The sequence below is a fragment of the Streptomyces sp. NPDC101152 genome, from assembly GCF_044768275.1.
GTDB lineage: Bacteria > Actinomycetota > Actinomycetes > Streptomycetales > Streptomycetaceae > Streptomyces.
This window is the reverse complement of record NZ_JBIWPO010000027.1, coordinates 56486-112839: the sequence shown is the minus strand read 5'-3', so window position 1 is coordinate 112839 and position 56354 is coordinate 56486. Positions and strand designations below refer to the sequence as shown.

The 56354-nt window shown below is 71.0% G+C and carries 48 protein-coding genes, 1 tRNA gene and 7 pseudogenes (2 of these 56 running past the window's edge); 26 read left to right on the top strand and 30 right to left on the bottom strand.

Annotation, left to right across the window (positions count from 1 at the left end; genetic code table 11):
* Together ACIRVK_RS29405 and ACIRVK_RS29400 are read right to left on the bottom strand one after the other, a co-directional pair.
* Positions 1–597, bottom strand: the start of a protein-coding gene (locus ACIRVK_RS29405) for an AMP-dependent synthetase/ligase (protein WP_404252288.1). 1230 nt of this gene lie to the left of the window's left edge; 597 of the gene's 1827 nt are visible here — the first part of the coding sequence; its start codon is at positions 595–597; the stop codon falls past the left edge of the window.
* 330 nt (positions 598–927) lie between these two features.
* Entirely contained in the window at positions 928–1797 is an 870-nt protein-coding gene (locus ACIRVK_RS29400; RefSeq protein ID WP_404252262.1) for a LysR substrate-binding domain-containing protein, read from the bottom strand.
* A gap of 140 nt (positions 1798–1937) precedes the next feature.
* Here ACIRVK_RS29400 and ACIRVK_RS29395 point away from each other — a divergent pair, with 140 nt between their 5' ends.
* Positions 1938–2960 (top strand): bile acid:sodium symporter family protein, encoded by a 1023-nt coding sequence (locus ACIRVK_RS29395; protein ID WP_404252286.1) that lies wholly within the window; start codon positions 1938–1940, stop codon positions 2958–2960.
* Here ACIRVK_RS29395 and ACIRVK_RS29390 read toward each other — a convergent pair.
* Together ACIRVK_RS29390 and ACIRVK_RS29385 are read right to left on the bottom strand one after the other, a co-directional pair.
* Positions 2896–4107 carry a DUF4185 domain-containing protein gene (locus ACIRVK_RS29390; RefSeq protein WP_404252260.1) on the bottom strand — a complete coding sequence of 404 codons (1212 nt, stop codon included), beginning with the start codon at positions 4105–4107 and terminating at the stop codon, positions 2896–2898. The genes ACIRVK_RS29395 and ACIRVK_RS29390 overlap by 65 nt on opposite strands.
* Before the next feature lie 43 nt (positions 4108–4150).
* The gene (locus ACIRVK_RS29385; RefSeq protein WP_404252258.1) at positions 4151–5068 is read right to left on the bottom strand and encodes a zinc-binding alcohol dehydrogenase family protein; all 918 of its coding nucleotides are present in this window, start codon (positions 5066–5068) and stop codon (positions 4151–4153) included.
* An 82-nt stretch (positions 5069–5150) separates the two neighbouring features.
* Here ACIRVK_RS29385 and ACIRVK_RS29380 point away from each other — a divergent pair, with 82 nt between their 5' ends.
* Positions 5151–5591: a MarR family winged helix-turn-helix transcriptional regulator gene (locus tag ACIRVK_RS29380; protein WP_404252256.1), complete on the top strand. Its 441-nt coding sequence runs from the start codon at positions 5151–5153 to the stop codon at positions 5589–5591.
* 19 nt (positions 5592–5610) lie between these two features.
* Entirely contained in the window at positions 5611–6138 is a 528-nt protein-coding gene (locus ACIRVK_RS29375; RefSeq protein WP_404252254.1) for an isochorismatase family protein, read from the top strand.
* Between the two features lie 10 nt (positions 6139–6148).
* Here ACIRVK_RS29375 and fdhD read toward each other — a convergent pair whose 3' ends face one another.
* Complete coding sequence (gene fdhD, locus ACIRVK_RS29370; protein ID WP_404252252.1) at positions 6149–6997, bottom strand: formate dehydrogenase accessory sulfurtransferase FdhD; 849 nt, start codon at positions 6995–6997, stop codon at positions 6149–6151.
* A 7-nt stretch (positions 6998–7004) separates the two neighbouring features.
* Positions 7005–7109 (bottom strand): annotated as a pseudogene (locus ACIRVK_RS29365) (Fe-S-binding domain-containing protein); the annotation flags it as partial.
* A gap of 118 nt (positions 7110–7227) precedes the next feature.
* Between ACIRVK_RS29365 and ACIRVK_RS29360 the strand changes: the two are divergent.
* From ACIRVK_RS29360 to ACIRVK_RS29340, 5 genes are all read left to right on the top strand, one after another.
* Complete coding sequence (locus tag ACIRVK_RS29360) at positions 7228–8562, top strand: OFA family MFS transporter (RefSeq protein WP_404252250.1); 1335 nt, start codon at positions 7228–7230, stop codon at positions 8560–8562.
* Positions 8528–8665 carry a hypothetical protein gene (locus ACIRVK_RS29355; protein WP_404252248.1) on the top strand — a complete coding sequence of 46 codons (138 nt, stop codon included), beginning with the start codon at positions 8528–8530 and terminating at the stop codon, positions 8663–8665. Before ACIRVK_RS29360 ends, ACIRVK_RS29355 begins: the two co-directional genes overlap by 35 nt.
* Before the next feature lie 256 nt (positions 8666–8921).
* Positions 8922–9860 carry a beta-ketoacyl-ACP synthase III gene (locus ACIRVK_RS29350; protein ID WP_404252246.1) on the top strand — a complete coding sequence of 313 codons (939 nt, stop codon included), beginning with the start codon at positions 8922–8924 and terminating at the stop codon, positions 9858–9860.
* Positions 9861–9979: 119 nt separating this feature from the next.
* Positions 9980–10636 (top strand): GntR family transcriptional regulator, encoded by a 657-nt coding sequence (locus ACIRVK_RS29345; RefSeq protein ID WP_404252244.1) that lies wholly within the window; start codon positions 9980–9982, stop codon positions 10634–10636.
* 106 nt (positions 10637–10742) lie between these two features.
* Positions 10743–10827, top strand: a tRNA-Leu gene (locus ACIRVK_RS29340).
* Positions 10828–11073: 246 nt separating this feature from the next.
* On the opposite strand, the gene ACIRVK_RS29335 is transcribed toward ACIRVK_RS29340, so the two are convergent.
* Entirely contained in the window at positions 11074–11775 is a 702-nt protein-coding gene (locus tag ACIRVK_RS29335; RefSeq protein WP_404252242.1) for a hypothetical protein, read from the bottom strand.
* A gap of 919 nt (positions 11776–12694) precedes the next feature.
* On the opposite strand from ACIRVK_RS29335, the gene ACIRVK_RS29330 reads away from it, so the two are divergent.
* From ACIRVK_RS29330 to ACIRVK_RS29320, 3 genes are all read left to right on the top strand, one after another.
* Complete coding sequence (locus ACIRVK_RS29330; protein WP_404252240.1) at positions 12695–14308, top strand: SpoIIE family protein phosphatase; 1614 nt, start codon at positions 12695–12697, stop codon at positions 14306–14308.
* Entirely contained in the window at positions 14305–15369 is a 1065-nt protein-coding gene (locus ACIRVK_RS29325) for a B12-binding domain-containing protein (RefSeq protein WP_404252238.1), read from the top strand. The genes ACIRVK_RS29330 and ACIRVK_RS29325 overlap by 4 nt, the downstream gene beginning before the upstream one ends.
* A 124-nt stretch (positions 15370–15493) precedes the next feature.
* Positions 15494–16099: a class I SAM-dependent methyltransferase gene (locus tag ACIRVK_RS29320; protein ID WP_404252236.1), complete on the top strand. Its 606-nt coding sequence runs from the start codon at positions 15494–15496 to the stop codon at positions 16097–16099.
* A 1111-nt stretch (positions 16100–17210) separates the two neighbouring features.
* Here the strand turns inward: ACIRVK_RS29320 and ACIRVK_RS29315 are convergent.
* Together ACIRVK_RS29315 and ACIRVK_RS29310 are read right to left on the bottom strand one after the other, a co-directional pair.
* Positions 17211–17615 carry a hypothetical protein gene (locus ACIRVK_RS29315; protein WP_404252234.1) on the bottom strand — a complete coding sequence of 135 codons (405 nt, stop codon included), beginning with the start codon at positions 17613–17615 and terminating at the stop codon, positions 17211–17213.
* Positions 17616–17807: 192 nt separating this feature from the next.
* A complete protein-coding gene (locus ACIRVK_RS29310; protein WP_404252232.1) occupies positions 17808–19271 on the bottom strand; it encodes an arabinofuranosidase catalytic domain-containing protein in 1464 nt (487 codons plus the stop codon).
* 890 nt (positions 19272–20161) lie between these two features.
* Between ACIRVK_RS29310 and ACIRVK_RS29305 the strand changes: the two are divergent.
* From ACIRVK_RS29305 to ACIRVK_RS29290, 4 genes and pseudogenes are all read left to right on the top strand, one after another.
* A pseudogene (locus tag ACIRVK_RS29305) lies at positions 20162–20347 on the top strand (conjugal transfer protein TraS); the annotation flags it as partial.
* 341 nt (positions 20348–20688) lie between these two features.
* On the top strand, positions 20689–23643 hold the full coding sequence (locus tag ACIRVK_RS29300; RefSeq protein WP_404252230.1) for an MGH1-like glycoside hydrolase domain-containing protein: 2955 nt from the start codon (positions 20689–20691) through the stop codon (positions 23641–23643).
* A pseudogene (locus ACIRVK_RS29295) lies at positions 23643–23768 on the top strand (transposase); the annotation flags it as partial. The gene ACIRVK_RS29300 and the pseudogene ACIRVK_RS29295, both read left to right, overlap by 1 nt.
* Before the next feature lie 116 nt (positions 23769–23884).
* Entirely contained in the window at positions 23885–24229 is a 345-nt protein-coding gene (locus tag ACIRVK_RS29290) for an LPXTG cell wall anchor domain-containing protein (RefSeq protein WP_404252228.1), read from the top strand.
* Positions 24230–24384: 155 nt separating this feature from the next.
* Here the strand turns inward: ACIRVK_RS29290 and ACIRVK_RS29285 are convergent.
* The 16 genes and pseudogenes from ACIRVK_RS29285 to ACIRVK_RS29210 form a co-directional block, all read right to left on the bottom strand.
* Positions 24385–25125, bottom strand: a pseudogene (locus ACIRVK_RS29285) (integrase core domain-containing protein); the annotation flags it as partial.
* 318 nt (positions 25126–25443) lie between these two features.
* Positions 25444–26928, bottom strand: a complete 1485-nt coding sequence (locus ACIRVK_RS29280) for an alginate lyase family protein (protein ID WP_404252226.1) — start codon at positions 26926–26928, stop codon at positions 25444–25446.
* Between the two features lie 217 nt (positions 26929–27145).
* A pseudogene (locus ACIRVK_RS29275) lies at positions 27146–28014 on the bottom strand (integrase core domain-containing protein).
* Between the two features lie 849 nt (positions 28015–28863).
* Positions 28864–29592, bottom strand: a complete 729-nt coding sequence (locus ACIRVK_RS29270) for a hypothetical protein (RefSeq protein WP_404252224.1) — start codon at positions 29590–29592, stop codon at positions 28864–28866.
* Between the two features lie 43 nt (positions 29593–29635).
* Positions 29636–30124 (bottom strand): hypothetical protein, encoded by a 489-nt coding sequence (locus ACIRVK_RS29265; protein ID WP_404252222.1) that lies wholly within the window; start codon positions 30122–30124, stop codon positions 29636–29638.
* Entirely contained in the window at positions 30121–31395 is a 1275-nt protein-coding gene (locus ACIRVK_RS29260) for an MCE family protein (protein ID WP_404252220.1), read from the bottom strand. Before ACIRVK_RS29260 ends, ACIRVK_RS29265 begins: the two co-directional genes overlap by 4 nt.
* A complete protein-coding gene (locus ACIRVK_RS29255) occupies positions 31392–32684 on the bottom strand; it encodes an MCE family protein (protein ID WP_404252218.1) in 1293 nt (430 codons plus the stop codon). The genes ACIRVK_RS29260 and ACIRVK_RS29255 overlap by 4 nt, the downstream gene beginning before the upstream one ends.
* On the bottom strand, positions 32681–33790 hold the full coding sequence (locus tag ACIRVK_RS29250; RefSeq protein ID WP_404252216.1) for an MCE family protein: 1110 nt from the start codon (positions 33788–33790) through the stop codon (positions 32681–32683). The genes ACIRVK_RS29255 and ACIRVK_RS29250 overlap by 4 nt, the downstream gene beginning before the upstream one ends.
* Positions 33787–34731 (bottom strand): MCE family protein, encoded by a 945-nt coding sequence (locus tag ACIRVK_RS29245; RefSeq protein WP_404252284.1) that lies wholly within the window; start codon positions 34729–34731, stop codon positions 33787–33789. The genes ACIRVK_RS29250 and ACIRVK_RS29245 overlap by 4 nt, the downstream gene beginning before the upstream one ends.
* A gap of 212 nt (positions 34732–34943) precedes the next feature.
* Positions 34944–35984 carry an MCE family protein gene (locus ACIRVK_RS29240; RefSeq protein WP_404252214.1) on the bottom strand — a complete coding sequence of 347 codons (1041 nt, stop codon included), beginning with the start codon at positions 35982–35984 and terminating at the stop codon, positions 34944–34946.
* A complete protein-coding gene (locus ACIRVK_RS29235) occupies positions 35981–37228 on the bottom strand; it encodes an MCE family protein (RefSeq protein WP_404252212.1) in 1248 nt (415 codons plus the stop codon). Before ACIRVK_RS29235 ends, ACIRVK_RS29240 begins: the two co-directional genes overlap by 4 nt.
* A gap of 11 nt (positions 37229–37239) precedes the next feature.
* The gene (locus ACIRVK_RS29230; protein ID WP_404252210.1) at positions 37240–38064 is read right to left on the bottom strand and encodes an MlaE family ABC transporter permease; all 825 of its coding nucleotides are present in this window, start codon (positions 38062–38064) and stop codon (positions 37240–37242) included.
* Positions 38065–38067: 3 nt separating this feature from the next.
* On the bottom strand, positions 38068–38838 hold the full coding sequence (locus ACIRVK_RS29225; protein WP_365588579.1) for an ABC transporter permease: 771 nt from the start codon (positions 38836–38838) through the stop codon (positions 38068–38070).
* Positions 38835–39764 carry an ABC transporter ATP-binding protein gene (locus ACIRVK_RS29220; RefSeq protein WP_404252208.1) on the bottom strand — a complete coding sequence of 310 codons (930 nt, stop codon included), beginning with the start codon at positions 39762–39764 and terminating at the stop codon, positions 38835–38837. The genes ACIRVK_RS29225 and ACIRVK_RS29220 overlap by 4 nt, the downstream gene beginning before the upstream one ends.
* Before the next feature lie 107 nt (positions 39765–39871).
* Entirely contained in the window at positions 39872–40930 is a 1059-nt protein-coding gene (locus tag ACIRVK_RS29215) for a sigma-70 family RNA polymerase sigma factor (protein WP_404252206.1), read from the bottom strand.
* 118 nt (positions 40931–41048) lie between these two features.
* Positions 41049–42074: a lytic transglycosylase domain-containing protein gene (locus tag ACIRVK_RS29210; RefSeq protein WP_404252204.1), complete on the bottom strand. Its 1026-nt coding sequence runs from the start codon at positions 42072–42074 to the stop codon at positions 41049–41051.
* Between the two features lie 289 nt (positions 42075–42363).
* Here ACIRVK_RS29210 and ACIRVK_RS29205 point away from each other — a divergent pair, with 289 nt between their 5' ends.
* The 4 genes from ACIRVK_RS29205 (at position 42364) to ACIRVK_RS29190 (ending at position 46257) form a co-directional block, all read left to right on the top strand.
* The gene (locus ACIRVK_RS29205; RefSeq protein ID WP_404252202.1) at positions 42364–43308 is read left to right on the top strand and encodes an ABC transporter ATP-binding protein; all 945 of its coding nucleotides are present in this window, start codon (positions 42364–42366) and stop codon (positions 43306–43308) included.
* Positions 43305–44126 (top strand): ABC transporter permease, encoded by an 822-nt coding sequence (locus ACIRVK_RS29200; protein ID WP_404252200.1) that lies wholly within the window; start codon positions 43305–43307, stop codon positions 44124–44126. The genes ACIRVK_RS29205 and ACIRVK_RS29200 overlap by 4 nt, the downstream gene beginning before the upstream one ends.
* A gap of 346 nt (positions 44127–44472) precedes the next feature.
* On the top strand, positions 44473–45585 hold the full coding sequence (locus ACIRVK_RS29195; RefSeq protein ID WP_404252198.1) for a histidine kinase: 1113 nt from the start codon (positions 44473–44475) through the stop codon (positions 45583–45585).
* Positions 45586–45588: 3 nt separating this feature from the next.
* Positions 45589–46257, top strand: a complete 669-nt coding sequence (locus tag ACIRVK_RS29190) for a response regulator (protein ID WP_404252196.1) — start codon at positions 45589–45591, stop codon at positions 46255–46257.
* A 17-nt stretch (positions 46258–46274) separates the two neighbouring features.
* On the opposite strand, the gene ACIRVK_RS29185 is transcribed toward ACIRVK_RS29190, so the two are convergent.
* Positions 46275–46601, bottom strand: coding sequence for a 2-oxo acid dehydrogenase subunit E2 (locus ACIRVK_RS29185; protein WP_404252194.1), 327 nt, complete (start codon positions 46599–46601; stop codon positions 46275–46277).
* Between ACIRVK_RS29185 and ACIRVK_RS29180 the strand changes: the two genes are divergently transcribed.
* Positions 46519–46773, top strand: coding sequence for a hypothetical protein (locus ACIRVK_RS29180; RefSeq protein ID WP_404252290.1), 255 nt, complete (start codon positions 46519–46521; stop codon positions 46771–46773). The genes ACIRVK_RS29185 and ACIRVK_RS29180 overlap by 83 nt on opposite strands.
* Positions 46774–46801: 28 nt before the next feature.
* Here ACIRVK_RS29180 and ACIRVK_RS29175 read toward each other — a convergent pair whose 3' ends face one another.
* From ACIRVK_RS29175 to ACIRVK_RS29165, 3 genes and pseudogenes are all read right to left on the bottom strand, one after another.
* Complete coding sequence (locus ACIRVK_RS29175; RefSeq protein WP_404252192.1) at positions 46802–47821, bottom strand: hemolysin family protein; 1020 nt, start codon at positions 47819–47821, stop codon at positions 46802–46804.
* Entirely contained in the window at positions 47818–49173 is a 1356-nt protein-coding gene (locus ACIRVK_RS29170; RefSeq protein ID WP_404252190.1) for a hemolysin family protein, read from the bottom strand. The genes ACIRVK_RS29175 and ACIRVK_RS29170 overlap by 4 nt, the downstream gene beginning before the upstream one ends.
* 27 nt (positions 49174–49200) lie before the next feature.
* Positions 49201–49741, bottom strand: a pseudogene (locus tag ACIRVK_RS29165) (hypothetical protein); the annotation flags it as partial.
* A 401-nt stretch (positions 49742–50142) separates the two neighbouring features.
* Here ACIRVK_RS29165 and fusA point away from each other — a divergent pair.
* Both fusA and ACIRVK_RS29155 read left to right on the top strand, forming a co-directional pair.
* Positions 50143–52185, top strand: coding sequence for an elongation factor G (fusA, locus tag ACIRVK_RS29160; RefSeq protein ID WP_404252188.1), 2043 nt, complete (start codon positions 50143–50145; stop codon positions 52183–52185).
* 34 nt (positions 52186–52219) lie between these two features.
* Positions 52220–52419 (top strand): annotated as a pseudogene (locus ACIRVK_RS29155) (MFS transporter); the annotation flags it as partial.
* Between the two features lie 229 nt (positions 52420–52648).
* On the opposite strand, the gene ACIRVK_RS29150 reads toward ACIRVK_RS29155, so the two are convergent.
* Positions 52649–53425 carry a CDP-alcohol phosphatidyltransferase family protein gene (locus tag ACIRVK_RS29150; RefSeq protein WP_404252186.1) on the bottom strand — a complete coding sequence of 259 codons (777 nt, stop codon included), beginning with the start codon at positions 53423–53425 and terminating at the stop codon, positions 52649–52651.
* A 108-nt stretch (positions 53426–53533) separates the two neighbouring features.
* On the opposite strand from ACIRVK_RS29150, the gene ACIRVK_RS29145 reads away from it, so the two are divergent.
* The 4 genes from ACIRVK_RS29145 to ACIRVK_RS29130 all read left to right on the top strand — a co-directional run.
* Positions 53534–54517: a zinc-binding alcohol dehydrogenase gene (locus ACIRVK_RS29145; RefSeq protein ID WP_404252184.1), complete on the top strand. Its 984-nt coding sequence runs from the start codon at positions 53534–53536 to the stop codon at positions 54515–54517.
* 165 nt (positions 54518–54682) lie between these two features.
* Positions 54683–55081 carry a 6-carboxytetrahydropterin synthase gene (locus ACIRVK_RS29140; protein ID WP_115910305.1) on the top strand — a complete coding sequence of 133 codons (399 nt, stop codon included), beginning with the start codon at positions 54683–54685 and terminating at the stop codon, positions 55079–55081.
* Positions 55078–56268: a glycosyltransferase family 4 protein gene (locus ACIRVK_RS29135; protein ID WP_404252182.1), complete on the top strand. Its 1191-nt coding sequence runs from the start codon at positions 55078–55080 to the stop codon at positions 56266–56268. The genes ACIRVK_RS29140 and ACIRVK_RS29135 overlap by 4 nt, the downstream gene beginning before the upstream one ends.
* Positions 56265–56354: the 5' portion of a trans-aconitate methyltransferase gene (locus ACIRVK_RS29130; protein ID WP_404252180.1), read on the top strand. The gene runs 948 nt beyond the window's last position; only the first 90 of its 1038 coding nucleotides appear in the window; it begins with the start codon at positions 56265–56267; its stop codon lies off the right edge, out of view. The genes ACIRVK_RS29135 and ACIRVK_RS29130 overlap by 4 nt, the downstream gene beginning before the upstream one ends.

The window sequence follows — 56354 nt, the reverse complement described above, 5'->3', positions numbered from 1 at the left end:
GATCACACAGCCCTTGGGACGGCCGGTGGTGCCGGAGGTGTAGATGATCGTCGCGGTCGACTCGGGGGTGACCGCCTGCCGGTGCCGGTGCACCACCTCGTCGTCGAGGTGCGCGCCCGCGTCGTACAGCTCGTGCAGGGCGTCGTTGTCGAGCTGCCACAGCTGGCGCAGCTGGGGCAGCCGGTCGATGACGGTCGCGATCGTCATCGCGTGGTCCTCGTGCTCCACGATCGCCGCGGAGCACTCGGCGTCGTAGAGCATCCAGAAGCACTGCTCGGCCGAGGAGGTGGGGTAGATCGGGACCACCTGGGCGCCGATGGTCCACAGCGCGAAGTCGAACAGCGTCCACTCGTAGCGGGTGCGGGACATGATGGCGACGCGGTCGCCGAACCGGACGCCCCGGGCGAGCAGTCCCTTGGCGAGGGCGAGCACCTCGTCCCGGAACTCCGCCGAGGTGACGTCGCGCCACCGCCCCTCCTCGTCCTTGCGGCCGAGCGCGATGTGCAGCGGGTCCTGGAGGGCACGCTCGAAGACGACGTCGGCCAGACCCCCCACCGGAGGTGCCAACGCCAACGGAGGGTTGCTGAACTCGCGCAAACCCACTCCCCGCTCCCTCAGCGCCGTGTTCGAAACTTCGCAAGCGCCGTGAAAGCTACCCCACCCGGGAGCGGGGCGGGAGGGGGACCGAATCCGAACAACCCTCACGTACGCCCCCCTCGCCGGGCGGAAAATACGCTCACATCAGGAAGGGTCGGACAGAAAACTGACGGTTGAGTAAGCTTCGGTGCCGTAATCTCCACTGAATCTGTACGACCTGGCTACGGCCTTGACCGCAGGTCAAAGGGCCTCGCCCGAGGTGTTCCACCGTCCCTTCTTTCAGCGTCACCGTGCCGGAATATGTCACTCCGGAAAGCGCGCGGTCGCTGGTCACCCTCTCCTGCGCTGCAGGCGGTCGCCGGACGCCAGGATCGACGCCGACAGGGCGAGTGCGGCGCTGCGGGCCGTGGTCGGGAGGCGGCCCTGCACGAGGACGAAGTCGACCCGGCCCAGCTCCGGCAGGCCGAAGCGGTCGGGGACGCGGACCAGTCCCGGCGGGATCAGACCGCGGGAGTGCGCCATGACGCCCAGGCCGGCCCGCGCCGCCGCGACCAGGCCGTTGAGGCTGCCGCTGGTGCACGCGATGCGCCATTCGCGGCCCTGGCGTTCCAGTGATTCCAGCGCCCGCGCGCGGGTGATGCCGGGCGGCGGGTAGACGATCAGGGGGACGGGACGGTCCGGGTCCAGGCGGAGCCGTTCCGCGCCGATCCAGACCAGTTCGTCGTGCCAGACCAGCTCGCCGCGCGGATCCTCGGGGCGGCGCTTGGCGAGGACAAGGTCCAGTTTCCCGGCCTCCAGTTGCCCGTGCAGGGTGCCCGAGAGTTCGACGGTCAACTCCAGGTCCACCTCCGGATGGTCGTGCCGGAAGCCCTCCAGGATCTCCGGGAGCCTGGTCAGGACGAAGTCCTCCGAGGCGCCGAAGCGCAGCCGGCCGCGCAGTCGGGTGGCCGTGAAGAACGCGGTCGCCTGCTCGTGGACCTCCAGGATCCGCCGGGCGAAACCGAGCATCGCCTCGCCGTCCTCCGTCAGCTCCACCGAGTGCGTGTCCCGGGAGAAGAGCTGCCGGCCCGTGGCGTCCTCGAGGCGGCGTACGTGCTGGCTCACCGTCGACTGGCGCAGGCCGAGTCGGCGGGCGGCCTGGGTGAAACTCAGCGTCTGCGCCACCGCCAGGAAGGTACGCAGGTGGGAGGGGTCGTACATGACCACCACGGTAGCCGGTCATCGCGAAGCGTGATGACAGTCAGAGCGGTATGACGGATTCCCGATCGGCTGCGGAAGAGGACCATGGACGGGTGACAAGCAAGTGGGGCACCGTGAAACGCCTGCGCCGGCCGAGCTGGATGCCGATCGACCCGTACATCCTGCTGCTGCTCGGGACGGTGGGTCTCGCCGCCCTGATCCCGGCACGCGGGACGGGCGCGGACGTCGCCTCCGGCGCCTCCACCGCCGCGATCGCCTTCCTGTTCTTCCTGTACGGCGCCCGGCTGTCCACCCGTGAGGCGCTGGACGGGCTGAAGCACTGGCGGCTGCACGGCACGGTGCTCGCCTGTACGTTCCTGGTCTTCCCGCTGCTGGGCCTCGCCTCCCGCGCCCTCGTGCCGGTCCTGCTGACCCACCCGCTCTACCAGGGCCTGCTCTTCCTCACGCTGGTCCCCTCCACCATCCAGTCCTCGATCGCCTTCACGTCGATCGCCCGCGGCAACGTGCCGGCCGCGATCTGCGCCGGCTCCTTCTCCTCCCTGGTCGGCATCGTCGTCACGCCGTTGCTCGCCGCCGCGCTGCTCGGCGGCAACGCCGGCGGGTTCTCGGCCCACTCGCTCGTGCAGATCGTGCTGCAACTGCTGGTTCCGTTCGTGGCCGGGCAGGTGCTGCGGCGCTGGATCGGCGGCTTCGTCGCCCGGCACAAGAAGGTGCTGGGCCTGGTCGACCGCGGCTCGATCCTGCTCGTCGTCTACACCGCGTTCAGCGAGGGCATGGTCCAGGGCATCTGGCACCAGGTGAGCCCACTGCGGCTCGGCGGACTGCTGGTCGTCGAGGCCGTCCTGCTCGCCGTGATGCTGGGACTGACCTGGTACGGGGGCAAGGCGCTCCGCTTCGACCGCGAGGACCGGATCGCGATCCAGTTCGCCGGCTCCAAGAAGTCCCTGGCCTCCGGACTGCCCATGGCGAGCGTCCTGTTCGGCGCGCACGCCTCGCTGGCCGTGCTGCCCCTGATGCTCTTCCACCAGATGCAGCTGATGGTGTGCGCCGTGATCGCCAAGCGCCGCTCGCACGACCCCGAGGCGGCCGACTCCGAGGTCACCGGGTCCGGGTCAGCCGTACCGTCACGAACCGCGGTCGGTACAGGGCGACGTTCGCGTTGATGCTCGCCGAAGCCCCCGTCGTCTCCAGCCAGTTGACGTCGTAGCTGAGCACCAGCCGTCCGTCGCCGCCGGACACGGCGGGGTGGACCTGCGGGTTGTACGCGGCGACCCCGGACGCCGGCAGGGCCGGGCTGAAGCGCCCCGTCGGCCCGTGCCACGGTCCGGTGAGGGCGCAGGCCCAGTACGAGGTGACGGTGGTCAGGCCGGCGGCGCCCGCGGCCATGGTGAACAGGACGTACGTGGCGCCCGTGCGGACGACCGAGAAGGCGCTGCCCACCTCGGCTCCCGCGAGGGGTTTCGGCACCAGGCCCCAGCCGGACCCGTCCCAGAACCGCCAGGCCGCCCCGTCCGCGAGCCGGCCCTTCGGCACCCGTGCCACATACGCCGACGAGGCGGGCCGGGACGCGGCACGGCCGTCGTCGCCGCCGAACACGTACGTCCACTCGCCCTCGTCGACCAGGGTCGTGCCGAACAGCACCCGACGGGAGGGATCCGGGACCAGGCTCTGGTCGAGCACCTTCACCACCGACTCGACCCGCAGGTCGGGCAGCGACAGCGTGGCCACCTCGGTGGCGGTCGGCACGCCGTAGATCCACGGCGACTGCCCGGCCGTGCGCACCCACAGCAGCACCCGGACCACCGCCTGCGACGAACCGGGCGAGCGCGGCTCCACGCGGGCCGCCACCGGCCAACGCCACTGACCCGGCGCCGGTTCGGGGAAGAGGGGCGCCGGAAGCGTGCTCCGCAGGTGTCCTGCGCGGTCCATCACCACCGCGGAGTTGCGCACCAGGGGCGCGGTCGTGTCCCGCCAGGCGTAGGACTCGCCGACCGGGTTGGGGGGCCCGTGCACCTGGCCGAGATAGGTGTCGGAGAACAGCCACAGCACCCGGCCGTCCGGCAGCCGCACCGAGTGCGTGCCGTCGCCGCCGGTCCAGTCGTCGGTGCGGTTGGTGTCGTCGCCGTAGCGGGCGAACTCGCCGGTGAGCCGGTCGTCCTTCGTCCACGCGGTGGCCGTGTGCGGCGAACAGCCCTCGTCCTGCCGCCCGCCCTGGGGAAGGGCGGTGAGCAGCACGGCCCCGAGAACCAGGGCCAGCAGCAGGCCGAGGCCGGTTCCCGTCCGCTGTCGTGCTCGTACGTCGTCGGGCACCCCCGGGACGTTAGTGGCTGCCGCCCACGTGGTCCATGGGGCGTCAGGGCCGGAGCACCACCTTGCCCAGGTTGCCCCGCGCCTCGATCACCGCATGAGCCCTGGCCGCGTCCTCGAGCGCGAACTCGGCGTGCACGACCGGCTTCACCACGCCCTCGGCGAACAGCCGCCACACCTCCTGCCGCCACCGCTCGTACATCTCCGGCCGCTCACGGGCGACCCGCGCCGTCTGGAAGCCGATCACGGACTTGGCGCCCGCGAGAAGGTCGTACGCCTGGATCGTCCCGCCGCCCGAGCTGTACGCCACGAGCCGGCCGCCGGGGACGAGGGCGGCGAGCGCGGGGGTGAGCAGTTCGCCGCCCACCGCGTCGAGGACGTAGTCGACGGGCTCGTCCCAGCCGCCGGCCCCGTAGACGATCACCTCGTCGGCGCCGAGGGACCGTACGAACCCCGCCTTGCTCGCATCCGACACCGCGCCCACCACCCGCGCCGCGCCCCGCGCCCTCGCCAGCTGCACCGCCAGATGCCCGACCCCGCTCGCCGCCGCCGTCACCAACGCGGCCTCCCCCCGCTCCGGGCGGGCCGCCTCCAGGGCGCCGAGAGCCACCAGGCCACTGCGGACGAGGGCGACCGCGTCGACGGCGGAGGCGTCGTCCGGCACCGGGGAGGCCATGGCCTCGTGCAGCGTCGCGAAGTCGGCGTAGCCGTGCCCGAAGCACAGCCCGGTCACCCGGTCCCCGGCACCGAAGCGGCGCACCCCCTCGCCGACGGCCACCACCTCCCCGGCGATCTCGCCGCCGAGCGGTATGACCTCGGCGGCCTCGGTGACCTTGCGGACGACGGGGAGTGTGACACCGACGGCCTCGCAGCGGACGAGAAGCTCACCGGGGCCCGGCTCGGGCACCGCCACGTCCTCCAGGAACAGGGTGCCACCGCTCGTTTCGTACCGGACACGGCGCATCGCACCTCCAGGAATCATTGGGGACCCCAACGATATCGCGTTTCATGGGGATCCCCAACGACTTTTTGGCTAGGCTGCCGTCATGCCCGAAGCCCCCCTCGCCGCCATCCGCTCCCTCCCCAGCTGGCTGCTCGGCCGCGCCGCCGCCCGGGGGCGCGCCCTGGTGGCCGAGGCGCTGGCCGCGGAGGGTCTGAAGATGTGGCACCACGTGGTCCTCTCCGCCACCCGCGCCCTCGGCCCCGTCGCCCAGGCCGACCTCGGCCGGGCCGTCCGGCTCGACCCGAAGGACCTGGTCGGAATCCTCAACGACCTCCAGGCCGCCGGTCTCGCCCTGCGCGAACCGGACCCCAGGGACCGCCGCAAGAACGCCGTGTCCCTCACCGAGCAGGGGGCGCGGCTCCTCAGGCGCTGTGAGAAGGCGGCCCGAGCGGCCAACGACGAACTGCTCGCCCCCCTCTCGCCGGCCGAACGTGACCGGTTCATGGAGCTCTTGATCCGGATTTCCGGTACTACGGAGGGCTGACGGCGGATAACGTTCCGTCATGACCGCACCCGACGCCCTCGATCCCGCACGCAGCGCCCTCGTCCTCGTCGATCTGATGGACCGGATCGTCGCGCTGCCCCTGGAGCCCCGCAAGGGAACCGAAGTCCTGTCCACGGCCGAGGAGTTGGCGAAGGCCTTCCGCTCGGCGGGCGCGCCCGTCGTCCTCGTCCGCGTGGAGCGACCGGGCGTCACCGAACAGCCGCCCGGCAGCGGTCTTGTGCCCGGGCTCGCGCACGAGGGCGACCTCCAGGTCGTGAAGCGGACCGTCGGCGCCTTCCAGGGCACGGACCTGGACGGCCTCCTGAGCGCACGCGGCGTCCGCACCGTCGTCCTCGGCGGCATCGCCACCAACCTCGGCGTCGAGTCCACCGCCCGCGCGGCCGGTGACCTCGGCTACGACCTCGTCTTCGTCGAGGACGCGATGTCCGCCCTCACCGCCGCGGAACACGAGGCGTCGGTACGACTGGACTTCCCCCGCCTGGGGACCGTGGTGAGCGCGTCGCAGGTGCGGTTCGCCACCGGCTGACCCTGCTCGTTCACCCCTGGGCGGCCGCGGTCCGCAGGGCGATGCGGTCCTCGCCCGCGTACACGTTCATGGAGCTGCCCCGCAGGAAGCCCACCAGGGTGAGCCCGGTCTCGGCGGCGAGGTCCACGGCCAGCGAGGACGGTGCCGAGACCGCGGCGAGGACCGGGATCCCGGCCATGACCGCCTTCTGCGCCAGCTCGAAGGAGGCCCGCCCCGAGACCAGCAGGATCGTGCGGGACAACGGCAGGGTGCCGTTCTGCAGGGCGCGGCCCACCAGTTTGTCGACCGCGTTGTGCCGGCCCACGTCCTCCCGTATGTCCAGCAGCTCGCCGTCCTCGGTGAACAGGGCGGCCGCGTGCAGGCCCCCGGTCCGGTCGAAGACCCGCTGGGCCGCGCGGAGCCGGTCGGGGAGGCTCGCGAGCAGCTCGGGCTCGACCCGCACCGGGGGAGTGTCGGCGATCGGCCAGCGGGCCGTCGTCCGCACCGCGTCGAGGCTCGCCTTGCCGCACAGGCCGCAGGAGGAGGTCGTGTAGACGTTCCGTTCGAGGGTGATGTCGGGGATCGCCACACCGGGCGCCGTCCGCACGTCGACCACGTTGTACGTGTTCGAACCGTCCACCGTGGCGCCCGCGCAGTACACGATGTTCTGCAGGTCGCCCTGCCCGGCGAGGACGCCCTCACTGACCAGGAACCCGGCCGCCAGGGCGAAGTCGTCGCCCGGGGTGCGCATGGTGATGGCGAGCGGCTTGCCGTTCAGCCGGATCTCCAGCGGTTCCTCGGCGACCAGGGTGTCGGGGCGCGCGGACACGGCCCCGGCCCGGATGCGGATCACCTTGCGTCGTTCCGTGACTCGTCCCATGTGTGCCTCAGTCCCGGTTCTGTCCGTGCTGGTGGCCGAAGCGGCCCTTGATGCAGAAGGTGACCTTCACGATCTCATTGTCCTGCACAGGAAGCGTGGCCGTCTCGCCGACCGTTCGTCGTGCACCGCCGACCGTTCGTCGCGCCGTGCGTACCGCTCGTCGCACCCGGCCGACGCTTTGCCCTTTCGCACCTTCCCAACACCCTTACGGATTCCTAGGGTTCGGGATCATGAGCCCCCCTGTAGCGCCGCCCGGCTGGAGCCGCTGGCTCGTCCCCCCGGCCGCCCTGTCCGTCCACCTCTCCATCGGCCAGGCCTACGCCTGGAGCGTCTTCAAGCCGCCGCTCGAGTCCGCGCTGAACCTCGACGGCACCGAGAGCGCGCTGCCGTTCCAGTTCGCCATCGTCATGCTGGGACTGTCGGCCGCGTTCGGCGGCACGCTCGTGGAGCGCAAAGGACCGCGCTGGGCGATGACCGTGGCGCTGGTCTGCTTCTGTTCGGGCCTGCTGCTGTCCGCGCTGGGCGCCGAGACCAAGCAGTTCTGGCTGGTCATCGTGGGCTACGGCGTGGTCGGCGGCATCGGCCTCGGCATCGGCTACATCTCGCCCGTGTCCACCCTGATCAAGTGGTTCCCGGACCGGCCGGGCATGGCCACCGGCATCGCCATCATGGGCTTCGGCGGCGGCGCGCTGATCGCCTCGCCCTGGTCGGCGCAGATGCTGTCGTCCTTCGGCAGCGACAACTCCGGGATCGCGCTGACCTTCCTGGTGCTCGGAGCGTCGTACGCCGTCTTCATGTCGCTCGGCGTGCTGCTGGTACGGGTACCGCGCACCCAGAAGCCGGTCAAGGACGCGCCGAGCGTCCTCGAGGGCGTGCAGGTGTCCGCCGCGAGCGCGGTGCGCACCCCGCAGTTCTGGTGCCTGTGGCTCGTGCTGTGCATGAACGTGACCGCGGGCATCGGCATCCTGGAGAAGGCCGCCCCGATGATCACGGACTTCTTCGCGAACTCCTCGGCGGCGGTGTCCGCCTCCGCCGCGGCCGGCTTCGTCGCCCTGCTGTCCGCCGCCAACATGGCGGGCCGCATCGGCTGGTCGTCCACCTCCGACCTGATCGGCCGCAAGAACATCTACCGCGTCTACCTGGGCGTCGGCGCCGTGATGTACGCGCTGATCGCCCTGTTCGGGGACTCCTCCAAGCCGTTGTTCGTGCTGTGCGCGCTGGTGATCCTCTCCTTCTACGGCGGCGGCTTCGCGACCGTCCCCGCCTACCTCAAGGACCTCTTCGGCACCTACCAGGTCGGCGCGATCCACGGCCGGCTGCTCACCGCCTGGTCCACGGCCGGCGTGCTGGGCCCGCTGATCGTCAACTGGATCGCCGACCACCAGAAGCACGCCGGCAAGACCGGCTCGTCCCTCTACACCCTCTCCTTCGTCATCATGATCGGCCTGCTCGTCGTCGGCTTCGTGGCCAACGAGTTCGTGCGGCCCGTCAACGCCCGTCACCACGTCCCCGCCCCCAGGAAGGCCGCCGATGCCGGAGCACGACAGCAGCCAGAGTCCGCCTGACCGGCGCCCGCTGATCGCCTTCGCCTGGCTGTGGGTGGTGGCGCCGCTCGGCTACGGCGTCTACCAGCTCGTGGAGAAGGCGACGAAGCTGTTCACCGGGTGACTGTTCGGTAAGTGTTCGGGCGTCCGAGGGCCTGACAGAAGCCGACAACCCGTGCGCCTGTTTCCTGTCGCCTCGGCTGCCGCCGTACTCGTGAGTCACTGATCAGACTGGTTGGGGCCTGCCCGGTGGATCCCGTGGGGGCACACCAGCGGCGCCTCATCAGCGCAGATGCGCGTGCCAGACCCCGCGTCCCCCACGGGGTCCACCGGGCAGGCCCCAACCCGCTACCCGAGGCAGTCACGAGGGGGACCACCCAATGAACGGCTCGCGCATCGCCGCCGTCGGCCACTACCAGCCCGCCAAGGTGCTCACCAACGAGGATCTGGCGGGCCTGGTCGACACCAGTGACGAGTGGATCAGGTCCCGGGTGGGCATCCGCACGCGGCACATCGCCGGGCCGGACGAGCCGGTGGACGAACTCGCCGCGCACGCCGCCGCGAAGGCGCTTGCGGCGGCCGGGCTCGGGCCCGGCGACATCGACCTGGTCCTGGTCGCCACGTCCACCGCCGTCGACCGCTCGCCCAACATGGCCGCCCGGGTCGCCGCCCGCCTCGGCATCCCCTCGCCCGCGGCGATGGACGTCAACGTGGTGTGCGCGGGGTTCACGCACGCCCTCGCGACGGCCGACCACGCCGTGCGCGCGGGCGCCTCCGCCCGCGCCCTCGTCGTCGGCGCCGACAAGATGTCCGACGTGACCGACTGGAGCGACCGCACCACCTGCGTGCTGGTCGGCGACGGCGCGGGCGCCGCCGTGGTCGAGGCCGCCGACCAGCCGCTGATCGGGCCGGTGCTGTGGGGCTCGGTGCCCGAGATGGGCCACGCGGTACGGATCGAGGGGACGCCGGCCCGGTTCGCCCAGGAGGGGCAGAGCGTCTACCGCTGGGCGACGACGCAGCTGCCGCCCATCGCCCGCAAGGCCTGCGAACGCGCCGGGCTCGCGCCCGAGGAACTCGCCGCGGTCGTCCTGCACCAGGCCAACCTGCGCATCATCGAGCCGCTGGCCGAGAAGATCGGCGCCGTGAACGCCGTCGTCGCACGGGACGTCACCGAGTCCGGGAACACGTCCGCGGCGAGCATCCCGCTCGCCCTCTCCAAGCTCGTCGAACAGGGCGCGATCTCCACCGGCGACCCGGTCCTGCTGTTCGGCTTCGGCGGCAACCTGTCGTACGCCGGTCAGGTCGTCCGCTGCCCGTGACCTGTGGGAACGCCACCTGATCCCGGGCAGGGCGCGCGCCGTAGACTGTAGACGAAAGACAATCCGTACCGTCCTTCCGGCTGCAGGTGCCCCGTGCCGCCCCAGAAAGGGGACGACCGATGTGGTCGACAGGACTGCCCCAGGGCGCGGTGCCCAAGCTCGAAAGGCCCGGCCCCCTGCGCGACCGCGTCTACGAGGCGCTGCTCGAACTCATCACCACCCGCGTCCTCCGGCCCGGCCAACACCTGGTCGAGAGCGAACTCGCCGGCCTCCTCGGTGTCTCGCGCCAGCCGGTGCGGGAGGCGCTGCAGCGGCTGAACACCGAGGGGTGGGTCGATCTGCGGCCCGCCCAGGGCGCGTTCGTGCACGAGCCGACCAAGGAGGAGGTCGACCAGCTCCTCACGGTCCGTACGCTGCTCGAGGCGGAGGCCGCGCGGCTGGCCGCCGCCAACGCGGGCAGCGCCGGCATCGCGGTGCTCGAGGAACTGTGCGCCGAGGGCGAGAAGGCCGTCGCCGCCGACGACCTGGACGGCGCCGCGGCCATGAACGCCCGTTTCCACGCCAAGGTCATGGACCTCGCCGGCAATGCGGTCCTCGCCGAACTGGCGGCCCAGGTCGACCGCCGGGTGCGCTGGTACCACCCGCCGGTCGCCCGGCAGCGCGGCGGCCGGTCGTGGGTCGAGCACCGTGAGCTGATCGCCGCGATCTCCGACCGGGACGAGCAGCGGGCCACCCGGCTGATGCGCGAGCACACCGAGCACACGCGGCGCTCCTAGGGGGCTGTGCCCAGGGGGCGGATATGCAGGTGAAGGGCACTCCGAAACCTTGGTATTGTTGTTCGTGTCGCCGCGGGGAACACTCCCGGTCAGGCGGCGGACACCGGTCCGGGTGGCGGAATGGCAGACGCGCTAGCTTGAGGTGCTAGTGCCCTTTATCGGGCGTGGGGGTTCAAGTCCCCCCTCGGACACTCCTTGGGACGTTCACGAGATCGTCCCGAAGCGTTCACGAATTACCGGTCGAGTCATGTGACTCACCGGTATTTCGTCGTTTCTGGGGCCTTCGGGCCTCGTGATCGGCTCGGTGAGGGGTTGGTGCGGTGGCGGTCCGAGTGCTGCGCCTCTCATCTGCGGAAACAGGACATGCCTGTGCGACGGCTGGTGGCCGTGGCGCAGGCATGTGGGGTTTTCAGGGGGCGGAGCGCTGCGGGGGTCTGTCACTCACGTGGCGGAGGCTCGACCTGCTGGGTCGGAAGCGGTCGCGCCTGGGGCGGGTCGGAGGGCTCACCGGGTTGGGTTGCGGCGCTCTGCGTGCTGGCTTTGCGGGGCTGGATGCCCTGGTCGCGGAGGAACCGTCGGATGGCTCTGAGGTTCGCCACGAAGATGATGACGGCATTGAGCAGGGTCTGTGCGACGCGTCCGTGCGGCAGGCGGAGCCGGGGATTGTCGATGCTGTCGAGGGCGGACTTCTTGAGGTTGCCGTTGCCGCCCTCGTTCTGGCTGCGCAGTCCGGACCAGGCTTCCTGCCACAGAGGGGTGAACAGAGGGTATTTCTGCCGCCACTTGGCCAACACGGTGCCCGGGACGGTGATGCTCTTCCCCCTGCAGATGTCGGGGTAGACGCGGGTGTCCCGCTTGGGCCTGGGGATGGTGGGCAGGGCTGCCGGGGTACGGACAGTGGGGGCGTCGAGGTCGACGACGGTGGACGGGCGTGGCTGGGGCCGGCGGTAGCAGGTGACTGTGGCGTGGGACCCGAGAGCGGGGCACTGTCGACGCTGGTCCCCTGCGGGCCCGTATTCCTTGATCTTGGCCTGGTAGTCCTTCCGGGACTGGATCAGGTTGAGTGCGTGGGCGCGGTCCTCGTCCGTGCGGCTGTCGATGTATGTGGCGCCCGCAGTGATGAGCGGGGCGGGCATCATCTGGTAGTGCCATTCGGTGCCGACCCAACACCCGTCGTGAGCTGAGCGTCGAAGGGGTCTTGCGGATTACGCGCAACTCACCCCCGGCTTGCCGATGTTGCTCTACCGGACGCGCTGAGCGAGTTGGCCCGTTGAGGCGGGCAAACGGCGCTGCAGCCCTTGACCGGATGCGGCTCAGTGCGCTCCCGGTCACCGCTGGTGGCCGTCCCGGTGCGTGCGCCGACCTCCAGGACGACGGGAAGTCCCGTCGTCTGCCGACAGGCCGCCGGCGGCTCGGCCGGTCCCCGTGGTCCAGCGGTTCGAACGTGCGGTGTCGGACCATCCGCCCGGTCAGGCGCTGAAGCCCGCCTGGTGCGCGCAGGGGCGGCACACCTTCCTTGGCGCTGCAACCCGACGGCAACCTCGTCCTGCACCGCACGCGAAAGGGCGTGGCCATCCGGTCCACCAGGACCTCGGGGTACCCCGCCGCCTACGCGATCGTGCAGGGCGACGGAAGCCCCGTCGTCCACCGCCGACGGCCCCAGCGCGGGCGGAGTGCTCTGGTCCACCGGGATGTGCGGCCGCGGCGCCTGCGCGCCGCGCAGGGCGACGTCGACCCGGTGGTCTGCACGAGCCCGCGTGCGGCCTGCCCGCCGGAGGCGTCCGACCCTGCCTGCGCCCCGCGCCACTGCGGCCCCGGTTCGCGGTCGGCCACGGGTGTTCTGCGATCAGTGGCCCGGCGAGTCCAGGCTGTAAGGTAGAAAACGGAATCAAGGGATTTATCGGGTGTCGGAGAGTGGAGCGGGGTGCGCATGTCTCCTGCACCGGCCGGCGAGGCAGTCGGCGGTGTTCCGCTTTGTGTCGGGGCCCGTCCTTGCGAGGTGCGGGACCGGTGACGGGCACGCGGGCTCGGCACCCGGTGTCGCAGGGTGGCGCGCACATGCGGGGCCGGTCCCGGCGGAAGCTGTTGGAAACCCTGCTCGACCTCGCTGACCAGGCGGTCGTGGTCTGCGACGCCTCCGGCGTGGTCCGCTGGTGCAACGGCCCGGCCGGCGTCTACTTTCCGGGCCTGCGGCAGGGGATGACGCCGGACCCCGCGGCAGCCGGACCCCTGGGGCAGGCGGTCGTCGCCTCTGCGGTGCGCTTCGATGGCGAATTCCTCGGTCGGCGGCTGACCGGCCACCGGAGCACGGTGCAGGACTGCTCGGTGTGGCTCGTCAGTGACGAGACCGAGGTCCGCCGGTGCGGGGCCGAGCTACGAGCCGAGCGGTTCCGGGCGGCGTTCCTGAGCGAGGCGGGCCGACAGCTGGGGGCCTCCCTGCACCACGGCCGCACCGCCCGGAGCGTGGTGGAACTCGCCGTGCCGGCCCTGGCGGACGCTGCGCTGCTCGTACTGCCGCCGCGCGTGGGCCACGTGGACTGGCACCGTTGCGCCGCGCCGGGCGCGGCGGTGGAGTCGGGCGCCTTGCCGGCGTCCTCCCTCGAGCGTGTGCCGCAACTGGCGAGGGCCCTGGCGGGCCTGTCGCCGCGGCCCGCCTCCTGCCAGCCGGGATGGCTCGGCGCGCTCGGCGGGGCGGCGCCGCCGGAACCGGGCAAGGGAGGGGAGTCGCTCGTGACGGCACTGCCGGGTAGCGGGGCCCCGGAAGGGGCTCTGGTTCTCGTCCGTTCGGCCGGAGCCGGGGGCCGGAGCAGGCCCGCCGCGGACGCCGCCTTGCTATGCGATTTCGCCTTCCAGGCCGGTATGGCGCTGTCGACCGCCGTCCTCTACGCCCAGCAGGCCCATACTGCGGCCGTGCTCCAGTCGGGCCTCGATCCGGCTCCGCTGCCCGAGGCGCCGGGGGTGCGGCTGGGTGCCGCCTACCGTCCCGCCCCGGAAGCACTGGGCTTCGGCGGCGACTTCTACCAGGTGGAGCCTGCGCGGGATGGCGGCGGGGGCGTGGAGTTCGCCCTGGGGGACGTCTGTGGCAAGGGCGTCGAGGCAGCCGTGCTCACCGGTCACGTCCGCCAGAGCCTGCGGACCCTGGCCCTCGTCGAGTCCCGGCCGCTCCGTGTGCTCGACGTGCTCAACCAGTCGCTGCTCGAGGCGGACTCGGGCCGGTTCACCAGCCTGGTCATGGGCGCGGCCCGTCAGGGCGCCCAGGGCACCCTGGACGTCGTACTCGCCGGTGGCGGGCATCTGCCGCCGCTGGTGCTGCGCCGTGGTGGCATCGTGGAGGCTGTGGACGTGGGCGGGATGCTGGTCGGGGCCCTGCCCGGCGCGGAATTCGGCCAGGCCGGTGTCCGCCTGGCACGCGACGAGCTGATCCTGCTCTACAGCGACGGGGTCACCGAGGCACGGGGCGGCCCCACCGGTGCCGAGGAGTACGGGTCGGAGCGGCTCGCGCACGACCTGGCGGGCTGCGCGGGGATGCCCGCCGGTGCGGTCGCCGAGCGGATCGACCTGCGCGTCGCCGAGTGGCTGGCTGGGCATGCCCACGACGACATCGCGATGCTGGCAATCCAGTCGTCGCCCCCCTCGCCCGGTTCGTCGGGTGCCGCCGGAGCCCCGCGGTGACCGGCGCGTCCGCCGTCGCGCCGGGCGTCCGTGCCGCCTTCGACGACCACCTCGCCCACGCCGACGAGACCGGGGCCACCGCGCTCGCCCTGGGCCTGCTGCGGGCCGGGGTCGCGGCGGAGGACGTTCTGCTCCGTCTGATCGCCCCGGCACAGGCCGCTGTCGGCGCTCGGTGGGTGTCCACGGAGTGGAGCGTGGCGCAGGAGCACGCCGCCACCCACGTGAGTGAGCGCGTGGTGAGCGGCGTGGCCGCCGCGGCCGCCGAGCTGCGGCCCCGGGACCTCGCACCGGCCCGCCGTGTCGTGTTCGCGTGCGTCGAGGGAGAGCGCCACACCCTGCCCGCACGGATCGCCGCCGAGGTGTTGCGGCTGCGCGGCTTCGACGTGACGTTCCTGGGCGCCAACGTCCTCGCCCCGTGCATGGTGTCCCACTTGCACCGGCAGGGGCCCGACCTGGTGGGCCTGTCGTGCATGATCCCGGTGCGCTTGCCTGCCGCACACCACCTCGTCGAGTGCTGCCGGCGCGCCGGGGCGCCGGTGCTCGCGGGCGGCTCGGGTTTTGGACCCGGAGGCGTCTGGGCCCGCACACTCGGAGCCGACCTGTACGCGCCCGATCCGGCCACCGCCGCCGAGACGCTCGCCGTGCGGTGGCCGCAGACCCCACGGGAAGCGGCGCCCCTGGAGCACCTCGCCGACGAAGAGTACTTCCGGATCGCAGGGCAGCGGGCCGAGTTGCTGCGGCGGCTGCTCGCCCACCTGCTGGAGAGGTACCCGCGGCTGCGCGACCCGGGTGCGGAGCACGCTGAGGCCGTTCTGGAGGACCTCGGCCGTCTCCCAGACGTCGTAGCCGCGGCAAACTACGTCGACGATCCGCAGGTCCTCACCGACTATCTCTCCTTCGGCGCGGAGTTCCTCCACGCCCGCGGCGTGCCCACCGCCGCTCTGGGCGCGGCCCTGGCGGCGCTGTTCGAGCCCCTCGGCGGCCTTCCGCGGGCCGCCGCGCACCTGGACGCCGGGCGGCGCTGGCTCACGGCCGCGGGCCACGCCGTCCCGCCCGGCTGACGGCGGGGCCCGGCTGACGCCCGGCGTCAACCATTCACCACTCGCAACATCTGGGCCGGAGCGACGTCGAGCATCAGCCGAGTCACTTCTTCGACCGGCACACGGAAGACCTATCGTTGCCCCCATGAGCCGCTGGGAGGAGTTGACAGGGGGGACATCCGGACAGGACTACGCCGCACGGTTCGCGGCCCTGGCCCGTAGCGGGAAGGACGTCCATGGTGAGGCGCGCTTCTGCGCGGCGATCGTGCCTGCCGGAGCGCGGGTGCTGGACGCAGGGTGCGGCACCGGACGGGTCATGATCCGGCTTGCGGAGCTCGGGTACGACTGTGTCGGGGTGGATCTTGATGCGTCGATGCTGGCAGTGGCACAGGAGCAGGCGCCGGACCTGCCCTGGTTCCGGGTCGATCTGGCCAAGTTCGAGCCGGAGCTGCTCGGCATTGCGGCGGACTTCGATCTCGTGGTCGCTGCGGGCAACGTTTTCCCGTTGCTGGCCGCCGGGACCGCGGCCGTGGTGGTGAAGCGCCTGGCCGCAGCCCTGCGCCCCGGCGGTCTGATGGTTGCCGGCTTCGGTCTGGCCGAAACCCACCTGCCCGTGCCGCCCAGCATCACCCTGGGCGAGTACGACGACTGCTGCCTCGCGGCCGGCCTCACCCTTGCCGACCGCTTCGCCACGTGGGATGCCGACCCTTACGACGGCGGCGGGTATGCCGTCAGCGTGCACCGCCGGTGAGGTTGTACGGCCCCCGCGGTTCTTGCACCACGAGGTACCCCTGCGCCACCACGACCGTATCGTCAGCGGCCGATTCCCCCCTCGGACACCAGCGGAGACCCCGGTTCACCTGGGGTCTTTCCGTTTCTCCGGCTGTGGCGTGACCAACCACGTGACCAACGGCTTGGAGACTTCCCAGGTCAGACCAGGGGTGACAGGCCGAGTCGGTCCGCACCGTAGGCGGCCAGTCGGCGCGCTCCGTCCTTACGAGAGTGGCCGTACCGGGCCATGGTGCCGGGTGGTGCCGGACGTTGGCGGAGACCTCTACGAGTGGTAACGGATGTAGCGGGTCACGGTGGACACTCCGGGAACCAACCGGTCCACCGCCCGCATCACCGGGCCCTCCACCGCGAGCGGATACCGCCAGGACCGCACACCCAGCCCATCCAGAGCCCACGCCGGCCCACGGACGTCCGCTGTCACCTGCCACCCCTCGTCGGCCCGCCGGAGCGTTGCATCGGCCTCAGCTACCTGATCCGGTCTCAGGATAGGTGCTGATTGCGGGCGGGAGGCCAGGACAGCGGTCTGGACTCTGGGAGTTGCCGCGACGCGCCCGATCCCGCCTCAAGGCCGCCGGAGACTCGGCTTCCGGCAACGCCCGGGCCAAGTGAGGTGCTGGCGCAGGCGGCCGATGTACTGACCCCAGCGAACAGCGATGAAGGGCAGCGCAGCAGCAGACTCCGTCGTGCCGTCCTCGTCGTCGCGCTCATCCCCGCCCTCACCGAGTGATTCCCTCCCCCAGCCAGACCCCTCAAGCTGGCAGTTCGCGATCTTCTCAACACGCCTCGGGTGTTGCTCCCTACGGCCACGCGGTCGACATAACTGACAGTGACACGTGCTGGCCTACTCGACCGGCCCCGGCCTGATCGAGGGGCAATCGGGCACGAATTCTCCGGCTCACGTTGCCCGTGCGGGCCGTGAGGCACAGGCAGAGTGTTTGCGCGGCAGTCGTACGACGGACCTACCTCAGGGGCGTAGGCGCATCCCAACAATTAATTGCATGTGCATACTCTCGGGGAGTGATCTTGTGACCCGCAGGAACCTCAACATCAATGAGCCCTGTTGCGGCCGGTCAAAGGATCTCGTGAACGTCCCACAACGATTGACGATACGGTGACGAGGGCCTCGACCTTTCGGTCGCGGTCCTTGTTGCGCATTCGTAGCTAATAGTGATGCCCGGCGCCTCGTAGAGGGGCCCCTTCTTCTCGACGGCTGCGAGCTGGATGCGCTGTGCAATATCTCCAAGACTCTCAGTGATCTGTCGGATCTGTTGCGCGTCGAGCGGGGATTGCTTCTTTCGGGTGACGGCGGGGCGTGCGTCGAGCTTCTTCTGTGCCGCGTCCTTGTCTCGCTGGGTCTCGTTGATCCACTGGGTGACGACGGCGGGGTCGGCTCCGACGTCGAGGGCGGCTTGGTGGCGGGCGAGTCGTCGCTCGCATTCCTTGATCGCCTGGCGTGCTTGGGCCTGCCACTTCACAAGCAGATCGGTGGATCGAGGCTTAGCCGACACGTCGGGACGCCCGTTGCGTCGGTGTCGGAGCCGACATCGCCGGCTACGCAGACCGTGTGGGCGTAGCCGGCGGATGTACTTCGTCGGGCGGCGTCGAGCTTCCGGGTGTCGCGCCGCGGCCGGCGGGGGTGGTGCCGGCCGCGGCGTGTCCCGGTGGAGTCAGGAGGTCTGCTGGCTCCATTGCTGGTTGCTGCCGCCGTTGCAGGTCCACAGCTCGACCAGGGCGCCATCGGCGGTGGAGCCGCTGGCGACGTCGAGGCACAGGCCGGACAGGACGTTGGTGACGGTGCCGTTGGCGTTGAGGTTCCACTGCTGGTTGGTCTGGCCGTTGCAGGTCCAGGTGATCACCTTGGTGCCGGCGGTGGTGCCCTTGCCGCTGGCGTCCAGGCACAGGGTGGTGCCGTTGTTCTCGGTGACGGTCAGCTGGTTGCCCGAGGTGTGCGTCCAGCCCTGGTTCGCCCCGCCGTTGCAGGTCCAGATGTCCGTCTGGACGCCAGGCGTGGTGGAGCCGTTCGGCACGTCCAGGCACTTGCCCGCGCCCACCGCGTGCAGCGGGCCGGTGTTGCTGCCGTAGCCGACGGCGGTGATGTTGGCCTGTACGGCGTCCTCGGTGGCGTCCGAGGGGTAGCCGGAGGTCATGACGCCTTCGTAGAAGGTGCCCGCGGAGCCCTTGCTGTTGTCACCGCCGATGCCCAGGATGATCGCGCCTTCCTTGTGCATCGGGTTGTAGCCGGAGACGTTGGGGCGCACGCCGCTGTAGAAGGTCGACAGGCCGCCGGACCGGGCGTCGCCGCCGCGGATGGCCCACTGGTTCGGGCCGCCCTTGACGATGGCGGTCAGGAACCGGTTGTTGACGGTGGGGTCGCCCGAGTTGAGGTGCTGGTTGACGCCGGAGAACAGGCCGTTCTCCAGGTCGGCCATGATCCAGGGGCCGGTGCCGCTGCCGGTGCCCCAGTGGTTCTCGGTGCCGAAGTAGATGGCCTCCATGTGGCCGTTGCCGGTGTCGGTGTTGCTGGTCTCGGCATTGCCGTAGTCGAAGCAGCAGCCGTTGTTGAAGTGGGTGCCGTCGAAGATGGCGTACATGCCCTCGGGCTGGTCGCCGGTGGCGATGCCGTTGGTGGTGTCGTTGCGGTAGCCGGTGCCGGGGGCGACGTAGACGCCGTACGCCTCGTGTCCGCCGGCGGTGACCGGCGCCGCGAAGGCGTTGGCGAGGTTGTCCGGCCCTCCGGCGGCCCCGCCCGCGGGTGCCTGGGTGAGGTCGTTGCCCTTGCCGGACTGGTCGTAGATGTCGGTGATGACGCAGCTGGTGTTCGCGCAGAAAGAGTCCTGCGCGGGGGCGTTGGCGAAGCCGCCCGCGGTCAGCACGCCGATGTTCAGGGTGGCGTTGTCGGAGGCGCGCCTGACCTGGTACAGCGGGCCGTTGTACGCCGCGTACAGGGCGCGGGTGGTGCTGTGCGCGGCGACGCAGGGGGTGCCGCCTGCGGCGTAGATGTCGCACGGCTGCTGGGTGGCGGCCTGAGAGGTGGTCGCCGTGGCGGTGAGCAGGCCGGTGGCGAGCGCGGCGGTGGCACCGGCCGCGAGGAGCGCGCGTCTCACACTGCGTATCCACGGTGGCTTGATCACGAAGGACTCCTTCACAGGGTGGGGTGTGATGCGAGCGTTGAGGAACCCCCGGTGTCCGGCTGTGCGGACGATGGGGTGGCGTTGAGGCCTCCGGTCCGGTGCGGCTTCGGCCCTGTCCGGCCGCACCGGACGCGCGGCTGGTTGCTCGTCAGCTCCAGGGGGAGGCGGCGAGCCAGCTGGTGTTCTGGGCCCACATCGGGGTGGTGTCCCAGGCGTTGGTACCGCCCTCGCTTGCGATGTAGCCGGTGAAGCTGTAGAGGCGGATGCAGGTGCTGTGCGCCGCGACGCACGGCGTGCCGCCCGCTGCTCAAATGTCGCAGGGCCCTTGTGTGGCGGCCCGGGATGCGGCGCCGAAGGCGATCAGGCCGACGAGGGCGAGCGCCACCGCGGCCAGGGAGGCAACCAGCCCCCGGCACAGTCGGCGAAACATGTGCAACGCAGGCACCATGAACTCCCTTGTTCATCGATACGGGACGGCAGCCGCGCTCAACCCGGTTCGCGGTGGGCTCTGGGGACGGGCCGATGGGGGTAATGGGGGTAGGGCGGGCGGCTCTTCCGGACGAGCGGATCCACCGACGGGCCACCCGCGAATTGTTAGCGCTCACAATTTGGAGGGCGAGCCAGCCGTCACTCGGCCGTTCGATCAAGCCATGACTATCGACGAACTCCCGATCGACGTCAAGACGTCGAACCATACGCTTCCAGAGAACGGACACGGCGGACCCCACCCACAAGCGGCAGACGCGATCCGCCCCTGCCCGTCCTGTCGCTCGGCTCACCGCGCAGTCTGCGCCACCCCCCTGCCCGGCACCGCGACGCACGCAGCCGACACCAGCGTCACGGTGGACTTCCCGACAGTCGGAGGTGTCCGCACCTGCCGCGCCTCGGGCATGATCGACGGGATGACCCCCGACGGCTCGCTGCCGCTGCTCAGCTCGTACGGCTCGTTCATGGAAGCGTGCGGCTTGGCCTCGTCCCGGCTGCGAGTCCTCGCGGTCAAGGCGACCACCTGTCGCGAGGCGTGGCCCGTGCCGCCACGTCGGGGCCTCATCCGGCCCACCTCGACCGGGCTGCGGCCAATACTGCAAGCGCACCTGGCATGGCGGACGTTGTTGGGTCACGTTGAAGTGACTGTGTGCTGATGAACTGAGGGTTGAGCAGGTCGAGTCGTGATCCGAGTGAACAACTGGGTTCCCATACCCGGTTCGGACACCGTTTCGGCAGGTAAGGCTCCCGTGAGCGGGCGCTGGACTACCTGACCGGGCTTGTCACCACGACCGCATCCTGTGCATTGACCAGATATACCTTGCCGCGGACACTGATGCGAGCTCAATGTGAGCGCTAACAAATCCCGGTGGGAGGCCTTGTGCGTCGCCATTTTCATAAGCCGTATCGAGTATTGCTTTCAGCGCTCTCGGTGACGCTGGCTGCCGTCCTGCTCCCCGGTCTGTCACAGAACGAGGCAAAGGCCGCGACGGGAGCCTCGGTCCTCGACGAGGATGCGATCCTGGCCGCCCAGGGCCTGGCCGAGCCGCAGTGGTACAAGGACAACATCCCGTTCCTGGACACTCCGGACACGAACATCAACGGCGTGTACTACTACAGGTGGAGCAGCTACAAGCGGGCCCTGCGCTACACCACGCCGGGCACCGGGTACATCTCCACCGAGTACGACCAGCCTGTCTGGTACTCGGGCAAGGCCTCCTACAGCGGACTGTCGGACGCGGCCGGCTACCACCTCCTCGACGGCCGCTGGCTGCGCAATCCGACGTACATGGACGACTACCTGAACTACTGGCTGCGCGGTGCGGGCGAGCCGTCGGCACGGGGCTTCAGCGAGTCGATCACCAGCGCCGCGTACCAGCGGTACCTGGCCACCGGCGACGCGACGCAGCTCAAGGCGGACCTGCCGCAGCTCATCGCGCTGTACAACAAGTGGAACTCCAACTTCACCCAGAACATCACGGTCAACGGGGCTCAGACGAGCGACAGCCTGTACTGGCAGACACCGGTCTCCGACGCCACCGAGTACACCGAGACGTCGATGCGCAGCACCAACTGGTTCGGGGGTGGCGCCGGCTACCGGCCGACCATCAACAGCTACATGTACGCGGCGGCCCAGGCGATCAGCAAGATCGCCACGATGACCGGGGACAGCGCGACCGCGAGCACGTACGCCGCGAAGGCGAGCGCGCTCAAGGCCGGGGTGCAGGATGCCCTATGGGATCCGCAGCGGCATTTCTTCATGCACGTGTACAACAACGACTCGACCAACAGCGGCATCGCGGGCACCCGCACGACCTGGCGGGAGGCGATGGGGTACACACCGTGGGCGTTCGAACTCCCGGACGCCCAGTACTCCTCGGCCTGGCAGTACGTGAACGACCCGCAGCGCTTCGGGGCGCCCTTCGGGCCGACCACGCTGGAGCGGGTGCACGACTTCGAGGCCGAGCAGGCCGCCGTCGTCCACGCGAACGTGCACAGCAGCTCCAGCGCCTCCAACGGCCAGTACGTCGGGCAGATCGACTACTCCGACAGTTCCGTCACGTTCACCGTGAACGCACCCGGTGCCGGCACCTACCCGGTGACCGTGTACTACACCAACGCCACCGGCGCCACCTCCACCCACAACCTGACCGTCAACGGGGCCGCCACACCGATCACGGTGAGCTACGCGCCCACCAGCGCGTGGGGCTCGTTCTCCAACGCGCAGGCCGTGACGGTCCAGGTACCGATGAACGCCGGCGCGAACACGCTGAAGTTCACCAAGGGCACCGGGTTCGCCGAACTCGACAAGATCGCCGCGAATCCGTACTTCGACTACCAGGCGTTCCCCGCCACCCAGAACCACGACGACACCAACTGCTGTCACTGGGACGGGCCGACCTGGCCGTTCGACACCTCCGCGATCCTCACCGGGATGGCGAACCTGCTGCAGGACTACCCGGCGCAGAGTTACGTCACCAAGCAGACGTACGACACGATGCTGAGCCAGTTCGCCACGTTGCAGCACAAGAACGGCAAGCCATACGTCGCGGAGGCGGCCAACGGCGACACCGGTGACTGGGTCTACGACGCGTCGGACTTCAGCGAGAACTACAACCACTCCAGCTTCAACGACCTGGTGCTCACCGGCATGCTGGGGATCAAGCCCCAGGCGAACGACACGCTGGTCCTCAAGCCGCTGGTACCGGACAACTGGAACTACTTCGCGCTCCAGAACCTGCCCTACCACGGCCACACGCTGACGATCCTGTGGGACAAGGACGGCACGCACTACAACCAGGGCTCCGGCCTGCAGGTCTTCCAGGACGGCACGCGCATCTACCAGTCGGCCGGTCTCGGCAACGCCACGATCCCGGTGGCGGCCCCGTTGACCCCGGCGGCGACGACCCGTCTGGACAACGTGGCCGCCAACGCCTGGACCGCCGACCAGGAGTGGTTCAAGGGCTGGGACAACCGCACCTACACGGCGACCTACCCGAAGGCGTTCGCGTCGTACACCAACACCGCCTCCAACGGCAATCGCTGCCGCAGCGCCAACAACCCCCGCTGCGTGCAGGCCTTTGACTCGCCGCTGAAGGCGATCGACGGGTTCATCGGGTACGACCGGATGCCCGACGACCGGTGGACCAACACAGGATCCACGAACAGCACCGACTACCTCGGCGTGGACTTCGGGTACACCCGACCGGTCAACGAGGTGAAGATCTACACGTACGACGACGGGCAGAACGTGCGCGCGCCGCAGAGCTTCGACGTGCAGTACCTGTCGAGCAGCACGTGGACGTCGGTACCGAGTCAGGCCAAGACTCCTGCCACTCCCGCCGCCAACGGGCCCAACGAGGTCACGTTCCCGACTGTCAACACCTCGCAGCTGCGGGTGGTCTTCACCCCTCAGCCGGGCAAGTCGGTGGGCGTGACCGAGTTGGAGTCCTGGTACCCGCAGAAGACCGTGCAGATCGTCAACAAGAACAGCGGTCTGAACCTGAGCGTCAAGGGCGCAGCGACCACCGCCGGCGCCGCTGTCGACCAGGAGACGGCCGACAGCGGCCTCAACCAGCAGTGGCAGCTGGAACCGGCCGAGAACGGCTACTACAAGATCATGAACCTGAACAGCGGCCTCGTCCTGGGCATCTCCGGCGCCTCCACGACCGCAGGCGCAGCAGCCCTGCAGTGGGGTGACACTCTGACCCCGGACCACCTGTGGAGCGTCGTCGACGCCGGCGGCGGCTACAGCAAGCTGGTCAACAAGAACAGCGGCCTGCTACTGGGGATCCAGAACGCATCCACGGCGGCTGGAGCCGCCGCCCTCCAGTGGAGCGACAACGGCACCGCGGACCACCTCTGGAAACTGGTGACGGTCAGCTGATGGTGGTGCCACCCGCCCCGACGCGGCCGCAGGGCGGGGGCCGGTGGTGACACGGTGACCGGGAGGTCCTCGCGGCGATCGGCTTCGTGGCCACCACCGGCTGCACCTGGCGGCAGTTGCCGCCGGTCTTGTCGTACACGCCCTGCGCCCGCAAGACAGGGGCGGGACCGTCCGCGGGTGATCGAGACCACCACCAGGGTCGCCGCCCGCCGGCCCGGCGCAGGTGCGGCCGGTCTGGGCCATGGTCGCCAACCACTACACCAAGCGGCTCGGGCTGTCCGCCACCTGCCTCACACAGATCGCCGCCAAGGCCGCGCCGAGGGCGGTGACGGGGACTACGGGGCCAACCGCGGCGGGTTCGACCAATCCAGGCTCCGGGACGCCGACGTTCACACGGGACATGGCGACGGACACCAAGGCCACCCCGAAGCCCTCCGCTTCCGCCTCCCCCACCGCGAGGGGTGACCTCGCGGCGACCGGCTCCGGCGAGACCGTCGGATGGACGGCCGCCGCGGGCGTCACCGCCGTCGCCGGCGGCCTGCTCTCCCTGCGCCGCCGCAACCGGGGGCGCCACGGGGCGTCGTAGGAAGATGTAACACATTCCCAGGGCCTGTTACATCGAAGCGACCCTCTTCGACCGACATACCACCGGTGACGCCGGACCAGTCAAGGACGCCCGCTCCGTGTCCTTCCGGGCCGAGGCCGTCGACAGCAAGGGCACCAGCGTCACCCGGACGCTGGTCAACGCCCACCGCACAACGAGCACACCGCACCACGAGGTGAAAGAAGTTCCCGGCTTGAGGCATGTTGATACTCGTGGAGGGTTCCGCCGAGTCGGTCTCGTCGGCGTATCTCCAGCTGTCTGATCTGTACTGGTTCGTTGATCGGTTGGGGGAGTGGGCGGAGCGGAGCGGCCTGGCTCAGGGCTCGGTGCGGGCGATGGCAGTTGTAGAAGTTCTCGAACTCGTGGAGCGCGTGGAGGAGGCGGCTCTGGTTCCAGATCAAGGTGCGGTCCAGGCGTTCTCGTCTACAGGTCTGGATCCACCGCTCCATGAGGGAGTTCATCAGCGGTATCTGGATGCCGGTGGTGACGACCGTCAGGCCAGCGCTGGCCAGTAGGGCGTCGAAGACGGCGGTGAACTTCGAGTCGCGGTCCCGGATGAGGGATCTGGCCTTGCTGCCCGCGTCCTCGAGATCCATGAGCAGATTCCGTCCGAGTTGCACGATCCAGTCCGCGGTCGGGTGCGCGGTGGCGCCCAGGACCCGGATGCGCCTCGTCGAGTGCTCGATGACGGCAAAGACGTACAGCCGCGCTCCCGTCGGGGTCCGGACCTCGAACAGATCGCAGGCGAGCAGCGCCTCGGCCCGGCCGCGCAGGAAGTCGGCCCAGGTCGTGCCGTGACGTTCGGGAGCGGGAGGGATGCCGTGTTCTTTGAGGATCTCCCAGACGGTGCAGGCGGCGACCTTGATGCCCAGGGCGCTGGCGGCTGAAGGCGCGCATCCGCAAGCGCAGCAGCAAGTACACCTTCACTGCTGGCAAGCACCCACGGACAGCACAGCCGTACAGCCTCCACTTCGAGATGATCAAGGAAGTCTGACTTGACAGCACCAACGTGGGCCAAACGCAACGGTGTTGCACGAAGCGAGACGCCATCGGGAATGACGACAGCGGTGCCGTACAGCACAGTCGGGCCCCCTCCGCTCGTCATATGTCTCGAAGCGTGCCGCGATCTCGCGGCAGCGCACGGCAAGTGCAGGGAGCCCGACTGCGGTCAGTCACCGGATGTGTCACCGCGGGTGTCACTCCGCGTCGCGGCGGGCCTGGCCGCGGCGGCGGAGCAGCAGGAGGCCGCCGGCGACCGCGGTGACGCCGGTCGTGGCCGTCCACAGAGCGAGGTCCGAGGTACCGGTGGCGGCCAGGCCCTTGTCGCTCTTTCCGCCCTGGGCGCGGACGTCCCCGGAGGACTGCCCGGCCGAGGACCTGGATGAACCGGATGTTCCGGAGGTACCGGACTTGGCGCCCGCCGACTTCGACGGGGACGGTGAGGCTGCCGCCTCGGCCGCGGTGGCCTTGTCCCGGGTGTACGCCAGTGTGCCGAAGCCGAGTTCGTCGAATCCGCCGCTGTTCGGCCCGTAGTCGCCGCCGCCTCCCTCGGTCCCGTTGCGGGCCACCATCTCGCGGGTGTTCGGCATGGCCATGTCGCGCCTGTTGGCGTAGTGATTGTAGACCCGCGCCCAGACCGGGCGCCCACCGCCACGGCCGCCTTGGGATATGCCAGTCTCCTTCGTGTTCAAGCAGTGCACGCCGTTTGTCCAGGTGTAGGTCGTGTAGGGCACGTTGTAGCCAAGGTTGTACCGGGCGACGTACTCGCACGCCTTGCGGAACTTGGAGTCCTCCGCGCCGTAGAGGTCGACGCCCTGGTTCCAGGCCATCTCGCAGATGGTGCCCATCAGGCCGATGCCCATCAGGCTGTGGCCCTGGTCGCGCCCGCTCTCCTGCCACTGGGCCAGGTCATGGTTGTAGACGTGGGGGATCGCCTTGTCCAGCGCGCCGTTGCCTGCGCCGTGGTGGAAGTAGTCCACCGTCTCGTTGAACTTGGCCTGGTCGTCGCAGAGGATCCCGATGGCCATGACCGAGGCCATGGAGCACAGGTCCCAGTTCGCCCAGTAGTGGCCGATGCAATTGGTCTCGCGGTGCATGAACTCGTGGTTCATCGGATAGAAGTAGTTGACCAGCATGTCCTGGAAACGGGCCAGGTCGAAGCCGGGGTAGCCGCGCATGAGTTCGCCGACGTTGGCGAACTGGTACCCGTAGATGCCCGCCAGGAGCACGACCTCGGAGCCTCCGGCGATGCCCTTCACCTTCCCCGACCAGGCGTTGCAGATGTCCCGTGCGGTGTCGGCGTGTGCGGTGTCGCCGGTGATCTTCCAGCGCAGCGCGTTCTGGTAGGCGGCGTGGATGTCGTGGTAGAGGGCCCCGTAGTTCTGGGGGCCGCCCCCTCCCCGGGTCGGGGGCACCTGCACGTTGGGCAGCCACGTGCTCTGCGAGTGGCGGTTGGCGGTGAGCCTGGCGAAACCCGCCGTGTAGGGGGCGGCGCCCGCCTTCACCTTGGCTGCCATGCGCTCGAGGTCGGCCCGGGTGTGGAGCATCCCGGGGTGTGCGAAGGACGTGCTCGCCGCCGTCGCGGGGGAGGCGGCCACGCCCGTGCTGATACCGATACCGACTGCGCCGGTCGCCGCTCCCGCGGCCTTGAGCATGCTGCGTCGGCTGATCCGAAGTGTCACTGCGTTCCTCGGGCTCTCGTGGGGACGGTGCCTACGTAGGGGAGACGTGATACGGAGCGGGCGATAACACAAAGTGGGCGCCACTGATGAAAGACAGGTGGTCTTGACCGTCCTCCGTCATGGGGCTTAGCGGCACCCGGACGCATCTGCACAGGCAGGTCGACTGTGGCCGGCGCTCCCAGGAACACTGCGGGTGCCGATACATCATCCGGCCTGGTCAAGCGGCATGTCGGTACTCGTGCAGGGTCCCCCCGAGTCGGTCTCGTCGGCGGACTTCCCGGTGCTCGATCTGCGCTGGCAGGTCGATCGCCTCGGGTGGGGGTGCAGAGGAGCGGCTTGCTTCGACGTTCGGTGTGGTCGATGCCAGTTGTAGAAGGTCTCGAACTCGCGGAGTGCGTTGAGGAGGTGTCTCTGGCTGCAGATCAGGGTGCGGCCTGGGAGTTCCCTGCGGCAGGTCTGTGTCCAGCGCTCCATGAGGGAGTTCATCCGCGGCATCCGGATGCCGGTGGTGACGGCCTTCAGCCCGGGGTCGGCCAGCAGGGCGTCGAAGGCGGTGGTGAACTTCGAGTCTCGGTCCCGAATGAGGAGTTCGGGCCTTCTGTCCGCGTCCTCGAGGTCCATGAGGAGATTGCGTCCGGGCTGCACGATCACTGCGCGGTGGGGTGTGCGGTGGCGCCCGGGATCCGGATGCGTCGGGTGGCGTGCTCGATGACGGCGAAGACGCACAGGCGCGCGCCGGTCAGGGTGCGGGTCTCGAAGGGATCGCAGGCTGGCAGTGCGTCGGTCTGGCTGCGGAGGAAGGCGGCCCAGGTCGTGTTGTGCCGTTCGGGTGCGGGCGGGGTGCCGTGCTCGCGGAGGTTCTCCCAGACGGTGGAGGCGGCGGCCTTGAGGCCGAGAGCCGCGAGTTCACCGTGGACCCGGCGATATCCCCATGGGGGATTCTCCGGGGCGAGGCGCAGAACAGGGGGCGGATCGAGCGGATGGTGGGCGGGTGGCCGCGGCGTTTGGTGCGCAGGTCGCAGTATGGCATCGTTTGAGCAGGTTACGGTGTCGGCACGGGATCGTGTCCGGATGTACCAGCGGCAGGAGGTGCCGCAGCTTGTCCGTCGGGAGGTGCGGGAGCTGCCCGGCGAGGACGGCGCGGTCGGTGTCGGTGAACGTGGGCTTGCCGACCTGACGTTGTAGGACCGGCAGTTGGTGACGCAACGCCAGGATCTCGATGTCCTTGTTACGGTCGCTCATCGGCAGAAGGCGCAGGAGTGCCAGGGTGTTGGTCGCGGTGAGACAGGCCAGACGCAGAAGTACGAAAGAATCACGATGGCGTACGCGTTTGCGCACGTGAAAAGTCTGGGGCACGGCCAGAGAGCGTTGATCAAGGCCGCGACCTGGGTGGATGATGTATCGGTTGCCGCAGAGTCCTGAGTCGGAATTTGGGTATAGAACTTGGGAGCTGTGTGGCTCACGCCGCCCTATGGGCGTGGAGCCGCCCTTGCGCCACCAAGACCGTATCGTCAGCGGTCAACTCGCCCCTCGGACACCATCGCCGATGACACGGCGACGAGGGCCTCGACCTGACGGTCGCGGTCCTCGTCGCGTTGTGGCCGGCGCACCGGCCACGGTGGCCATACCTGGCGATAGCACGGACGACAGCACCAGACGCCGCGCCCGGTGACATGCAAGGATCAGGCATGACAGTCCTGGTCAGTGCGATGATCGGGCCGAGCGCGCACGCTGGTTCGGCTTCGCTTTCGACGTGCTCGTCGCAGGCGTGCGAGCGGGGCCACGGCCAGCGGCACGGCGGGACAGCATCGTGCCCGCAGCCGTCACCGGAAGGCTGGTGCGCAATCACCCACGCCTCCACGAGGAATCCGTCGAGCAGCGAGCCGAGCGGGGTCGGTCCGATGCCGACACATGTCGCCCCCTCCACATCCCTGGTCAGAGGGCATCGACGCCACTCACCTTCCAGCCGTCGGAGGTGCGCGTCAGCGTCAGTCGCACCCGGTTCAGGTCCAGTCGGGGCTCCGGGACCTGGGTGCTCTGGGTGACCTGGTTGACGAAGAGCAGGACGACGGCCTTGTCCGGCGCGGCCGACACGACGGACGCGGCAGGGGTGCCGCCGTCGGAGGGTGTGGCCACGGTCGCCTTCACCACTGCGTGGTAAGTCGTCGCTGTCGGCGCGACCACCGTCTTCGTCGTCCTGCCGTACTGGTCGCGGAAGTGCCCGGTCAGCAGGGCGCGGGCCCGGGCGAAGTCCCGGTCCAGGTGCCGGTAGTCGTACGACAGCACGACCGGCGCCGCCTCCCGCGCGGCCGCGAGGGCTTCGCCCCGGGCCTGCTCGGCCTGCCGCCCCTGCCGGTACTGCCACCCGAGGACGGCTGCCAGGACCAAGGCCGCCACGAGCGCGAGGACCGGCACCGCGGTGAGCACGCTCCGTCCGGCCCTGCGCGAGGGCCTGCTCTCCTCCTGCACATCCTCGAAGGGCTCGGGCGCGGGCTCCGGCGGGTGTTCCCAGCCGTCCGCCAGGGGCTCGACGAGCAGGGTGCGCCCGGGGACGGCATCCTCTTCCTGGCGGGCTGCGCGCTTGGCCGCCGCGCGGGCGGCCGCGGTCATGGTGCGGCGGCCCGGCGAGCCGGTGCCGCGGGTGCGGGAGGTCGGGTTCGCCACGGTGTCTCTCCTCATTGACGGCCTCACAGTCGGGTCGGTCGGGTCAGCCCACGAACGTGACATCGGAGGTCAGCCAGCGGCCGGCCACGCGTACGAGGTCGAGCTGGAGCCGGTAGGTGCGCGCCTGGCCCGCTGGCGCCGCGGTGTTGGTCACCTTGCTGTCGGCCACGACCAGGACCCGGGCCGAGCCCGCGTCGGACCGCACGATGCCCGCTTCCAGGACCTGCCCCTCGGACACCGACTTGTTCTGGGCGACGAGCTTCGTCAGCTGCGCGGTCTGCGCGGCGAACTGCTTCTTGAAGTCGCCTGTGGCGCCCTCCAGAACGGTGCGGCTGTCCCGGTCGTAGTGCCGGTAGTCGAGCGAGGTGAAGTTCAGCGCCGACTGGCGGGCCGCCGCCAGGATGTCCTGACGGCGCTGCTGCGCCGCGCGCTGGTCGGCCAGCTTCAGGCCCAGCCAGACACACAGCACGGTCGTCAGCACGGTTGCGGCGACGAGCCCCGCCGACAGCAGCCTCGCCCGGCCCCCTGTCATGCCATCGGTCCCACGAGCAGCCATTGCCACGACTCCTTTCCGAACACGGTCTGTTGGCCGCCCGTCGAGCCGATCTCGACGGGCGTTCCGTCCGGGCCGGTCACGGTGCCGGTCTCCGGGTCGTACGGGGCCGCGAACGCGGCCTGGCCGGCGCCGTACCGGCCGCCGGCCGGGCCGGGGGCGTTCTGGGCACCGCGCACCGAGGTCGTGCTGCCGCGCGGTGCCGTGCAGCGCGCGCCGGTGTTCGCCGGGCGTGTGCCGGTGTCGGCGGGGTCGCGCCGCTGGGTGCCGTAGCCCTGGGTGCACGCGGGCGGGTCGTCGGCGTTCACTGTCAGACCGAAGTGGGTGGTGCCGTCGCCGGGGATGACCGTGTAGCTGCCCGCGACCGTGAGCGGGAGCGTGACCAGGGCCTGTTGGACGCCGGGCAGCCGGGCCAGGGTGATCTGGCCGCCGCTGATGAGGTTGGCCAGCAGGACCGGTACGTGCGGCCGGGTGGACTTCAGCAGGGAGTCCACCTGCCGGTCGGCGGGCGCGGTGTTGCCGATCAGCTTGCGCAGATCGCCGTCGCTCGACTTCAGCTGCTCGGTGAGCGTGGCCAGGTCGCGGGAGAACGACTTGATGGCCGAGCCCTGGTCGGCCTGTGTCTTGAGCACCTTCCGCGAGTCCTCGATCAGCGAGATCGTCTGGGGGAGCGACGCGGATGCCGATTCCACCAGCGCGTTGCCGGAGTCCACCAGCCGGCTCAGGTTCGGTCCGGTGCCGGCGAAGGCCTTGCCCAACTCGTCCACGGTGACCCGCAGATCGTCCTTGCCGACCGAGTTCACCAGCCGGTCGAGGCTGAGGACCAGGTCGGTGACCGGCAGCGGGGTCCTGGTGCGGCTGCGCGGGATCGGGCTGCCGTCCATGAGGTACGGCCCGCCCGACCGCCGCGGCTGGAGGTCGACGTACTGCTCGCCCACCGCCGAACGGTCGGCGACGACGGCGAGCGTGTCGGCCGGGATCCTCGGGGCGCCGTCCTCGATCTTCAGCGCCACCGACACCCCGGACCCGGTCAGCCGCAGATCGCCCACGCGGCCCACCGGCACGCCCCGGTAGGTGACCTCGGCGCCGGGGAAGACGCCCCCGGACTCGGCGAAGTCGGCGCGCACGGTGTACCCGCGGTGCAGGACGTCGTCCACGAGGCCCGTGTACCGGGCGCCGACGTACGACACCCCGAGGGCGGTGACGGTCGCGAAGGCGAGCAGCTGGGCCCTGACCGTACGTGTGATCACGGCATGATCCCCTTCAGCATCAGCTCGGCGAGGCCGAGATCGATCCCGGGCGGAAGACGACGCGAGCCGCCCCCGTTGCCGTAGGCCGCGGTGCACACGGGCGGGCACAGCAGGGTGCTGCCGTCGGAGGGCGTCGAGGGCACGGCGGGTGCGGAGGGCACGGGGGGCACGGACGGGGTGCCCGGCAGGGACGGGACGGACGGGAGAGGGACGGGAGTGGGGAGGCCGGGAAGGTGCGGGGTCCCGGGGGCCGGGGACTTCCCGGCCGTACCCCCCTTGCCCGGCTTGCCGGTGACGTTGCCGTACAGGTTCGCCAGGTCGAGGTCGGCGGTGATCTTCAGGTTGACGTAGTCGCCCTTGACGGCGTCCGTCACGTTGCGCGGGAACGGGTAAGTGGTGAGGATCTCCAGGGAGTTGGGCAGGTCGTCGCCCGCCTTGTTCAGCTCCTGCAGGATGGGCTGGAGCTGCTTCAGGTCGGTGACGGTGTCGTCGTGGGAGGCGTTCACCACCCGGGTGCCGGTCTTGCCGAGCGTGGACAGAGCGGTGAGCATCCTCGTCAGGTCCTTGCGCTGGTCGGCGAGGGCCTTCAGCGCGGGCGGCATGGTGTCGACGGCCAGGGCGATCGTCTGCTTCTCGTCCTTCAGCCGCTTCGCCAGCCGGTCGACGCCCCTGAGCGCGCGCACGATCTCCGCCCGCTGGTCGTCGAGGCCGCCGAGGAAGGTGTCGAGCTGCTTCAGCAGGGACCTGACCCGGTCCTCGCGCCCGCTGAGGGCCTTGTTCAGCTCGACGGTGATCGTCTTCAACTGGGCCACCCCGCCGCCGTTGAGCAGCGCGGACAGGGCCGACAGCACCTCCTCGACCTCCGGGTTGCGGCCGCTGCGGGACAGCGGGATGACGGCGCCGTCGTGGAGCCGTCCGACGGGCGCGGTGCCGGCCGGCGGGGACAGGGCGACGTACTTCTCGCCGAGCATGCTCGTCTGCCTCAGGTCGGCGACCGCGTTGCCGGGCAGCTTCACCGAGTCCGCGATGCGCAGCCGTACCCGCGCGTGCCAGCCGTCCAGTTCCACCTTCTCGACCGTGCCCACGGTGACGTCGTCGACCTTGACCGCCGACTGCGGCACCAGGTCCAGGACGTCCCTGAACTCGACGGTGACGTGGTAGGCGTGGCCGTCCGAGGCGGCGCCGCCGGGGAGCGGGACGTCGTACCAGCCGTTGAACTCGCAGCCGGTCAGCAGCAGCGAGCCGGCCGCCGTCCAGGCGGCCACCCGCCCCACGCGCTTCACGCTCATGCCGGTGCCCCCAGGATTCCGCCGAGGGTCTTGTCGACCGTGCCCGTCGACGCCGGGGCCGACGGCAGCTTGGGCAGGGAGTCGAAGAGCTTGTTCAGCCCGGCGCAGTTGTCATGGTCGGCGCCGGTCGTCTTCAGGATCGAGCAGAGCAGCGATGCCGGATCCTGAGGGGTTTGCGCGTTGTTGCGGGTGTCGAGGGTGCCGGCGGCGGGGTTGTAGGCGTTCTGCAGGTTCGACAGGCCCGTCGGGGCGACGGTCAACAGCTCCTCCAGTGCGGCCCGTTGGGTGACGAGGATCTTGGTGACCTTGGCCAGGCCCCGCACGTCGGAGGTCAGCGCCTTCTTGTTGCCCTTCACGAAGCCGGCCACGTCACCGAGTGCGGCGGCCAGGTACTTCAGCGCGGCGGCGAGATCCTTGCGCTCCCCGGCCAGCTGCCCGGCCACGTCGGCGAGGTCGGTGTCGAACGACCGCACGCTTGCGTCGTCCGCCGCCAGCGCGGCCGTGAACACCTGAAGGTTCCGTACGGTCCCGAACAGGTCGCCGCGCCCGTCGGACAGCGTGGTGACCGCCTGGGACAGGTCGACCACCGTCTGGTTGAGGTTCTCGCCCTGCCCCCGGAGGTTGTCCGCGCTCACCCCGAGCAGCCGGGACAGCGAGCCCTGCTTGTTGGCGCCGTTCGGGCCGAGCGCCTCGGCGGTGGTGTGCAGGCTGTCGAAGATCCGGTCCAGCTCGACGGGGACGGCCGTACGCGACTCGGGGATGACGTCCCCGTCCCGCAGGACCGCGCCCTTGCGGTACACCGGCAGCAGCTGCACGTAACGATCGCTGACCACCGAGGAGTTGACGATGGCGGCCTGTGCGCCGGCGGGGACCTTGCGCCCCCGGTCGTACTCCAGCTCCACCCGCACCCGGTCGCCCTCCGGCGTGATCTTCCTGACCTCGCCGATGCGGACGCCGAGGACGCGGACGTCGGAGCCGGGGTAGATGCCGACGGTGCGCGGGAAGTACGCCGTGACGTGGACGGGGCCGGGGCCCGGCCAGAGCACGACGGCGAGGCCGGCGACGACCGCGAGCGCGGTGAACAGGGCCAGCAGTCTGCGGGTCATCGGGTGCCTCCCGTCCGGGGCGTGACCGGGGCGGCGACGAGGTTCTGGACGTAGGAGTCGAACCAGCGGCCGTTGCCGAGGGTGTTGGTGAAGAGCCGCACGTAGGGGGCGAGGAGCTGGACGCTGCGGTCGAGGCTCGCCTGATTGCGTTCGAGCATCTTCAGGAAGGTGTCGAGGTTCTTCAGCGCGGGCCCGATCTCCTTGCTGTTGTCGTCGACCAGGCCGGACAGCTCGATGCCCAGCAGCGCGGAACTCTTGAGCAGCGTGTGGATCGCCGCACGCCGCTTGTCGATCTCCTTGAACAGCGCGTCACCGTCCTTCACCAGCGCGGAGAAGTCCCTGGTGTGACCGGCCAGCACCTTGGTGACCCCGTTCGCATGGTCGAGGAGCCCGCGCAGTGCCTGGTCACGGGAGGCGACGGTCCGGGAGATCCGTGACAGCCCCTTGATCGACGCCCGCACCTCCTCGGGGGAGTCCCGGAAGGTGAGGGAGAGGGTGTCCAGCGCCTTCGCGAGCCGGTCCGTGTCGACCGCCTCGGTGGTGGTCGTCAGGTCGCTGAAGGCCTGGACGACGTCGTACGCCGACACCGTCCGGCCGAGCGGGATCTCGCTGCCCGGCTTCAACTGGCCGGGACCCTTCGGGTACAGGGCCAGGTACTTCGCGCCGAGGATCGTCTTGACGCGGATCGCCGCGCCCGTGTCGGTGCCGAAGGCGGGCCGGCCCTTCACCTTGAAGGTGACCTTGACGTGGTCGCCGGCAAGGTCGACGCCGTCGACCTTGCCGACCTTGACCCCGGCGATCCGTACCTCGTCGCCCGGCTTGAGCCCGCCGGCCTCGGAGAAGGCCGCGCTGTACGTGTCGCCGCCGATCAGCGGCAGGCTGTCGGCGTTGAAGGCGGCGAACGTGAGCAGCGCGAGGACGGTGAGGCCGACGGCACCCATGACGACCGGGTTCTGCTCGCGGAACGGCTTCAGGCGCGGCCGCTTCAGCCGGATCCGGGGCAGCTTCGGCGGCAGGACGCGTACCTTGACCAACGGCTGGGGGCGGGGCCTGCGCTGCGGCAGCAGCCGGGGGAGTCGCGGCAGCTTCGGCGGTAGGACCCGTACCTTCACCAGGGGCTCGGGACGGCGGCGCCGCCGTGGTACACGCAGTCTCATCCGCCACACCTCGCCCGCGCCACGTGCAGCTCCGGGGTGATCACCTGCTTGGTCTTCGGCAGCACGATCCGGCCGTCGAAGTCGCAGAGGTAGAAGTTGAACCAGGAGCCGTAGGACGCCGTCCCGGTCAGCGCGTTGAGCTTGTTCGGCAGCCGCTGCAGGACGCCCTCCACGGTGTGTTCGTTCTTGTTCAGCGTCCCGGCGAGATCGCCGAGCCCGGCGATGTCGTCCTTCAGCGGTGGACGCGCGTCCTTCAGCAGCCCCGAGGTGACGTCGGTGAGGTCGCCGATGCTCACCAGCGACTCCCCGATGGGCCCCCGGTCGGCCGACAGGCCCGAGATCACCCGGCGCAACTGCGTGAGCAGGTCCGAGAAGCGGGAGCCGCGCTTGTCGAGCGTGTCCAGGACGGTGTTGAGGTTGTCGACCACCGACCCGATCAGCTGGTCGCGGTCGGCGAGGGTGGTGGTGAGCGAGGCCGTGTGCGCGAGGAGGCTGTTCACCGTGCCGCCCTCGCCCTGGAGGGTCTGGACGATCTCGGTGGCGAGCTGGTTGACGTCGCTCGGACTGAGCGCCGCGAACAGCGGCTTGAAGCCGTTCAGCAGGGCGTTGAGGTCCAGCGCCGGCTGGGTCCGGGACAGCGGGATGGTGCCGCCCGGCCGAAGCCGGGCGGTGACGTCGCCGGGGCCCTCGGTGAGCGCGATGTACCGCTGCCCGACCAGGTTGCGGTAGCGGACGACCGCGCGGGTCCCCGCGAGCAGCGGCCGGTCCGAGCTGACGCTGAACGTGACCTCCGCCAGGGTCCGGTCCTTGATCCGGATGCCCTCGACCTGTCCCACCCGCACTCCGGCCACGCGGATGTCGTCGCCGGTCTCCAGCCCGGTGACGTCGGTGAACACGGCGTGGTAGGTGGCCGTCGGGGTGAAGGAGATGTTGACGATGGTGGCGGCGAGCAGCGCCGTCGCCGCGATCGTGACCAGCGCGAACAGGCTGAACTTGACCAGCGGGGCGGCGGTCTGCCGGGCTCCCGACCTGCTCATGCGACACTCACCGCCGTTCCGCGTGCGAGCGGACCGAACAGCAGGGTCGCGACGGGCGGCACCTGGTCGGCGGGGACGCCCAGGACGGGGGCCACGAGTGAGCCGACGGCCCGCTGCTCGGCCCGGGTGGCGGACACGTTGACACCTCCGGGGAGTGCGCCGGAGGAACCTCCGGCCGACGTACCGTCGTCGAGATGGGGTTTCGGGCCGGGCACCTGAGGATGCGGCAGGCCGCGGCAGTTCGGGCCGGACCGCTCGCCGTACACCGGCTCCTCACCGGGCTGGTACGCCCCCTGCGGCCGGACGACTTCGAGGGTGATCCGCATCTCGCCGCCCCGGAACGCGTCCTCCGAGGCCTTCTCCTGGCGGACCAGGCCCTGGAACAGGCACGGGTACTCGGGGGAGTAGCGGGCGAAGAGCTCCAGCGTGGGGCGGGAGACCCGGCCCAGGCTGATCAGCCGGTCGCCGTTCTCGGACAGGAAGCCGTTCGCCGTGTCCGCCACGGAAGCGGTCGAGCGGAGCACGGCGGCCAGCTGGTCCTGCTTGTCGACGATCGTGCGGCTGGTGGTGACCGTGTTGCGCAGAATGCGCATCAGGTCGGGCGCGGCGTCGCCGTACACCTCGGCGACGTCCGCGAACCGCGAGATGTCCTCCTTGAGGGAGGGCAGGTGCGGGTTGAGACGGCGCAGGTAACCCTCGACCCGGGTGAGGTTGTCACCGATCCGGCCGCCGCGGCCCTCCAGCGCCGTGGCGAACGCCGAGAGCGTGGCGTTCAGTTCACCCGGCTGGACCGTGCGCAGCAGCGGCAGCAGGTCGTTCATCAGCTGCTGCACCTCGATGCCGACCTTCGTGCGGTCCTGGGTGATGACGTCTCCGGCGCGGATGGGCCGAGCCGAGGAACGCGGGGGCGGGACCAGGTCGACGTACTTCTCGCCGAACAGGGTCTTGGGCAACAGACGGGCGTGCACGTCCGAGGGGATGTACGGGACGTACCGGGGATCGAGCGCGATGTCGAGCGTGGCCTTCGTGCCGTCCGCGTGCACCTCGCGCACCTCGCCGACCAGCAACCCGCGCAGCTTGACGTCGGCGCGTGGATCGAGCTGGTTGCCGAGGGTGCCGGCCTGAAGGGTGATGGGTACGACGGTCGTGAACGCCTGCCGGTACACGGCCACCGCGAGCGACAGCAGCAGCGCGAGCACGGCGAGGAAGGCGATGCCGTACACCCTGAGTCTCATTCTGTGCATGCGCACCGCTCTCACCCCGCTATCCGTACGGTCGTGGTCGCGCCCCAGATCGCGAGGCTCAGGAAGAAGTCCAGGACGTTGACGGCGACGATCGAGGTCCGCACCGCACGGCCCACCGCGACACCGACGCCCGCCGGGCCGCCGCTCGCGTGGTAGCCGTAGTAGCAGTGCACCAGGATGATCAGCACGGCGAAGACGATCACCTTGCCGAAGGACCAGAACACGTCGACGGGCGGCAGGTACTGGTGGAAGTAGTGGTCGTACGTGCCCGTCGACTGCCCGTAGTAGTCGGTGGTGATGGTGCGGGCGGCCAGGTACGAGGACAGCAGCCCGATCACGTACAGCGGGATCACCGCGACGAAGCCGGCGATCATCCGCGTCGTCACCAGGAACGGCAGCGACGGGACGCCCATCACCTCCAGCGCGTCGGTCTCCTCACTGATCCGCATCGCACCGAGCTGCGCGGTGAACCCGGCGCCGACCGTCGCGGACAGGGCGAGCCCGGCCACCAGCGGGGCGATCTCCCGGGTGTTGAAGTACGCCGACAGGAACGCCACGAAGTTGGAGGTGCCGAGCTGGTTGAGCGCCGCGTAGCCCTGCAGGCCCACCTCGGTGCCGGTGAAGAAGGACAGGAAAGCGATCACGCCGACCGTGCCGCCGACGACGGCGAGTGCGCCGCGCCCGAAGCTCACCTCGGCGAGCAGTCGCAGGACCTCCTTCTTGTAGCGGCGCAGGGTGCGGCCCGTCCAGGCCAGGGAGCGTCCGTAGAAGGACAGTTGGGCGCCCAGCTCTTCGAGTGAGCGCAAGGGGCGGTCGAGGACTCTTTGAGGTCTCATCGGCTAACCCCTCTGCGGGACGACCTGGAAGTACACCGCGGTCATCACGAAGTTGGTCACGAACAGCAACATGAAGGTGATCACCACGGACTGGTTGACGGCATCGCCGACGCCCTTCGGACCGCCCTGCGCGGTCAGCCCCTTGTACGAGGCGACGATCGCCGCGATGGCCCCGAACACCAGCGCCTTGATCTCCGCCGCCCACAGGTCGGACAGCTGGGCGAGGGTGGTGAAGGACGCCAGGTAGGCGCCGGGCGTGCCGTGCTGGAGGACGACGTTGAAGAAGTAGCCGCCCGCGACACCGACGACCGAGACGAGGCCGTTGAGGAGCACGGCCACGACCATCGACGCCAGCACGCGCGGTACGACGAGCCGGTGGACCGGGTCGATGCCGAGCACCTGCATCGCGTCGATCTCGTCCCGGATCTTGCGCGCCCCGAGGTCCGCGCAGATCGCCGTGCCGCCCGCGCCCGCGATCAGCAGCGCGGTGACGATCGGCGAGGCCTCGCGCAGCACCGCGAGCACGGACGCGGCACCGGAGAAGGACTGTGCGCCGAGCTGCCGGGTCAGGCTGCCGATCTGCAGCGCGATGACCGCCCCGAAGGGGATCGAGACCAGTGCCGTCGGCAGAATGGTGACGCTGGCGACGAACCATGCCTGCTGGATGAACTCCCGTGCCTGGAAGGGCCGTCGGGGCAGGGTCCGGACGACGTCCAGGGCCATCGCGAAGAGGTTGCCCGAGTGCCGGAGCGCACCTGTCGGGGAGAGTCTCATGCGCTGCTCACCCCCGTCCCGTGCAGCTCCGCCTCGCGTCTCGCGATCGCCTCCCAGCGGGGCGGGCGGGTGATGCCGGGGCCGGGCAAAAGGCGGGGAGTCAGGTCCCGGACGCGTGGACCCTCGTCGATCCGGGCCAGCTCCTGCTCGACCTGGGCCGCGTCCTTCTCCTCCGCCATGCCGATCGGCCCCTGCATCCGGCCGTTGAGGAACTGCCGTACGACGGGTTCGTCACTGGTCAGCAGCTCCTCGCGGGGTCCGAACAGCACCAGCTCGCGCCGGAACAGCAGCCCGATGTTGTCCGGGACCTGGCGGGCCGAAGCGATGTCGTGGGTGACGATCAGGAAGGTCGCGTGGATCTGTGCGTTGAGGTCGACGATGAGCTGGTTGAGGTAGGCCACGCGGACCGGGTCCAGGCCCGAGTCCGGCTCGTCGAACAGGATGATCTCCGGGTCGAGGACCAGGGCGCGGGCGAGCCCGGCTCGCTTGCGCATGCCGCCGGAGATCTCGCCGGGCAGCTTCTCCTCGGCGCCGATCAGCCCGACCATGTCCATCTTCTCCAGCACGACGCGCCGGATCTCGCTCTCGGACCTGCGGGTGTGCTCGCGCAGCGGGAAGGCGATGTTGTCGTACAGGTTCATCGAGCCGAACAGAGCGCCGTCCTGGAACAGCACTCCGAACAGCTTCCGCACCTCGTACAGGTCGTGCTCACGGAGCCTGGTGATGTCCCGGCCCTGGATCGTGATGGAGCCGCGCTCCGGCTTCAGCAGCCCCACGAGCGTCTTGAGGAACACCGACTTGCCCGTCCCCGAGGGGCCGAGCATCACCGACACCTCCCCGGCGGGCAGCGTCAGCGAGACGTCCTGCCAGATGACCTGGTGGCCGAAGGACTTGGTCAGCCCTTCCACACAGATCTCGACACCCATCCGGTCCCACCCTTCGCCCGCGGAGCAGCTCCGACATCTGCTCTACGGGGAGGCGCGGAACGTCCGTCGCGACGACCGGGATTTTTTTCGGACGTGTTGACGGCGTGCTACGGAAGCTTCGGTGACGGCGTGCTCGAAGACGTCCTCGGGACAGGGACCGGGGTGGAGAACGGAGCGGCCGGTACCGCCGGGGCCGGGGGCAGCGACGGGACCGACGAGACGGCCGACCTCGTGGGCAGGTCCGGCACCTTGGGCACGCCGGGCAGCGGTGGGACCTGCGGGGCCGACAACCCCGGGAGCGCGGACGAGGACACGCCCGGCACGCCCGGCACGGACAGCACGGGCACCGCCGGCGGCCGGGACTTCCCCCCGGTCGGTGAGGGCGTCCGACTCTGGGCGCCGGGCGCCGGGGGCGGGGAGGTGCGCGTCCTCAGGGTGAGCCCCCGGTCCGTCGCGTCGCTGCGCCGCACCTGCGCGTCGCTGGACACGGCCGACCGCGGCGCCGCACCGTTCCCCTTCCCGCCCGCATCGGTCGCGTACGGCAGCAGGAGCCCCGCCACCGCCAGGGTCGCCGCCGTCGAGGACACCGCGACCACCTGGGCCTTGCCACCCCCGCGCAGCCGCCCGCGCCCGACCAGGAACATCACCAGCCCCAGCGTCCCGGCCAGCGAGGCGCGCAGCGTGCGCCGGGCCCGGGCGAGCAGCGACTCGACGGTGCGGTAGCTGAGCCCCATCCGCACCGCGACCTGACTCACGTCCAGGTCCTCGGACTTCAGCCGGAGTGCCTCCGCCTGCCGGGCGGGCAGCTCACCGCTGCGCACGGCGAGCCACTTCGCCTCGGCCCGGTCGCACACCGCCTCCTCGACGGGGACCGGACCCGGCGCGACGAGCGTGGGGCGGCGGCCCACCTCGGCCTCTCGGTTGACCTGCCGGTACCGGTCGACGCACAGCCGCATCGTCACCGTCGTCAGCCAGGCGCCGAGCCGCTCGTCGTCGAGGTCCGGGCGTTCCGCGGCCCGCAGCATCGCCTCGTGCACGGCGTCCTCGGCGTCCTCCTGGCTCATGGAGCGTCGCCGGGCCACCTTGAGCAGCTGCTCGCGATGGCTCCACATGCGCTGCCAACGCTCCTCGGCGGCCGCTGTGTCCGCAGGCATGTCCGTCGCCATGTGGGCCCCTTCGCACTCACCCGCCGGTCCTGTGCTTCCGGCGGATGGCGACATTACCGCCGAGTAGTCGCGGTTGTGGAGGGGGAGGCGCTCATCGTGTTCCAGCCGTTGCCGATGGTCACGGCCCTGCGTCGGGCAGCAGCCCGCCGCCGGGCAGCGTGAGAGTCGGCTCGGGGACGGAGACCAGCGGCGTCCCGGACACCTTCGGCACACCCGCCGTCGGGGACGGGCTGGGGGAGGGTGAGGCGGGCGGCGCCGACGACGTGGGCGAAGGGCCGGGGACCGCCTTCCGGTCGTGCGACGACCTCGGCGGCGAGGGCTTCGGCCTCTGCGGGCGGGACGGCTTCGTCCGGTCCGACCGGGACCCGGTGGACGCGTCCGGCACCACGCGGTGTCCGGTCAGGTAGTACGCGTACCAGGCCTTGACGGTGCGCAGATAGGCGTCCGAGTGGTTGTAGCCCAGGATCGCCCGGTCCAGGTCGGCGGGGTTCGACAGGTCGCGGCCGCCCGCGCACAGGTAGCGGCCGGCGGCGAGCGCAGCGTCGTAGACGTTGTTCGGGTCCGACCGTCCGTCGCCGTTGCCGTCCGCGCCCCAGTGGGCCCAGGTGGACGGGATGAACTGCATCGGGCCGACCGCGCGGTCGTACACCGGGTCCCCGTCGTACGCGCCGCCGTCGGTGTCCGGCACGACGGCGAAGGCGCCGCCGGTCAGCCGCGGGCCGAGGATGGGCGTCACGGTCGTACCGTCCGGGGTCACCCGGCCACCCCAGGCCTGCCCGGACTCCACCTGGCCGATCGCGGCCAGCAGCTGCCAGCGCAGCCGGCAGCCGGGCGCCTCGCGCGCCAGTTCCTCCTCGGCACGCCGGTACGCGTCGAACACGGTCGCGGGCAGGGCGCCGCCGGCCGTCCCTTCCGGTGCCGGGTCGTTCTTCCGTGTCCGCAGCGGGGGAAGGCCGGTGCGGTACGGGGTGTCGCCGGACACGCTGGCGCCGTGCCCGGTGGGCGCCGCCTTCCGCGCGGGCTCCGCGGCCTCGGCCGAGACCGCCCCCGGCGCCTGCGATGCGGCCAGCACGGCCATCGCCGCCGCCGCGATCGCCGTACCCCTGGCACCCCTCAGTGCCCCCTTGAGTGCACGCGCTGTCACTGTGCAGTCCCCTCCGTGGGTGAATCCGTCGTCCGCTCTACGCGGCCGGAGGGCGGGTCCGTCGCGCGGAACGTGCCCGAAGGCCGCTCTTTCGGGGCTGACGGCCCCCGGCGGAACGTACATCGACGGATGTACGTCGCTCAGCCCACGGACGCACGCCGGGCCCCCGAAACGTCGCTCCGCGGTCTGTCGATCCGTGCCGGGCGCGGTTCTAGGGTGATGCGGGTCCGGTCACGAACGGACGCCGCCCCCCACCAACGACCTCCCCTAGTTCCGACGAGGACCCTTCATGATCGAGGCCCATTCCCTCACCAAACGCTACGGTGAGCGCACCGCCGTGGAAGATCTCAGCTTCACCGTGCGGCCCGGTGCCGTCACCGGCTTCCTCGGGCCGAACGGGGCCGGCAAGTCCACCACGATGCGGATGCTCCTCGGCCTGGACGCGCCCACCTCGGGCCGTGCCGTGGTCAACGGCAAGAGCTACGCCGACCACCGGGCGCCGCTGCACGAGGTGGGCGCGATGCTCGAGGCCCGCGCCATCCACACCGGACGCAGCGCCCGCAACCACCTGCTGGCGCTCGCCGCCACCCACGGGATCTCGGAGCGCCGCGTCGACGAGGTGATCGACCTCGTCGGGCTGCGCGCGGTGGCGAAGAAGCGCGTGGGCGGCTTCTCCCTGGGCATGGGGCAGCGGCTCGGCATCGCCAGCGCCCTCCTCGGCGACCCGGCCACGGTGATCCTCGACGAGCCGGTCAACGGCCTGGACCCCGAGGGCATCCTGTGGATCCGCAACCTGCTGAAGGGACTGGCCGCCGAAGGGCGCACGGTCCTGGTCTCCTCCCACCTCATGTCGGAGATGGCGCTGACCGCCGAGCACCTGATCGTCATCGGACGGGGACGGCTGATCGCGGACACCTCCGTCGCGGAGTTCACCGCACGGGCCGCCGGTGACCAGGTGCGGGTGCGCACCAAGGAGGCGGACAAGCTGCGCGAGCTGCTGACGGGCCCCGACGTGACCGTCTCCTCGCCGGAGCCGGGCGTGCTGCTGGTGACCGGCTTCAGCAGCGAGTGGATCGGGCAGATCGCGGCCGAGGAGGGCATCGCCCTGGCCGAACTGACCCCGCAGCAGGCGTCGTTGGAGGAGGCGTTCATGGAGCTGACCCGGGACGCCGTGGAGTACCAGGCACCCGTGGCGCAGGGCCTCGGCGCGGGCACGGAAGGGCGTGCGGCATGACGACACTGATGGCAACGGTGATCCCCGAGGCGGAACGCGGCGAGGTCAGCCAGCTGAAGGTGATCCACTCCGAGTGGATCAAACTGCGCTCGCTGCGCTCCACGCTGTTCACGCTGCTGGCCGCGGTGGTCGCGATGATCGGCCTCGGTTACCTGTTCAGCTACTTCACCGCCGACCGCTGGGCCCACCTGCCGGCCGACGAACGCCTGCACTTCGATCCGACGATGGTGAGCATGCGGGGCTTCTTCCTGGCCCAGCTCGCCGTCGGCGTCCTGGGCGTCCTGGTGGTCAGCGGTGAGTACGCCACCGGGATGATCCGCGCCTCGCTGTCCGCGGTGCCGCGCCGGCTGCCGGTGCTGTGGGCGAAGGCGCTGGTGTTCGGTGCCGTGACCTGGGTGCTGATGACGATCGCCGCGCTGATCGCCTTCCTGGTCGGGCAGGCGGCGCTGTCCAGTCAGCACCTCGGGACGTCCCTCGGCGCCACGGGCGTGCTGCGCGCGGTGCTCGGCGCCGGTCTGTACCTGACCGGCGTGGGCCTGATCGGGGTGGCGCTGGGTGCGCTGATCCGCAACACCGCCGGCGGCATCGCCACCCTGTTCGGGGTGTTGCTGGTCCTCCCGGTGCTCGCCGAGGCGCTGCCGTCCTCCTGGTACGACGCGATCAACAAGTACCTGCCGAGTACGGCGGGACAGGGCATCATCCACCTCCACGCGGACCCCAATACGCTGTCACCATGGACCGGTTTCGCAGTGTTCTGCCTGTACGCGGTGCTCGCGCTGGCCGGAGCGGCGGTGGCGCTCAAACGGCGGGACGCCTGATGCCGGCCGACCGCCCCCGGGCGCGTCGATGACCTACGCCCTGCCCCAGGCCGTGCGTGTCCGGGCCCGGTCGTGGGGGGCCCCCCCCGGGCGGGCCCGGGGGGGGCGGGGGGGCCCGCGGGGGGGCCGCCCCCCCGCCCCCCCCTCGGCCCCGGGCCGGCCCCCGCCCCAAAAACACCCCCACGGGGGGCCCCCCCCCCGGCGGGGGGGGGCGCCCCGCCCCCCCCCCCGGGGCGGGCCTAGCCCCCCCCCCCGCCCCCCGGCGGGGGGTGGCGGGCCCCGGTGGGGGCGCGCCCGCGCGGGGCGCGCCCGGCTGCGTCTGCGGACACGGCTGTCGCCGCAGACGGTGGACGCGCTCTTCGCGGCCGCCGTCTTCGCGATGCTGACCGGGGCGATGCACCGGGCCCTGCACCCCGTGCTGGGGCAACCGCTGCTGTTCAACGCGCTGCTGGCGCTGCCGCTCGTGTGGCGGCGCCGGGCACCGCTCGTGGCGTTCCTGTCGATGTCGGCGGTCGCCTTCGTCCAGTGGTGGCTGAACGTGCGTACGCCGACGGACATCACCCTGCTCATCGCGCTGTACACGGTGGCCGCGTACGCGTCGAAGCGGCACACCTGGCTCGCCATCGGCGTCCTGGAGACCGGTGTGCTGCTCGCGTCGGCCCGGTGGACACCGCCGGAACGGGTCTTCGAGTCGTTCGTCGCGCTGTCCGCGATGGCGGTGGCCGCGACGGTGATCGGCGTGAACATGCGCAGCAGACGCGCCCATCTGGCCTTCCTTGAGGAGCGGGCCGTACGCCTGGAACGGGAACGCGACCAGCAGGCGCAGCTGGCCGTCGCCGGCGAACGCTCCCGCATCGCGCGGGAGATGCACGACATCGTCACGCACAACCTGTCGGTGATGGTGGCGCTCGCCGACGGCGCCGTCTTCGCCCAGGAGCTCCATCCGGAACGCGCCACCGAGGCGATGCGCCAGGTCTCCACGACCGGCCGGCAGGCGATCACCGACATGCGGCGCTTCCTCGGCGTACTGCGCGCCGACGAGCCCGACGCGCTGCGCCACCCGATGCCGGGCATCGCCCAACTGCGGCCGCTGGCCGACCAGGTCCGCGCGGCCGGGCTGCCCACCGACCTCGACGTCTCGGGCGACCCCGCGGCCGTGCCCCTCCCCGCCCAGCTGACCGTCTACCGGCTGGTGCAGGAGGCCCTCACCAACACCCTCAAGCACACCCCGCCGGGCACCCGGGCCGACGTCCGGGTGCGCTGCGCGCCGGAGTACGTCTCCGTGCGGATCACCGACGACGGCCCGGCGCTTCAGTCCCCGGCCGAGTCCAACGGCCAGGGACTGCACGGGATGCGCGAGCGGGCCGCGGTGTACGGCGGCGAGTTCGAGGCGGGGCCGCGCCCCGACGGCGGCTGGCAGGTACGGGCCGTGCTGGCCCTCTCGGGAAGCGAAGCGTGATCCATGACGGTCAGAGTTCTCCTCGTCGACGACGAGCCGCTGCTGCGCATGGCGTTCTCCATGGTGCTGGACGCGCAGGACGACATGGTGGTCGTCGGCGAGGCAGGCGACGGCGCCGAGGCCGTGCGCCTGACCCGTGACGTGCGGCCCGACGTCGTCCTGATGGACGTGCGGATGCCGGGCGTGGACGGCATCGAGGCCACCGGGCAGATCGTGGCGCGGTGCCCCGAGGCGAAGGTGCTGATCCTGACCACCTTCGACCTCGACGAGTACGCCTTCGCCGGACTGCGCGCCGGAGCCTCCGGCTTCCTGCTGAAGAACGCGCTGCCCGAGGAACTCCTGGCCGCGATCCGCTGCGTGGCCGACGGGAACGCGGTGGTGGCACCCCGCATCACCCGGCTTCTGTTGGAGAACTTCGCCCACCAACTCCCCACCGGGTCCGACGGCGGTGTGCGCGGCGACGAACGGCTGGACCGCATCACCGCCCGCGAACGCGAGGTCCTCACCGAGGTGGGCCGGGGACTGTCCAACTCGGAGATCGCCGAGAGGCTCCAACTGGCCGAGGCGACGGTCAAGACGCACATCAGCCGCATCCTGCTCAAGCTGGAACTGCGGGACCGCGTCCAGGCGGTGGTCTTCGCGTACGAGACCCGCCTGGTCCGGCCCGGCTGACCCGTCCCACGGTCGGATCAGCCCCGGACCTGTTCGGCGACATGGCGCAGGAAGCCCGCGGCGGTGCCGCCGTCGCAGACACGGTGGTCGAAGGTCAGGGACAGGTTGACGACCTTGCGTATCGCCAGGCGGCCGTCGACCGCCCAGGCGCGGCCGGTGATGCGGCCCACGCCGAGCATCGCGGTCTGGGGGTGGTTGAGCAGCGGCGTGGCTCCGTCGACACCGAGGACACCGTAGTTGTTCAGCGTGAAGGTGCCGCCGGTGAGCCGGTTCGTCAAAAGCGCGCCCCGGCGGGCGAGCTCGGTCAGGGTGGCCAGTTCGCCGGCCGGCCCGTCCAGGGACAACCGGTCCGCGTTCTGCCTCGGTGCCTACCTGGCCCGCGCGGAGATCGGAGCCGTACTCGCCGGCCTGCGCGACCTGGTCGCGGACATGGAGCGGACCGGGCCTGCCCGGCCCGTGTACTCCAACTTCCTCAGCGGCCTCAGCTCCCTGCCGCTGGCTCTGAAAGCCTCCTGACCGGCCCCGCCCGCCGCCGCGTGGGCGGTCAGGCCGCCTCGGGCTGCAGAAAACGGGACAGCAGGTCGTCCAAGGTCACCATGCCGGTCAGGTCGCCCTTCTCGTCGCGGACGACCGCGAGGGAGGCGCGGTGTCTGCGCAGGACGTCGATGGCCTCGGCGACCGTGGTGGTCCCGGCCAGCTCCGGTACCGGGCGGGCCAGCCGGTGGGCGCTCGTGGTGCGGTTGCGGGCGCGGGCGACCAGGGCGTCGCGGGCGTGCAGCGAGCCGAGGACGGTGTCGCCGTCGCGGACCAGGAGACGGGTCCGGTCGCTGTCGGCCGCCACCTTCAGCACCGTGTCGGCATCGGCGGAGCCCTCCACCGAGGTGATCCGCGCGGCCGGGGTCTGGAGGTCGCCCACGGGGGTCTCGGGCTCGGTCAGCGAACGGGTGAGCAGCTGCGAGTCGGCCGCGCTGATCAGGCCCAGCCGCTGGGACTCCGCCACGAGGTGGGTCAGCTGCTCCCGGTTGTGGACCGAGGCCGGCTCCTCGCGCGGGGCGACCCGGCACAGTCGTACGAGTGCGTTGCTGACGGTGTCGAGCAGCGAGATCAGCGGGCGTACGGCCTTGACCATGGCCCGGAACGGCGGCGACAGCAGCATCGCGGAGCGCTCCGGGTCGGCGATGGCCCAGGACTTGGGCGCCATCTCGCCGACCACCCTGTGCAGGAACACCACGACGATCAACGCGACGGCGACGGCGACGCCGTAGCTGACCGCGGCGGGCAGACCCAGCCGGTGCAGCAGCGGGTCGAGCGCGTGCGAGACGGCGGGCTTGGACACGGAGCCCAGGCCCAGGGTGCACACGGTGATGCCGAGCTGCGCGCCCGCCAGCATCAGCGACAGCTCACGCATGCCGGACAGGGCCGCCTCGGCGCCGCGCCGCCCCTCGGCCGCCGCCTTCTCCACGCGGTGCCGCCTGGCCGCGACCAGCGCGAACTCGGCGGCCACGAAGAAGCCGCTGCCGATCAGCAGCAGGACCGTGACCAGGAGTGCCATCGGGAAACTCACGTCTGCCCCTCCTCCCGTACACCGGTGGCCTCTGCGGCGGTCAGCCGCCGCAGGCGGACCCGTTCCGGCACGTGCCGGTCCAGGCTCCGTACCTCCAGCGCGGCCCGTCCGCCGTCGGGCAGCTCGACGGTGATCCGGTCGCCGATCGCCGGGAAGCGGCTCAGCCGGTCCACGATCAGCCCGGCTACGGTGTCGAAGTCGTCCTCCGCGGGCAGTTCGACGCCGGTCGCCTCGGCCACCTCGTCGAGCCGGCGGCCCGCGTCGACCAGCCAGCCGTCGCCGTCCGCGACCGCGAGGGCGACGACCGTGTCGGACTCGTCCGCGATGTCGCCGATCAGTTCCTCGGCGATGTCCTCGTAGGTGACGATGCCTGCCAGCCCGCCGTGGTGGTCCAGGACGACGGCGAACTCGTCGTCCCCCCGGCGCATCTGCTCCACCGCCTCCGGCAGCGGGAGGGTGTCGGGCAGCAGCAGGGGGCGCCGGGCGAGCGCGCCCGCGGTGGTCGTGGGGAGCCGGCCCGCGGGCAGCGCCATCAGCTCCCGCACACCCAGGACGCCCGCCACGTCGTCGGGGTGGTCACCCAGCACCGGGTAGTCGGAGTGGCCGTGCTCGGCGATCAGGTCGACCGCCTCGGCGGCGCTCGCGTCCTTGCGGACGAAGACGGCGTCCGCGCGCGGCACCATCACCTCGTCCACCGTGCGCTCGGCGAACTCCAGGGCGTGGTCCAGCAGGTCGGCGGTGTCCTTCGGCAACCGGCCCTGGTCGTGCGACTCGCCGATCAGATGGCCGAGCTCCTCCAGGGTGGCGCCGTGGTGCAGTTCCTCGACCGGTTCGATGTGCATCTTGCGCAGCAGCCGGTCGGCCGCCTCGTCGAAGACGCGCACCACCGGGCCGACGACCCTCAGATACGCCAGCGTCGACGCGGCCAGGCCCTTCGCCAGCCGTTCGGGCACCACGATCGCGAGGTTCTTCGGGGCCAGTTCCCCGAGCACCATCTGCACGACCGTGGCGCCCACGAAGGCGAGCACCCCACAGACAGCGGTGACCGCCGTGTCGGGAAAGCCGACGCCGGACAAGGCCGGTCCGAGCAGCGCGGACACGGACGGCTCGGCGATGAAACCGACGACCAGGCCGGTCACGGTGATGCCCAGCTGAGCGCCGGACAGCATGAACGACAGCCGCTCCAGCACCTTCAGCGCCCGGGCGGCCCTCCGGTCACCGGCCTCCGCCTCACGGGCGAGGGCGAGCCGGTCGGCGGAGACGTACGCGAACTCCTGAGCGACGAAGTAACCGGTCCCGGCGGTCAGCACGAACACGGCCAAGAGACCCAGGACGGCAGGCGCGGCACTCATCCGGCACCACCCCGTCGAGTGCCGCGATCAGGCATGCTGTGGCGGGATGGTCGGGGACTGTGCCCCGGGCAGTCCGTCGGTCTGGCGGACAAAGGGTGACTCCTCGTGCTTGGTCGGTATCAGGACAACGCGCGTGACCCGGCAGGAGTTCCCAGCTCGTGCGCCGGTCCGGGCGCGCCGCGGGTCACGCCTGAACGCCCACTCCATTGTCGGCTCCACGACGCGGCGGAAGATCCGCCGGACGGGCGGTGTGCACTGAACCGTCACGGCGGCGGCGGCGACGACCGTCACCGTGGACCCCTGGGCGAGGAAACCGTGCAGCAGATAGCCGTAGAGCGTGCCCGCGCCCAGCGCGGTGAACCACAGCCGCCGCCCCGGCACCCAGGAGAGGAAGCAGGCGACCAGGAGCAGGGAGCAGCCGAAGGCGGCCAGGGTCATCACGGGCCCGAACGAGGTCGGGCGCGCCCAGTTCCTGCGCGCTGTCCCGGTGGAGGAACCAGGCGCCGGTCATCCGCGGCACCGTCCAGTACGACACGGCGAACACCGGCAGGGCCAGCAGCCGCACCTGGGCGGTGACGGTCCGACCGCCGTCCCGCAGCGGCTCCCACGCGTGTCCGACGGCCACCAGCACGATCGCCAGGTAACCCGCGGAAATCCGCGAAAAACCCGATGCCCCGGACCGTGCGGCTTCCCTACACTCGGCACGCACCGCACGTCACCGTGACGCGCGGGACGAGCGACGAGGGGAGACCGGCCGTGCGTTACCGCACCGTTGTCGTCGTCCCGCGCTCTCAGTTCGAGGTGATCCTGGTGTCCCCGTCGGTCCGGTGCCCGCTGCGCGGCCGGCACCGGATGCCCGCGACGAACCTCTGACACCGCGTCGTACCGACACGTCGCCCCCGTCCGTCCCGTCCGGGAATCGCGCCGCCCTTTTCGATCGCACCAGATCACCAGAAAGGCCAACGGGCCGTGCGCACCAACGTCAACCCCCTCGCAGCCGTCCGCAACCTCGGCATCCTCGCCCACGTGGACGCGGGCAAGACCACCGTCACCGAGCGGATCCTGTACGCCACCGGCACCATCCACCGGCGCGGAGAGGTCCACGAGGGCACCACCGTCACCGACTTCGACCCGCAGGAGCGCGACCGTGGCATCACCATCTTCGCCGCCGCCGTCAGCTGCGCCTGGGACGGCCACCGGATCAACCTGATCGACACGCCGGGACACGTGGACTTCGCCGACGAGGTGGAGCGTTCGCTCCGGGTGCTGGACGGCGCGGTCGCGGTGTTCGACGCCGTGGCCGGGGTGGAGCCGCAGAGCGAGTCGGTGTGGCGGCAGGCCGACCGGCACGGCGTACCGAGGATCGCGTTCGTCAACAAGCTGGACCGCGCGGGCGCCGACCTCGACACCGCCGTCGCCTCGATCCGTGAACGGCTCCATCCCGCGCCGCTGGTCGTCCAGTTGCCCATCGGCACCGAGGACGGCTTCACCGGCGTCGTCGACCTGGTGCGCATGCGCGCGCTGGTCTGGGCCGACGGCGGTGACACTGCAGACGTCGTGCCGATGCCCGAGGAGGTGTGCGAGGAGGCGTGCGAGCGTCGCCGGCTGCTGGAGGAAGCGGTCGCCGAGTTGCACCCTGCTGCCCTGGAGGAGTTCGTCGGGCGCGAGGCGCTGTCCGCCGAGACCCTGGCCGGCGCCCTGCGGGACCTGACCCGCAGCGGCGAGGGCGTGGTGGTCCTGTGCGGCTCCGCCTACCGCAACCGCGGCATCGAACCACTGCTCGACGCCGTCGTGGCCTATCTGCCGTCACCGCTGGACGTGCCCGCCGTACACGGCACGCACGACGGTACGGCGCAGGAGCGGGCGGCCGACCTGGAGGCGCCGTTCGCGGCGCTGGCGTTCAAGGTGAACGCCACTCCGACGGGACGGCTGACCTACGTACGGATCTATTCGGGAACGATCGAGAAGGGGGACACCGTGTGGGACGCGGGCACGCGCCGCAGCGAGCGGATCGGGCGCCTCCTGCGCGTCCAGGCCGACCGTCACGTGCGCGTCGAGCGAGCGATCGCCGGGGACATCGTCGCGGTCGTCGGGCTGAAGTCGGCCCGGGCCGGCTCGACGCTGTGCGCGCCCGGAGCCCCGCTCGTCCTCGAACCCCCGGGCGTCACCGAACCGGTGGTCTCGGTGGCCGTCGAGGCACGCAGGTCCACCGACGCCGACCGACTGGCCACGGCCCTGGCCCGGCTGGCGGAAGAGGACCCCTCACTGGTCGTCCGGACCGATCCGGAGACCGGCCAGACGGTCCTGTCCGGCATGGGTGAACTGCACCTCGAGGTGGCGGCCGAGAAGCTGCGGCTCGCGCACGGCCTGGAGGTCACCGTCGGCCGCCCGAGGGTGAGTCACCGCGAGACGGTCGGGCGCGGGGTGTCCGGACAGGTCTTCCGGCACGTCAAACAGGACGGCGGGGCGGGGCAGTTCGCCCATGTGGTCCTCGATGTCGAGCCGCTGGAGAGCGGGTTCGTCTTCCGGTCCACGGTCGTCGGCGGGCGGGTGCCGCAGGAGTACGTGCGCGCGGTCGAGGCCGGCTGCCGGGACGCCCTCACCGAGGGCCCGCTCGGCGGTCACCCGGTGACGGGGCTGCGGGTCACCCTGACCGACGGGGCGACCCATGTGAAGGACTCCTCGGACACCGCCTTCCGCACGGCCGGCAGGCTGGGCCTGCGCGAGGCCCTCCGAGCCTGCGCGATGGTCCTGCTGGAGCCGGTCGTCGAGGTCACGGTGACCGTGCCCGAGGAAGCCGTCGGCGGCGTCCTCGGCGACCTCGCCGCGCGCCGTGGCAGGGTCTCGGGTTCGACCGCGCGGGGCGGTGCGGCCGTCGTGACGGCGACCGTGCCCCTGGCCGAACTCTTCGGCTACGCGACCCGGTTGCGCAGCCGAACACAGGGCCGCGGCACCTTCACGACCCGCCCCACGGGCTACGCACCGGCCCCCACGGTGGCACCGGCCCGGTGACCGACAGGGCGGCCCCTCCTTCGACTCGGGTGGGGCCGCCCCCGCTCGCGCCTGGGGCCGGGCCTCGCGGAGGAGGGGCGGCTCGGGCTCTGCACCGGGGCGTTGTCGTCGGTGTCCGGGCTCATCGTGCTGGCGGGGAGTTCGGGGACGGGGATGCTGCTGGATGCGGGGTTGCCGGGAGCAGTGCCGTGGGGGGCTCTGGCGGGGGTGTCGGTTGCCGCGGTTTTGCTGTAGCCGCGGCAGCGTTGAGGGGGGATCGGCTGTCGTGTGTGTGCGGCGTCGTCGTGGTTGGCCGCGCTCACGCGGCGGAGCCGCATATCGATACAGTCCCGGGCCTCCGGGGGTTGCTGGACCGCTTCTCGACAAGTGCCGCGGACCGATCTCGCCGAGAACAGCGGACCTCACGACCACAGCTGCGGCACTCCAACGCGCAGCCGACCGGTGACAGGGCGGCCCCCGGTCCTCAGGACGCCACTGCCTGCCGTTCCGCCGCCAGTTCCAGCATCTGTTCCATTTCGCCGTCCTGGACCCGCGAGGTGCGGTGCAGCCACATGACGTCGCGGCCGAAGGACCACACCAGGGCCGCCAGCGCCAGGAGCACGACCCCGAGGGAGGCCACCGGGGGCAGGTAGCCCGACGCGGAGAGCAGGAGGCAGATGCCCTGCATCGCGGCCACCGTCTTGCGGGCCATGCTCGGCGGGAGTTCGGCGTTCAGCCAGGGCCAGACGCGGGCCGCGGCGACGAAGGCGTAGCGCATGCCGCCGATCAGCAGAACCCACGGGCCGAACTCCGCGGAGACGTAGACGCTCAGGACCAGGATCAGGAACGCGTCCACCTCCATGTCGAAGCGGGCGCCCAGCGGCGTGGACGTGTTCGTCGCGCGGGCGACCTTGCCGTCCACGCCGTCGAGGATCAGGGCGACCGCCGTGAGCCCGACCAGCGCGGTGACCGGCGGGGAGCTCTCGAAGGAGTCCGCGACCAGGGCGGTGACGCCGCCGACCAGCGTCGCGCGGCCGAGCGTCACCCGGTTGGCCGGGCCGAAGGAACGCGGCCGGGTGCGGTGCAGTGCCCGCGAGAGCACCGCCCACGTGGCGACGGCGAAGGCGAGGCCGGTCAGCCAGCCCGCCACCCCCATGCCGAGCGCCGTGCCGAGCAAGGCAAGCAACAGGATCTGAACGCCCGCTCCCACAGCGGTCTCCTGCTGGACCAGCCTTGCGTCGTAAGTGTTGTTCAGGGCCACCGCACACCCTCCGGCCATATGACAGAGTCGATCAACGCCGCGTACTGTGCGCGGCCTGTGCACACCTCGGTACGTGAACCACTTCCCGATCGTTCAGGAGGACCTCGGATGAACCTGACCGCACGCGCGTTCTGGCTCGGTCGTCCGGGCCAGGGCGAGATACGCGACGTCCACCTGCCCGAACCCGGCGAGGACGAGGTGCTGGTGCGTTCGCTCTTCTCGGGGGTGAGCCGGGGCACGGAGACGCTTGTGTTCCGCGGCGGGGTTCCGGAGAGCCAGTACGCGGCCATGCGGGCGCCGTTCCAGGAGGGCGACTTCCCCGCTCCCGTGAAGTACGGCTACCTCAGCGTGGGGGTCGTCGAGGCGGGCGCGGAGGAACTGCTCGGGCGGACGGTCTTCTGCCTGTATCCGCACCAGACGCGGTACGTCGTCCCGGCCTCCGCCGTGACCGTCGTACCGGACACCGTGCCCGCCGAACGGGCCGTGCTCGCCGGCACCGTGGAGACCGCCGTCAACGCGCTGTGGGACGCGGCGCCGCTGGTCGGCGACCGGATCGCGGTGGTCGGCGGGGGCATGGTCGGCTGCTCGGTGGCCGCGCTGCTGGCCCGCTTCCCGGGCGTACGGGTCCAACTGGTGGACGCCGATCCCGCCCGCGCCAAGGTCGCCCAGGCCCTCGGCATCGACTTCGCGCCGCCCGCCGACGCCCTCGGCGGGTGCGACCTGGTCGTGCACGCCAGCGCCACCGAACAGGGGCTCACCCGGGCCCTGGAACTGCTCACCGCCGAGGGCACGGTGCTGGAGCTGAGCTGGTACGGCGACCGGCGGGTCGCCCTCCCGCTCGGCGAGGACTTCCACTCACGCCGGCTGGTCATCCGCAGCAGCCAGGTCGGCGCCGTCTCCCCGGCCCGCCGCTCCAGCCGCAGCTACGCCGACCGGCTCGCGCTCGCCCTCGACCTGCTGGCCGATCCGGCGCTGGACGCCCTGGTCACGGGGGAGTCCGCCTTCGAGGAGTTGCCGGACGTCCTGCCGAAGCTGGCCTCGGGGGAGATCCCGGCGCTGTGCCACCGGGTGAGGTACGCGGACACAGCCTGACGCAGTCGTTCAATACGGGACGACTTTTCGGCCACGCAAGACCGCCTGACCTGAGAAAAGAGTGAGACGGGGCTGAACACGGGGAACCGAAGAGCCGTACTACACGGCATCCCCCGGCGGTCAACGGCCGGGGGACCAGACGCGCCGCACCTGGAGGGTCGTCCGTTGTTCAGTGTCACCGTCCGCGATCACATCATGATCGCCCACAGCTTCCGCGGCGAGGTCTTCGGACCCGCGCAGCGCCTGCACGGAGCGACGTTCCTGGTGGACGCCACCTTCCGGCGCGAGCAGCTGGACGACGACAACATCGTCGTCGACATCGGCCTGGCCACCCAGGAACTCGGCGCGGTCGTCAGTGAGCTCAACTACCGCAACCTCGACAACGAGCCCGAGTTCGCCGGTGTCAACACCTCCACGGAGTTCCTCGCCAAGGTCATCGCCGACCGGCTCGCCGAGCGCATCGAGAAGGGCGCGCTCGGGGAGGGCGCCAAGGGCATCGCGGGCATCTCGGTGACCTTGCACGAGTCGCACATCGCCTGGGCGAGTTACGAGCGTGCCCTGTGACCGACGCGACCCTGGAGAAGGCGGCGCAGCCCGCGCTCGGCTACGTGCCCGTGCAGCACACCGCCCTGAAGAACGCCGAGATCATCCCCATGTCCCTGCGCTCCGTGCACTTCGTCCTGCCGGGCGGCGTCAACGACCCGGCGGCGCCCAGCGGCGGCAACGCCTACGACCGCCGGGTGAGCCTGGACCTGCCGGGTTTCGGCTGGCAGGTCCACCAGCACGCCGTGGCCGGCGAGTGGCCCCGGCCGGGAACGGCGGCCCGGGCGGAACTCGCCCGTACGCTGCGGGAGCTGCCGGACGGCACGGTCGTCCTGCTGGACGGGATCGTCGCCTGCGGGGTGCCCGAGATCGTCGTCCCCGAAACACAGCGGCTGAACCTCGCCGTGCTCGTACACCTTCCGCTCGGCGACGAGACGGGCCTCGAGCCCGCGGTCGCCGCCGAGCTGGACGCCAAGGAGCGGGACGTGCTGCGGGCGGTGCCCGCGGTGATCGCCACCAGCGACTGGGCGGTCCGCCGGCTCGTCTCGCACCACGGGCTCGCCCCCGAGCGGGTCCATGTCGCCGCCCCCGGCGCCGACATCGCGCCCCTCGCCTCCGGCACCGACGGCGTCTCCCGGCTGCTGTGCGTGGCCGCCGTGACCCCGCGCAAGGGCCAGCACCGGCTGGTGCAGGCACTGGCCGCCGCCGCCGACCTGCCGTGGAGCTGCGTGTGCGTCGGCGGACTCGGGCAGGACCCCGAGTACGTCGCCCACTTGCGCCGGCTGATCAGCGAGCACGGCCTCGAGGACCGCATCCATCTCGCCGGACCGCAGGCCGGCGCCGCACTCGACGCCAGCTACGCCGCCGCCGACCTCATGGTCCTCACCTCCTACGCGGAGACCTACGGCATGGCGGTGACCGAGGCCCTGGCGCGCGGCATCCCGGTGCTCGCGACGGACGTCGGTGGCCTGCCCGAGGCGGTCGGCCGCGCCCCCGACGGCGGCGTGCCCGGCATCCTCGTGCCGCCGGAGGACCCCGCCGCCCTCGCCGCCGAACTGCGCGGCTGGTTCGGCGAGGCCGACGTACGACGCCGGCTCAAGGCCGCCGCCCGGGGCCGACGGGCCGCCCTGGACGGCTGGGCGACCACGGCCCGCAGCCTCGCCGGAGTACTGGGCCGGCTGCCGAGCGAGCCTGGGAGGGCGGCATGAACAGGACGGTAGGGGCACAGATCGGCGGGAAGATCCCGCCGCAGCCGGGCCCGAGGGAAACGGTTCGGGGGCAGCAGATGGTGACA

Bases quoted from the DNA above. Each gene is read 5' to 3' on its own strand.
- ACIRVK_RS29400 (WP_404252262.1), bottom strand. From the start codon at position 1,797: ATGTACGACCCCTCCCACCTGCGTACCTTCCTGGCGGTGGCGCAGACG.
- ACIRVK_RS29395 (WP_404252286.1), top strand. From the start codon at position 1,938: ATGCCGATCGACCCGTACATCCTGCTGCTGCTCGGGACGGTGGGTCTC.
- ACIRVK_RS29385 (WP_404252258.1), bottom strand. From the start codon at position 5,068: ATGCGCCGTGTCCGGTACGAAACGAGCGGTGGCACCCTGTTCCTGGAG.
- ACIRVK_RS29380 (WP_404252256.1), top strand. From the start codon at position 5,151: ATGCCCGAAGCCCCCCTCGCCGCCATCCGCTCCCTCCCCAGCTGGCTG.
- ACIRVK_RS29375 (WP_404252254.1), top strand. From the start codon at position 5,611: ATGACCGCACCCGACGCCCTCGATCCCGCACGCAGCGCCCTCGTCCTC.
- fdhD (WP_404252252.1), bottom strand. From the start codon at position 6,997: ATGGGACGAGTCACGGAACGACGCAAGGTGATCCGCATCCGGGCCGGG.
- ACIRVK_RS29360 (WP_404252250.1), top strand. From the start codon at position 7,228: ATGAGCCCCCCTGTAGCGCCGCCCGGCTGGAGCCGCTGGCTCGTCCCC.
- ACIRVK_RS29355 (WP_404252248.1), top strand. From the start codon at position 8,528: ATGCCGGAGCACGACAGCAGCCAGAGTCCGCCTGACCGGCGCCCGCTG.
- ACIRVK_RS29350 (WP_404252246.1), top strand. From the start codon at position 8,922: ATGAACGGCTCGCGCATCGCCGCCGTCGGCCACTACCAGCCCGCCAAG.
- ACIRVK_RS29345 (WP_404252244.1), top strand. From the start codon at position 9,980: ATGTGGTCGACAGGACTGCCCCAGGGCGCGGTGCCCAAGCTCGAAAGG.
- ACIRVK_RS29335 (WP_404252242.1), bottom strand. From the start codon at position 11,775: ATGATGCCCGCCCCGCTCATCACTGCGGGCGCCACATACATCGACAGC.
- ACIRVK_RS29330 (WP_404252240.1), top strand. From the start codon at position 12,695: ATGCGGGGCCGGTCCCGGCGGAAGCTGTTGGAAACCCTGCTCGACCTC.
- ACIRVK_RS29320 (WP_404252236.1), top strand. From the start codon at position 15,494: ATGAGCCGCTGGGAGGAGTTGACAGGGGGGACATCCGGACAGGACTAC.
- ACIRVK_RS29290 (WP_404252228.1), top strand. From the start codon at position 23,885: ATGGTCGCCAACCACTACACCAAGCGGCTCGGGCTGTCCGCCACCTGC.
- ACIRVK_RS29265 (WP_404252222.1), bottom strand. From the start codon at position 30,124: ATGACAGGGGGCCGGGCGAGGCTGCTGTCGGCGGGGCTCGTCGCCGCA.
- ACIRVK_RS29255 (WP_404252218.1), bottom strand. From the start codon at position 32,684: ATGAGCGTGAAGCGCGTGGGGCGGGTGGCCGCCTGGACGGCGGCCGGC.
- ACIRVK_RS29250 (WP_404252216.1), bottom strand. From the start codon at position 33,790: ATGACCCGCAGACTGCTGGCCCTGTTCACCGCGCTCGCGGTCGTCGCC.
- ACIRVK_RS29245 (WP_404252284.1), bottom strand. From the start codon at position 34,731: ATGGGTGCCGTCGGCCTCACCGTCCTCGCGCTGCTCACGTTCGCCGCC.
- ACIRVK_RS29240 (WP_404252214.1), bottom strand. From the start codon at position 35,984: ATGAGCAGGTCGGGAGCCCGGCAGACCGCCGCCCCGCTGGTCAAGTTC.
- ACIRVK_RS29235 (WP_404252212.1), bottom strand. From the start codon at position 37,228: ATGCACAGAATGAGACTCAGGGTGTACGGCATCGCCTTCCTCGCCGTG.
- ACIRVK_RS29230 (WP_404252210.1), bottom strand. From the start codon at position 38,064: ATGAGACCTCAAAGAGTCCTCGACCGCCCCTTGCGCTCACTCGAAGAG.
- ACIRVK_RS29225 (WP_365588579.1), bottom strand. From the start codon at position 38,838: ATGAGACTCTCCCCGACAGGTGCGCTCCGGCACTCGGGCAACCTCTTC.
- ACIRVK_RS29220 (WP_404252208.1), bottom strand. From the start codon at position 39,764: ATGGGTGTCGAGATCTGTGTGGAAGGGCTGACCAAGTCCTTCGGCCAC.
- ACIRVK_RS29215 (WP_404252206.1), bottom strand. From the start codon at position 40,930: ATGGCGACGGACATGCCTGCGGACACAGCGGCCGCCGAGGAGCGTTGG.
- ACIRVK_RS29205 (WP_404252202.1), top strand. From the start codon at position 42,364: ATGATCGAGGCCCATTCCCTCACCAAACGCTACGGTGAGCGCACCGCC.
- ACIRVK_RS29200 (WP_404252200.1), top strand. From the start codon at position 43,305: ATGACGACACTGATGGCAACGGTGATCCCCGAGGCGGAACGCGGCGAG.
- ACIRVK_RS29190 (WP_404252196.1), top strand. From the start codon at position 45,589: ATGACGGTCAGAGTTCTCCTCGTCGACGACGAGCCGCTGCTGCGCATG.
- ACIRVK_RS29170 (WP_404252190.1), bottom strand. From the start codon at position 49,173: ATGAGTGCCGCGCCTGCCGTCCTGGGTCTCTTGGCCGTGTTCGTGCTG.
- ACIRVK_RS29145 (WP_404252184.1), top strand. From the start codon at position 53,534: ATGAACCTGACCGCACGCGCGTTCTGGCTCGGTCGTCCGGGCCAGGGC.